Annotated in this window: 46 protein-coding genes, 5 tRNA genes and 2 CRISPR repeat arrays (2 of these 53 running past the window's edge); of the genes, 20 read left to right on the top strand and 31 right to left on the bottom strand. The window is 34.8% G+C overall.

The annotated features are described in order from the left end of the window. On the bottom strand, window positions 1-439 hold the start of the coding sequence (locus tag CGC58_RS02575) for an ATP-binding protein (protein ID WP_095894989.1). Its footprint begins 659 nt before the window's first position; 439 of the gene's 1,098 nt are visible here — the first part of the coding sequence; its start codon is at window positions 437-439; the stop codon falls past the left edge of the window. Between the two features lie 16 nt (window positions 440-455). After that, window positions 456-1,997, bottom strand: a complete 1,542-nt coding sequence (locus tag CGC58_RS02570; protein WP_095894988.1) for a sulfatase — start codon at window positions 1,995-1,997, stop codon at window positions 456-458. Window positions 1,998-2,078: 81 nt separating this feature from the next. Between CGC58_RS02570 and CGC58_RS02565 the strand changes: the two genes are divergently transcribed. Further along, window positions 2,079-2,663 (top strand): acyl carrier protein phosphodiesterase, encoded by a 585-nt coding sequence (locus tag CGC58_RS02565; RefSeq protein WP_095894987.1) that lies wholly within the window; start codon window positions 2,079-2,081, stop codon window positions 2,661-2,663. Between the two features lie 58 nt (window positions 2,664-2,721). Here CGC58_RS02565 and CGC58_RS02560 read toward each other — a convergent pair whose 3' ends face one another. The 4 genes from CGC58_RS02560 to CGC58_RS02545 all read right to left on the bottom strand — a co-directional run bounded on the left by CGC58_RS02560 (window position 2,722) and on the right by CGC58_RS02545 (window position 7,700). Continuing rightward, window positions 2,722-4,527: a HEAT repeat domain-containing protein gene (locus tag CGC58_RS02560; RefSeq protein WP_095894986.1), complete on the bottom strand. Its 1,806-nt coding sequence runs from the start codon at window positions 4,525-4,527 to the stop codon at window positions 2,722-2,724. Between the two features lie 16 nt (window positions 4,528-4,543). After that, window positions 4,544-5,989 carry an SWIM zinc finger family protein gene (locus CGC58_RS02555; RefSeq protein ID WP_095897077.1) on the bottom strand — a complete coding sequence of 482 codons (1,446 nt, stop codon included), beginning with the start codon at window positions 5,987-5,989 and terminating at the stop codon, window positions 4,544-4,546. Window positions 5,990-6,059: 70 nt separating this feature from the next. Further along, the gene (locus CGC58_RS02550) at window positions 6,060-7,232 is read right to left on the bottom strand and encodes a peroxiredoxin family protein (protein WP_095894985.1); all 1,173 of its coding nucleotides are present in this window, start codon (window positions 7,230-7,232) and stop codon (window positions 6,060-6,062) included. Window positions 7,233-7,247: 15 nt separating this feature from the next. Then, on the bottom strand, window positions 7,248-7,700 hold the full coding sequence (locus CGC58_RS02545; protein WP_157909179.1) for an energy transducer TonB: 453 nt from the start codon (window positions 7,698-7,700) through the stop codon (window positions 7,248-7,250). Between the two features lie 205 nt (window positions 7,701-7,905). On the opposite strand from CGC58_RS02545, the gene CGC58_RS02540 reads away from it, so the two are divergent. Further along, on the top strand, window positions 7,906-9,102 hold the full coding sequence (locus CGC58_RS02540) for an aspartate aminotransferase family protein (protein WP_095894983.1): 1,197 nt from the start codon (window positions 7,906-7,908) through the stop codon (window positions 9,100-9,102). An 88-nt stretch (window positions 9,103-9,190) separates the two neighbouring features. Here CGC58_RS02540 and CGC58_RS02535 read toward each other — a convergent pair whose 3' ends face one another. Continuing rightward, window positions 9,191-10,096 carry an AraC family transcriptional regulator gene (locus CGC58_RS02535; protein WP_095894982.1) on the bottom strand — a complete coding sequence of 302 codons (906 nt, stop codon included), beginning with the start codon at window positions 10,094-10,096 and terminating at the stop codon, window positions 9,191-9,193. A 192-nt stretch (window positions 10,097-10,288) separates the two neighbouring features. Between CGC58_RS02535 and hemA the strand changes: the two genes are divergently transcribed. Further along, window positions 10,289-11,542, top strand: a complete 1,254-nt coding sequence (hemA, locus tag CGC58_RS02530; RefSeq protein ID WP_095894981.1) for a glutamyl-tRNA reductase — start codon at window positions 10,289-10,291, stop codon at window positions 11,540-11,542. 11 nt (window positions 11,543-11,553) lie between these two features. Next, window positions 11,554-12,468, top strand: a complete 915-nt coding sequence (gene hemC / locus CGC58_RS02525) for a hydroxymethylbilane synthase (RefSeq protein WP_095894980.1) — start codon at window positions 11,554-11,556, stop codon at window positions 12,466-12,468. A gap of 75 nt (window positions 12,469-12,543) precedes the next feature. Here hemC and CGC58_RS02520 read toward each other — a convergent pair whose 3' ends face one another. Together CGC58_RS02520 and CGC58_RS02515 are read right to left on the bottom strand one after the other, a co-directional pair. Then, a complete protein-coding gene (locus CGC58_RS02520) occupies window positions 12,544-13,503 on the bottom strand; it encodes an electron transfer flavoprotein subunit alpha/FixB family protein (RefSeq protein ID WP_095894979.1) in 960 nt (319 codons plus the stop codon). A 60-nt stretch (window positions 13,504-13,563) separates the two neighbouring features. Further along, window positions 13,564-14,310, bottom strand: a complete 747-nt coding sequence (locus CGC58_RS02515; RefSeq protein WP_095894978.1) for an electron transfer flavoprotein subunit beta/FixA family protein — start codon at window positions 14,308-14,310, stop codon at window positions 13,564-13,566. A gap of 265 nt (window positions 14,311-14,575) precedes the next feature. Between CGC58_RS02515 and CGC58_RS02510 the strand changes: the two genes are divergently transcribed. Then, window positions 14,576-15,586: a helix-turn-helix transcriptional regulator gene (locus CGC58_RS02510; protein WP_095894977.1), complete on the top strand. Its 1,011-nt coding sequence runs from the start codon at window positions 14,576-14,578 to the stop codon at window positions 15,584-15,586. A gap of 63 nt (window positions 15,587-15,649) precedes the next feature. Here the strand turns inward: CGC58_RS02510 and CGC58_RS02505 are convergent, their stop codons facing one another. Next, window positions 15,650-16,612 (bottom strand): KpsF/GutQ family sugar-phosphate isomerase, encoded by a 963-nt coding sequence (locus CGC58_RS02505; RefSeq protein ID WP_095897076.1) that lies wholly within the window; start codon window positions 16,610-16,612, stop codon window positions 15,650-15,652. A gap of 87 nt (window positions 16,613-16,699) precedes the next feature. Here CGC58_RS02505 and recQ point away from each other — a divergent pair, with 87 nt between their 5' ends. Together recQ and CGC58_RS02495 are read left to right on the top strand one after the other, a co-directional pair. Then, on the top strand, window positions 16,700-18,889 hold the full coding sequence (gene recQ, locus CGC58_RS02500) for a DNA helicase RecQ (protein ID WP_095894976.1): 2,190 nt from the start codon (window positions 16,700-16,702) through the stop codon (window positions 18,887-18,889). A 338-nt stretch (window positions 18,890-19,227) separates the two neighbouring features. Next, the gene (locus CGC58_RS02495; RefSeq protein WP_095894975.1) at window positions 19,228-19,596 is read left to right on the top strand and encodes a PUR family DNA/RNA-binding protein; all 369 of its coding nucleotides are present in this window, start codon (window positions 19,228-19,230) and stop codon (window positions 19,594-19,596) included. 66 nt (window positions 19,597-19,662) lie between these two features. Here the strand turns inward: CGC58_RS02495 and xerD are convergent, their stop codons facing one another. The 5 genes from xerD to CGC58_RS02470 form a co-directional block, all read right to left on the bottom strand. After that, window positions 19,663-20,574: a site-specific tyrosine recombinase XerD gene (gene xerD / locus CGC58_RS02490; RefSeq protein ID WP_095897075.1), complete on the bottom strand. Its 912-nt coding sequence runs from the start codon at window positions 20,572-20,574 to the stop codon at window positions 19,663-19,665. Between the two features lie 59 nt (window positions 20,575-20,633). Then, window positions 20,634-21,116, bottom strand: a complete 483-nt coding sequence (locus CGC58_RS02485) for a YkgJ family cysteine cluster protein (protein ID WP_095894974.1) — start codon at window positions 21,114-21,116, stop codon at window positions 20,634-20,636. Further along, on the bottom strand, window positions 21,106-22,980 hold the full coding sequence (locus CGC58_RS02480; protein WP_095894973.1) for an ABC-F family ATP-binding cassette domain-containing protein: 1,875 nt from the start codon (window positions 22,978-22,980) through the stop codon (window positions 21,106-21,108). The genes CGC58_RS02485 and CGC58_RS02480 overlap by 11 nt, the downstream gene beginning before the upstream one ends. Before the next feature lie 246 nt (window positions 22,981-23,226). Beyond that, window positions 23,227-24,243, bottom strand: a complete 1,017-nt coding sequence (locus CGC58_RS02475; RefSeq protein WP_095894972.1) for a quinone-dependent dihydroorotate dehydrogenase — start codon at window positions 24,241-24,243, stop codon at window positions 23,227-23,229. Window positions 24,244-24,347: 104 nt separating this feature from the next. Continuing rightward, window positions 24,348-24,429: transfer RNA gene (locus tag CGC58_RS02470), tRNA-Tyr, on the bottom strand. Window positions 24,430-24,663: 234 nt separating this feature from the next. On the opposite strand from CGC58_RS02470, the gene CGC58_RS02465 reads away from it, so the two are divergent. After that, window positions 24,664-26,358 (top strand): putative transporter, encoded by a 1,695-nt coding sequence (locus CGC58_RS02465; protein ID WP_095894971.1) that lies wholly within the window; start codon window positions 24,664-24,666, stop codon window positions 26,356-26,358. A gap of 73 nt (window positions 26,359-26,431) precedes the next feature. Here CGC58_RS02465 and CGC58_RS02460 read toward each other — a convergent pair whose 3' ends face one another. Beyond that, a complete protein-coding gene (locus tag CGC58_RS02460) occupies window positions 26,432-26,956 on the bottom strand; it encodes a shikimate kinase (protein WP_095894970.1) in 525 nt (174 codons plus the stop codon). Between the two features lie 126 nt (window positions 26,957-27,082). Between CGC58_RS02460 and CGC58_RS02455 the strand changes: the two genes are divergently transcribed. From CGC58_RS02455 to CGC58_RS02445, 3 genes are all read left to right on the top strand, one after another. After that, window positions 27,083-27,155 (top strand) — tRNA-Lys (locus tag CGC58_RS02455). 34 nt (window positions 27,156-27,189) lie between these two features. Continuing rightward, a tRNA-Lys gene (locus CGC58_RS02450) sits at window positions 27,190-27,262 on the top strand. 56 nt (window positions 27,263-27,318) lie between these two features. After that, window positions 27,319-27,400 (top strand) — tRNA-Leu (locus tag CGC58_RS02445). 3 nt (window positions 27,401-27,403) lie between these two features. Here the strand turns inward: CGC58_RS02445 and prmC are convergent. Genes prmC through CGC58_RS02430 form a run of 3 tightly spaced genes read right to left on the bottom strand, consistent with a single transcriptional unit; the run spans window position 27,404 to window position 30,126 of the window. Then, complete coding sequence (prmC, locus tag CGC58_RS02440) at window positions 27,404-28,249, bottom strand: peptide chain release factor N(5)-glutamine methyltransferase (RefSeq protein WP_095894969.1); 846 nt, start codon at window positions 28,247-28,249, stop codon at window positions 27,404-27,406. 4 nt (window positions 28,250-28,253) lie between these two features. Continuing rightward, window positions 28,254-29,204 (bottom strand): glucosaminidase domain-containing protein, encoded by a 951-nt coding sequence (locus CGC58_RS02435; protein ID WP_095894968.1) that lies wholly within the window; start codon window positions 29,202-29,204, stop codon window positions 28,254-28,256. Then, window positions 29,197-30,126: a 1-aminocyclopropane-1-carboxylate deaminase/D-cysteine desulfhydrase gene (locus CGC58_RS02430; protein WP_095894967.1), complete on the bottom strand. Its 930-nt coding sequence runs from the start codon at window positions 30,124-30,126 to the stop codon at window positions 29,197-29,199. Before CGC58_RS02430 ends, CGC58_RS02435 begins: the two co-directional genes overlap by 8 nt. Window positions 30,127-30,368: 242 nt before the next feature. Here CGC58_RS02430 and dnaK point away from each other — a divergent pair, with 242 nt between their 5' ends. The 6 genes from dnaK (at window position 30,369) to CGC58_RS02400 (ending at window position 43,387) form a co-directional block, all read left to right on the top strand. Next, window positions 30,369-32,261: a molecular chaperone DnaK gene (gene dnaK, locus CGC58_RS02425; protein WP_041989532.1), complete on the top strand. Its 1,893-nt coding sequence runs from the start codon at window positions 30,369-30,371 to the stop codon at window positions 32,259-32,261. Between the two features lie 80 nt (window positions 32,262-32,341). Continuing rightward, window positions 32,342-34,105, top strand: coding sequence for a hypothetical protein (locus tag CGC58_RS02420; RefSeq protein ID WP_095894966.1), 1,764 nt, complete (start codon window positions 32,342-32,344; stop codon window positions 34,103-34,105). Window positions 34,106-34,830: 725 nt separating this feature from the next. Further along, window positions 34,831-35,556: a DUF6261 family protein gene (locus tag CGC58_RS02415; RefSeq protein ID WP_095894965.1), complete on the top strand. Its 726-nt coding sequence runs from the start codon at window positions 34,831-34,833 to the stop codon at window positions 35,554-35,556. Between the two features lie 493 nt (window positions 35,557-36,049). Further along, window positions 36,050-36,709: a type VI-B CRISPR accessory protein Csx27 gene (csx27, locus tag CGC58_RS02410; RefSeq protein ID WP_095894964.1), complete on the top strand. Its 660-nt coding sequence runs from the start codon at window positions 36,050-36,052 to the stop codon at window positions 36,707-36,709. A gap of 9 nt (window positions 36,710-36,718) precedes the next feature. Further along, window positions 36,719-40,393 (top strand): type VI-B CRISPR-associated RNA-guided ribonuclease Cas13b, encoded by a 3,675-nt coding sequence (cas13b, locus tag CGC58_RS02405; protein ID WP_095894963.1) that lies wholly within the window; start codon window positions 36,719-36,721, stop codon window positions 40,391-40,393. Between the two features lie 58 nt (window positions 40,394-40,451). Beyond that, a CRISPR array of direct repeats spans window positions 40,452-42,598; the repeat unit is 36 nt; unit sequence GTTGGAACTGCTCTCATTTTGGAGGGTAATCACAAC. Between the two features lie 147 nt (window positions 42,599-42,745). Continuing rightward, window positions 42,746-43,046: a CRISPR direct-repeat array (repeat unit 36 nt; unit sequence GTTGGAACTGCTCTCATTTTGGAGGGTAATCACAAC). Window positions 43,047-43,135: 89 nt separating this feature from the next. Further along, complete coding sequence (locus CGC58_RS02400; RefSeq protein ID WP_095894962.1) at window positions 43,136-43,387, top strand: hypothetical protein; 252 nt, start codon at window positions 43,136-43,138, stop codon at window positions 43,385-43,387. 561 nt (window positions 43,388-43,948) lie between these two features. Here the strand turns inward: CGC58_RS02400 and CGC58_RS02390 are convergent. The 6 genes from CGC58_RS02390 to guaA all read right to left on the bottom strand — a co-directional run bounded on the left by CGC58_RS02390 (window position 43,949) and on the right by guaA (window position 50,553). Continuing rightward, window positions 43,949-44,033: transfer RNA gene (locus CGC58_RS02390), tRNA-Ser, on the bottom strand. 214 nt (window positions 44,034-44,247) lie between these two features. Continuing rightward, window positions 44,248-44,763: a hydrolase gene (locus tag CGC58_RS02385; protein ID WP_095894960.1), complete on the bottom strand. Its 516-nt coding sequence runs from the start codon at window positions 44,761-44,763 to the stop codon at window positions 44,248-44,250. Beyond that, a complete protein-coding gene (locus CGC58_RS02380; protein ID WP_095894959.1) occupies window positions 44,756-46,150 on the bottom strand; it encodes an exonuclease domain-containing protein in 1,395 nt (464 codons plus the stop codon). The genes CGC58_RS02385 and CGC58_RS02380 overlap by 8 nt, the downstream gene beginning before the upstream one ends. Before the next feature lie 268 nt (window positions 46,151-46,418). Beyond that, entirely contained in the window at window positions 46,419-46,766 is a 348-nt protein-coding gene (gene rplS, locus CGC58_RS02375; RefSeq protein WP_018278940.1) for a 50S ribosomal protein L19, read from the bottom strand. A gap of 117 nt (window positions 46,767-46,883) precedes the next feature. Next, a complete protein-coding gene (locus CGC58_RS02370) occupies window positions 46,884-48,809 on the bottom strand; it encodes a LysM peptidoglycan-binding domain-containing protein (RefSeq protein ID WP_095894958.1) in 1,926 nt (641 codons plus the stop codon). A 214-nt stretch (window positions 48,810-49,023) separates the two neighbouring features. Next, window positions 49,024-50,553 (bottom strand): glutamine-hydrolyzing GMP synthase, encoded by a 1,530-nt coding sequence (guaA, locus tag CGC58_RS02365; RefSeq protein WP_095894957.1) that lies wholly within the window; start codon window positions 50,551-50,553, stop codon window positions 49,024-49,026. 707 nt (window positions 50,554-51,260) lie between these two features. Between guaA and CGC58_RS02360 the strand changes: the two genes are divergently transcribed. The 3 genes from CGC58_RS02360 (at window position 51,261) to CGC58_RS02350 (ending at window position 54,581) form a co-directional block, all read left to right on the top strand. Next, the gene (locus CGC58_RS02360) at window positions 51,261-52,619 is read left to right on the top strand and encodes a sigma-54-dependent transcriptional regulator (RefSeq protein WP_095894956.1); all 1,359 of its coding nucleotides are present in this window, start codon (window positions 51,261-51,263) and stop codon (window positions 52,617-52,619) included. Between the two features lie 72 nt (window positions 52,620-52,691). After that, window positions 52,692-53,243, top strand: a complete 552-nt coding sequence (locus tag CGC58_RS02355) for a thioredoxin family protein (RefSeq protein ID WP_095894955.1) — start codon at window positions 52,692-52,694, stop codon at window positions 53,241-53,243. 174 nt (window positions 53,244-53,417) lie between these two features. Continuing rightward, window positions 53,418-54,581: a sigma-54-dependent transcriptional regulator gene (locus CGC58_RS02350; protein WP_095894954.1), complete on the top strand. Its 1,164-nt coding sequence runs from the start codon at window positions 53,418-53,420 to the stop codon at window positions 54,579-54,581. 104 nt (window positions 54,582-54,685) lie between these two features. On the opposite strand, the gene rodA is transcribed toward CGC58_RS02350, so the two are convergent. The 6 genes from rodA to CGC58_RS02320 all read right to left on the bottom strand — a co-directional run. Next, the gene (rodA, locus tag CGC58_RS02345; RefSeq protein ID WP_095894953.1) at window positions 54,686-55,969 is read right to left on the bottom strand and encodes a rod shape-determining protein RodA; all 1,284 of its coding nucleotides are present in this window, start codon (window positions 55,967-55,969) and stop codon (window positions 54,686-54,688) included. A gap of 107 nt (window positions 55,970-56,076) precedes the next feature. Next, complete coding sequence (locus CGC58_RS02340; protein WP_232748857.1) at window positions 56,077-56,331, bottom strand: DUF6327 family protein; 255 nt, start codon at window positions 56,329-56,331, stop codon at window positions 56,077-56,079. Then, entirely contained in the window at window positions 56,315-56,689 is a 375-nt protein-coding gene (locus CGC58_RS02335; protein ID WP_095894952.1) for a hypothetical protein, read from the bottom strand. Before CGC58_RS02335 ends, CGC58_RS02340 begins: the two co-directional genes overlap by 17 nt. A 135-nt stretch (window positions 56,690-56,824) precedes the next feature. Beyond that, on the bottom strand, window positions 56,825-57,151 hold the full coding sequence (locus CGC58_RS02330) for a YtxH domain-containing protein (protein WP_095894951.1): 327 nt from the start codon (window positions 57,149-57,151) through the stop codon (window positions 56,825-56,827). Between the two features lie 47 nt (window positions 57,152-57,198). Continuing rightward, window positions 57,199-57,516, bottom strand: a complete 318-nt coding sequence (locus tag CGC58_RS02325) for a YtxH domain-containing protein (RefSeq protein WP_095894950.1) — start codon at window positions 57,514-57,516, stop codon at window positions 57,199-57,201. 63 nt (window positions 57,517-57,579) lie between these two features. Further along, window positions 57,580-57,671, bottom strand: the 3' portion of a protein-coding gene (locus tag CGC58_RS02320) for a YtxH domain-containing protein (protein ID WP_095894949.1). Its footprint extends 226 nt past the window's final position; only the last 92 of its 318 coding nucleotides appear in the window; its start codon lies beyond the right edge, outside the window; its stop codon occupies window positions 57,580-57,582.

Genomic DNA, 57,671 nt, shown 5'->3' with positions numbered 1-57,671 from the left:
AAATCGGGCTTTTAATAAGAGCTTCATTAGAAGGACCATTTGCCAGCAACATTGCATAATTCCACGAATAACGAATGTGTTCTTCACTGGTGCCTGCCGTTCCTTGAATTACTTTGTTGGAGTCACCACAAATGGCAGCAGTAAGGTTTTCGGAAAGCCAAGATTTGGCAGTTCCGGGTTCACCGATAAGCAAAAGAGAGCGGTCAGTGAGCAAAGTGGCGATAGCAATTTCAACTAAGCGATTGTGCCCAATGTACTTAGGAGTTATATCAACGCCGTTTGCCTTTCCTCCGACTATGAATTTGAGCACAGCTTTGGGCGATAGTTGCCAGCCAAAGGGTTTTTCTTCGTTTTTGTCTTCTGCTTTGAGGGCTTCTAATTCGTGTGCGTATAGCAGTTCGGCAGGAAGTCGTAGTGCATTTTCTTTATTATTTGACATATTTTGTATTGTTTTTTTAATTTATTGTGTTACTTTCATCAGGAAGAGGAACTTGTTTTCCTGTTTTTTTATCTATTGGCATTTGTGCATTTACATTTCGTAGGTAATCCGAAAGAATTTTTGATAATTCTTGTGCTTTTTCGGGATTTTTATCTGAAATATCATTCTTTTCTCCTATATCATCAGCTAAGTTATAAAGAGTTTTCTGCTGTGTGTTATGGTAGTAAATTAGTTTGTAATCACCTTTACTAATGGCACTTGAAGGGGCGATTGAGAGTTCCATATTGGTATCAAACCACTTATTGGGCAAGTGCCAAAACAGACTTCTGTCATTGAAAAAGTTTGATTTTTTACCTGACAATAAAGGTAATAGGCTTTTACCGTCAATGGTTTGAATGGTTTTGTAATTGGTCAGTTGTGCCATTTCCAAAATTGTGGGGAAAAGGTCTTCTATTATCACTTTTTCGTGTAAAGTTTTAGACTTAACTTTTTTATTATGAGATGAAATAATCAAAGGAATACGTATCCCTCCCTCGCGAAGCGTTCCTTTTCCGCTGGATAAAGGAGCATTACAACTGTTGGGAGAAAGCCCACGTCCCAAAGCGTCTAATCCGCCATTATCAGAAAGAAAAATAATCACTGTGTTTCTGTCAAGTTTATTTTTCTCCAAATAGTCCATTATGTCGCCGAGACTTTTGTCCATTCCTTCAATTAGAGTGGCGTACTGAGCTTCAATAAGATGCATTCCTTTGTCGAGATATTTTTGCAGAAAACGCTTATCTCCCATAATGGGAACGTGAATGGCATAATGCGACATATGTAGAAAAAAGGGTTTGTTTTTGGGACGTTTGTCCAACATTTTTAAAGCCTTTTGTGTAAGAGCTTCTGTTATGAAAATATCTTTTCCGTAGAATTCTTGAAGTCCAGGTACGGCAAAATAACTTGACTTGTATGGGGTATTTCCGAAATTAGCCTCTCCTTCATACGATTGAAGTCCGCCTGCGGCGTGTCCTGCGACGTTTACGTCAAAGCCTACATTGAGCGGGTCAGCACCGGGAGTTCCCATTGAAGCGAAATGTGCTTTTCCCACGTGAATGGTGTGATAATTAGCTTGTTGCAAAATTTCAGGAAGAGATGTTGCGTAAAACGTATTTGGGATGTTAGGCTCTGTGGCAAGCCCGTTTACATTCCAATTTGGGAATTCTAATTCTTCATCTTTTCCGTCTGTGGATTTGTTATACTCTAATGTCCAGTTAGTTACTCGATGGCGAGCCATACTGCTTCCTGTTAAAAGACTAATCCTCGATGGCGAGCAAATGGGGGTAGCGTACGCTTGTGTGAACTTAATCCCTTGATTTGCTAATCTTTCCATATTTGGAGTTTGGTATGTACTGTTGAAATGCGTTTTTTCTTCAGCAAAAGGTACAGATGTATCTTGCCAACCCATATCATCCACAATGAAAAGAATTATGTTTGGTGGTTGCTGTTTGTGTGCGTGATTTTCCTTTAAGGAAGAACAACCAACGAGTATAAAACATAGAAGGAAAAACCGAAGCATAATAAAAAATTAATGAAAATTGTGTGTTCGTTTTGCAAAAATACATTTTTATTTAATTTTGCCCATACAAACTTCGAGAAATTGAACTTTTTAGCACACATTTATTTATCGGGAAATGATGACCTTTTGAAGATAGGAAACTTTATTGCCGATACCGTTCGAGGAAAACAGTATTTGGATTATCCGGAAATGATGCAAAAGGGAATTTTGCTCCATCGGAAAATAGACACTTTCACAGATGAACATCCCATTTTTAGACGAAGTAAAAAACGATTAATTACCGAGTTTGGGCATTATTCAGGAGTGATTGTTGATATTTTTTACGATTATTTTTTGGCTAAGAATTGGCAAACATATTCAAAAATGCCTTTAAATGAATATGTTCAGAAATTTTATGCTTTGTTACAAGAACACAAACATCTGCTTAACGAACGTGCTAATTATTTGATTTATTATATGATAAAGGAAAATTGGTTGGAAAGTTATCAAACTGTGCAAGGAATCGAAAAAATATTTTATCAAATGGACAGACGCACCGATTTTCGCTCTAAAATGCAGTTTGCTCCGCAATTCTTACAAAACAATGAAACCGATTTTGAACAGGATTTCTTTCAATTCTTTTCAGATATTTCTAAGGAAATCAATGTTTTATTAACAGATAAGTAAAGAATCTTGAAAAAAGCCAAACTAAAATTTTGAAATTCTAATTTGGCTTTTTTATTATTTATTTTTGACTTTCAATTTCTTCTGCAATTTCGTTATACACTTCCATTTTTGTTTTCTCGTACAAATTCCTGAATTTCTCAGCGTATTCTCTCGGGAATTGCGTCCAAAAACCAACATCTTTTATTCTGGAAAAAGCGTAAACGTAAGTATTTTTTGGCACTTTTTCAATGGAATCATAAATCATTTTGAATTTATCTTTGAAATTTTGTTCCATTATGACTTCATACAATGGGATTCGCACATCGTGTGGCACTTTTAGGAGTACAATTTCAATCAAATCACGCACTTTTTCTTTATCAGACTCCATTTTATTAACGATAAAAAGAGCTTGGAGGTGTGAATAATCCCATTTTTTGCCATTTTTAATGTAATTTGAAAAAAATTCTATCCATCTCGGGTCTATTTTGTCGCTATAAATTTCCAACTCGTTGTAGTGGAAATTTTTATTATTTGTTAAAAGCCCGTAGAAGTTACTCATTGAAATACTCTTTTCAAATTGCGGACTGAAAATATCAAAAATCTTTTCTTTCGGATAGAAATTCACAGCTTTGCTAAAGTAATTATACCACGCCGAATAATACCAATTTTTTGATGGAAGATTATCAACATTTCGTTCATAGAAATTAACTACACGATGCTTGTCAAATGTGTTAAGAGCTTCGGTGATTTTTGAGTGTATTGTATCGTCATAATGATGGAGTTTTGCTTTTTTGATGAATTCCGCATAGGTTTTATCGGTAAAAATTCGCTCAAAAAAGTCATAAACCTCAGGATAATCCTTATTTTTGAATAGTTCCATATCGGTACAGAACCTATCCATAGCATTATTAAGTGCTTTTTGGTCGGATTTGTCTATATTTAGTAATTCTTCAAAGTGAATTAGCACCAAATTGTAAGTTTGTTTGAAGAAAAACGGAATTTTTCCGATAGAAAGAGCTTCCGCCAGAAGTGTTTGATTGGTTTTATTCTTACTGTTGGCGTACAAATTGTACAATTTTTCTAAACTTGAATGCGTTCCTATTTTTGCCAATGCACGGTAAGCAGCTCCTCTGACGGTTTTGCTTTTATCACTTGTCAGATTTATTATAAATTCCTCATTTTTAGCGTCATTACTCAAGATGCTAATGGCTTCGGCTTGCAGATTTGGCAAAGTTTCCTGAAAAATCTTTTCGATTATTGTTGGAAGTTCGCTGTATTCAAAACGGCTTAGCAATCGCAAACGACGCACGTTTTCAGTTTTATCTTCATATTTGAATCCTTCCACCAAAAAAGGTACAATTGCTTTTCCTACCATCAGTGAAATAACTGCCCTTTCGATGTAATCACATAAGTCAGAATACTTGTCCGCCAGAGCGATATTCAAATAAGGAAAAGTGCGTGAATCTTTGAAAATTTTGCGTTCAAAGGCATCTGTCAGAATCTCCAAACGACCTGAATTACTTGTAGTTAAAGCCTGAATTACAGGTTTTAGTTGCAAATAAGAAAATTCAGTATTTACTTGCGAAAGCGGAACGTTTGGCACTTGTTCTCTTTGTGTAACATCAGCCTCAACGGTCTGTCCTTGAGTATATAACACTGAATATAAAAGGGTTGAAATTCCCATCAGTTTTTCTGCTGATTGTTGGCTATCTGTTTGAATCAGTTCTTCAATATCTTTCGCTAATTTGGCAAAAACAGGAGCTTTTTCGCCTAATTTATTGAGTGTCGGGATATGTTTTTGCAAACGAGGGTCTCCTTTGGCGAATTTGCTTCCTGCGATAAATAATCGATTGATTTCTTGTTGTAAATTATATAATATTTCCATTATTTCGTTTTTAGATTTAGTATAGCAATCGGATGATTTTATCATTTGTTATCAGCGACATTGGTTGTGCTGAAAGTAGCCCATTTTGCACATCATTATTCATCATAACCGTTAAAGCAAAACCTTCCGTATTTGAAGGTAAAATGGTTCTCAGGCTGGTGGTTGAGGATATTTGTTGGTTTTCAATATCTTTGAGTGTGAGCTTGTTACCATTTTTATCTTCTACCACCAAATTTTCTCCGTTTAGATAGGCTTTATCAATGGAAATCAATACCACGGGATTTTTGTCCATCAAAGGATTTTTGATTGTATTTTTCACAGATTTAATCATTTCTGCATAGTTTTTAGCTGAAAATGATATGATATTGCTAAGGTCTGTTTTGGTAATTTTTCTTTCTGTAAAGTTGCCATTTTCCCAACGAATACGCGGATTTTGGTCGCCAGGATAAATGTATAAATCCTTGATTTGCAATATGTCAAAATGGCTATTATCTTCTTTTATGTATTTTGTGGCACGGTACGGACGATAATTCTTTGTTTTGTATATCTTTCCCGTTTTCAGATTTAGCCAAATGCCTTCATCAACATACTCTCGCCTTGCCTCATTGTCATAACTGTTGAATGAAAGTTGTACCAATTCCGCATTTTCTTCGTACAATCCGTATTGCATTAACTCAATTAATTTCCAAACGTAGCCAATTTGTTCTTCTATGGCAGAATCCAACTCGGGGTTTCCTTCGGGGTTTTCTTTGCGTTGGTTGAGGTAATCGGTGGCTTTTTTCAGTAAAGCAGATAGGTAATTTATCTGATTTACTACATTGGTATATTCCTCATTAGTAACGTTTTCCAATTCCAAAAGCAAGTTATTAAATCCAGATTGAATTCCCCCAATATAATAATTACCAAGTTCTTTTATTTGTGATTGCAAGGTACGTTGCAGTTTGGCATCGACAGAGGAAAGCCCCGTGTGTACAATGTCTTTCAGTATTTTTTGCCCCAGCTCAATGCCAGTGAGTTGCGTGTCTATCTTTTTTACAAAGGAAGCCTTATTGATTTTCTTTGGTTTTTCGGCTTTTTCTTTGACAGATTCTTTCTCTTGGGCTTTCTTTTCTTGTTTTTTCTCTATTTTTTCCCGTTTCGATAGGATATCCTCAGGAACATCGGCTGTGATAAAGGCTTTATCGTCCAATTCATAACAATAAAGCAACCCGATGGCGTGTTTGCAAGGAAATTGCCTACTGGGGCAATTGCAGCGAAATACGGGATTGTTCGCATCAACATAATCTGCCGAACAATAATACGGATTTTTTCCGCTTCCGGCACATTCTCCCCAAATTAAGTTTTTTTCTGCTGAAATTTTCAGGTTGGCAAATTTGTTCTTTTTTGCTAAATCGCGTCCTTTTTTAGCTGCTTCCGCATTAGGAGCGAGTTCTTCTATTTTTTTCTGTGTAATTTCCATAATGTATGTCGAATTACGATAGTGTTTGTTATTTATGAATTTAGTTAGAAATATTGAATTCTGGTAAAAATAGTTACAATAGATGCTCAGCCAATACGCGTTCAAGTCCCTGAGTGTCTGTGTATGTCTTGAAAAGAATTTTTCCTTCAGGTGAAATCAGTGTAAGTGTTGGAAACGCTTGTAATCGATAAACTTCAAGTGCTTTTTTGTTTTTTTCATCAGAAGTAAAAACCAAATTCCAAGGTTTGTTAAAAGGTGGGTCAAGATATTTTTCTTTCATACCTTCTGTTTCAAACAAATGGGCTTGCTGTTCTAAATGTGTTTCTTTTGGTGATGGCGTGATAGAAAGTACATCTAATTGTTTAGCATATTTTTCATAGATTGAATCTATTTCAGGACGTGTGGATATGCAAGCTCCGCACAGTGGAGTCCAATAGTACATAAGCAGATATTTCCCTTTGTAGTCCGAAAGAGAAACTTTTTTCCCAGTTGAGGAAGTTAGTGTAAATTTTGGAGCTTGTACGCTAACACTCACTTTTTGTTCTTTTTTTAGAATCTGTGCAAAAAGCTTTCCGTAGTACGAAGATTTTACTTTGGGGTGTAGCTGCTGGTGATGTGCATTCCCTTGCTGGTAATCCCAAGAATAACTGGTTGTTAAATACATAAGTACGGCAAACTCACTATCTTTAACGTTTTTAGCAATGGAATCCATCAAGTTGTGATAGGTAAAATCATTTTGTAATTTGCTGTATTCTTCGTATAACCTATTGGCGGTTTCATCATCATTATTTTTGATTGCTTCTTTTATTTTCCTTGAAAAGTTACTTTCTTCGTATTCCTTCAAGAAGAAAAGATTAGCAAATCGAGCATACAGAGGAATGTCGTAAACCCCTCCTTTTATTGAAGAATGAGTATCCTTTTTCTTTGTCAAAGAAATAGTTTCTCCTGGCTTTGCGAAAAAGACAAATGTATTACGTTCGTTACTGTTTTTTGAATTGGAATGAGTTAATTGATAGTACTGTGAGTGTTTGGTGGGAATTATAAGTGAAAATGAATTATCTTGATTTGCTATAAATGTTTGATTTTTAACTTTTTCAAATTCAGATATCGTCCAAGGGCGAACCAATAGAGTATCTCCCTTTTGAAGATTTTCAATTTCTCCTTTCAATACAAAAGAATTTTTGTTTTGAGCAAAAGTTCCAAAGCTTAATAAGATAATGATAATCAGCAAAAAATAATTTTTCATATGTGGTATATTAAATTACAGCTTGAAAATAATGGGATATGTAAAGGTCAAAGGCACTTTTTTTCCATCTTGCCTTGCAGGAATTAATTTAGGAATAAAAGAGAAAATCCGACGAGCCTCATATTCAAACTCTTTGTGACGAGTATAAATGTCAAGAATGGTAATGCTTCCATCCGTGTTGATACGAAAAGTTACATTCACACGCCCTTGAATTTTTGACTTAGCAGCTTCTTCAGGATATTTGAAATGAGTTTCAACAATTCTGTCCAGATTTCTTTTGAAGCATTGCTCTTGTTCTTTTCTTGAGACATTTTCACAAGAAGTAAATAGAACAAAGCTATCCAAAGGTCTTGTTTCATCGTAAACTTTTTCTTCTTTTTCTTTCGATGCTAAATCAGATGTTTCTTGAGCGTAAAAATCTTGAAATGAGATAATTGATAATGCAATGATGAACAAAAGATTTTTCATAAACATATCGTATTAATTGTGAAATAAATGGTTTCTCTGTTTGAGCAAAGTTAATATTTTTTTATAAAATTAATAAAAAAGAAGATGAAAATTTCAACTAAATAATTTTTCGGTGTTACAAATGACAAAAGACTAAAAAAAATCAGTTCTAATTTGTATGTCTTTCATTAATAAATTAATTTTGCTCTTTGAAAAACGAAAATCTATGACACAAAAAAGCGATTTTTTAAAATATCAGGCTCAAACATCGCCCTCTCCAATGTTATTGGAAGTTTCTCACGCAAAAGGCAGTTACATCTACACTACGGACGGCAAAAAATATCTCGATTTTGTAGCGGGAGTTTCGGCGTGCACGCTCGGGCATTGCCATCCTAAAGTTGTAAAAGCTATTCAAAATCAGGCAGAAACCTATATGCACGTGATGGTTTATGGAGAATATGTTCAAAAACCCGCAGTGGATTTCTGCAAATTGTTGGCAGAGTATCTTCCTGAAAATCTGGATACTACCTATTTGGTAAATTCCGGAACGGAAGCTATTGAAGGTTCGGTAAAATTGGCAAAACGAGCCACCGGACGCACGCAAATGATAGCAGCGAAAAACGCCTATCACGGTAATACACAAGGCTCAATGAGCTTGATGGGATATGAAGAACGCAAACAGCCTTTCCGTCCGCTTATTCCTGATGTGGATTTTATCGAATTTAATAATGAAGCTGATATACAGAAAATTACGCATCGTACGGCGGGTGTGGTTTTAGAAAGTATTCAAGGCGGTGCAGGATTTATTGAACCACAAAATGATTATCTTCTGAAGGTTAAAAAACGTTGCGAAGAAGTGGGTGCGTTGCTTATCATTGATGAAATTCAGCCCGGATTCGGAAGAACAGGGAAACTATTTGGTTTTCAGAATTATGGCTTTGTTCCGGATATAATCGCAATAGGAAAAGGAATGGCAAGCGGAATGCCGGTTGGGGCTTTTGTTTCGTCTCACAAACTGATGAAATTGCTTTCTCACTCTCCAAAATTGGGGCATATTACCACTTTTGGCGGAAATCCGGTAATTGCGGCGGCATCATTGGCAACTTTGCAAGAACTTTTGTCCACCGATTTGATGAAGCAAACGTTAGAGAAAGAAAAATTATTCCGAAAATATTTGCAACATCCACTTATTGAGAGTATTAACGGGAAAGGATTAATGTTGGCTGTTATTGTGAAATCAGCAGAAATTGCCAATCACGTGGTGCTTTATTCTCAAGATAAAGGCTTGATTGTGTATTGGTTATTGTTTGAAACGCGTGCCGTTCGGCTTTCTCCGCCATTAACTCTAAGCGAAGAAGAAATAAAAGAAGGTTGTGATATTATTATCGAGGCTCTGAACGATTGGCAGCAGAAAAACTCGTAAATAATTGATTAATAATGAAAAAGATTGAAGTTAATACATAAAAATAACTTCAATCTTTTGTTTTTGTGAAAGAATTTATTTCTTAAAATTATCTTTCGGTTTTCATCAAATATTTTTTCGGAGTGATTCCGTACTTCTTTTTGAAAGCGGCAATGAAATGACTTGGAGTACTGTATCCTACCTTTATACTTACTTCATTGATATTTAGTTCTTTACTCTCTAACATTTTTCGAGCGACTTCCATTTTGTAATCAAACAAAAAAGCATAAACCGAATCGCCATAAATTTGTTTGAAGCCTTCTTTTAGTTTTTTGATATTCAATCCTATTTCGTTGGCTAATTCTTGCAGGCTTGGCGGTTCAGCCATATGATTGATAATGATTTCCTTAGCCCGATGAATTTTTGAAATACTTTCCTCGTCTGCCAAAAACGGACATTGTTCAATATCAGCCTCATTGGAGCGATTGAAATACAAAGCCAGCAATTCATAAACTTTTGCTTTCATATAAAGAGGTTGCAGATTTCTCTGAAAATTTGCGTGCAACATTTGATGCAAAACCACCATCATCGCAGGCGAAATACTGTCTTCATTGTAATATTTTTTGTCTTTGTTTTCCAAACTTAAAAAATCAATGTATCCGGCTTCACTTGAAAATAAAGAATGAAATTTATGAATTGAAATCAAAAGTGAGATAATTTGTGATTTCGGAGCCGTAACTTGGTGTAACGGAAGTACTTTCTGCGGATTGTAAAGCAGTAACATCCGTTCGTTGTTAAGCGGAATTTTGTAATGCCCTTCATTGAACAAAAAATGAGATAATCCTTTGATATTGAAGTGAATTTGAATAAAATTCTGATTAATTTCTTTTTTAAATTCAATATTTTCGTGAGTATCATTTTCCGTTTTGATGAAGATAATATCCTTGTCAATGATAAGTACATCTGAGGTACTTTCTGCGGTATTTTTTGAAAATAGAAGCTTCAAATTTTCCATATAAATTTATTTAGATTTATTCTATATTTCACTGTAGTTATTTTATGTATTCTTCTGATAATTATGAAGATATGTGCAAATATAAAACAAAAAAATGAAAGACAAACATAAGGCGACAAAAAAAGTTCCTCCAGCGTTATTTTTATTTTCAGTAACTCATTATTTTTGCCATTGAAAACGGAAGAAATAGTTATGAATCAGTACAGTGTTTCTAAAAATAAAAGTTTCTATTGCATTGGGCTAAGCTATAAAAAGGCTGACGCTTCGATGCGAGGTTTGTTTAGCTTATCTGCTGAAAATAAGGGACTTTTGTTGGATAAGGCAAAAAGCGAGAACATTGAGGAACTTTTGGTTATCTCAACGTGTAATCGTACTGAGTTGTACGGATACGCCGAGCATCCTTTTCAATTGATTCAGTTACTTTGCGAATTTTCAAATGGTTCGGTTAATGATTTTCAAAATGTAGGCTTTGTGTTCAAAAATCGGGATGCAGTGCAACATTTGTTTCAAGTAGGAACAGGGTTGGATAGCCAAATATTAGGTGATTTTGAAATTATAGGTCAAATAAAGCAAAGTTTCTCACTTTCAAGAGAAAAGGGATTGGCTAATTCTTTCTTGGAGCGTCTTCTTAACTGCGTAATTAATGCCAGTAAACGAATCAAAAACGAAACAATGCTTTCTTCCGGTGCCGCTTCGGTTTCTTTCGCTGCGGTACAGTACATTTTAAAGAATGTTCCTGACGTTTCAAACAAAAATATATTGCTCTTTGGAGTAGGTAAAATCGGGCGTAACACTTGTGAAAATTTGATTAAACATACTCAAAATAAGCATATTACACTTATTAATAGAACCAGAGAGAAAGCCGAGCAAGTAGCGGGAAAATTTGATTTGGTTGTAAAAAATTATGACGATTTAAAGTCGGAAATTGAAAAAACGGATGTGCTTGTAGTTGCTACGGGGGCACCTCAACCTACTGTTTATAAGGAACTTATTCCTGAAAATAAGGAAATACTTATTTTGGATTTGTCCATTCCGAAAAACGTAAATGAAGACGTTCAGGAAATTTCGGGAGTAACTCTAATTCATATGGATGCTCTTTCAAAACTTACGGATGAAGCCCTTGAACGCAGAAAAGAAGCCGTACCTGATGCCCTGAATATTATTGAGGAGGTAAAGGCTGAATTTTTCCAATGGCTTGATAGTAGGAAGTTTGCACCAACTATTCAGGCTTTGAAATCAAAATTGGAAAGCTTGAAATTAGCAGAGTTGGATTTTCAACGTAAAAAAATTCAAGATTTCAATGAACAGCAAGCTGAAATAATTAGCAGCCGAATTATTCAAAAAATAACTACACATTTTGTAAATCATTTAAAAGATTCACAAGCATCGGAAGAAAGTATCAATTGGATGCAACAAGTATTTCAGTTAGAAGTAGTTGAAGGATAAAAAATAATAAAATGACAAAAATAATCCGTATTGGAACTCGTGATAGTGAGCTTGCCCTTTGGCAGGCTCATACTGTTAAAAGCAAATTGGAAGAATTAGGCTACCAAACAGAAATAATTTCTGTAAAATCAGATGGTGATTTGGTGCTGGACAAGCCTTTGTACGAAATGGGAATTACAGGCATTTTTACCAAAACTCTGGATGTGGCGATGATAACAGGAAAAGTGGATATTGCCGTACATAGTATGAAAGATGTACCAACTTCATTACCAAAGGGAATTGTGCAAAAAGCCGTTTTGAAAAGAGCTAATGTACACGATATTTTGGTGTATAAAAACAATTTAGATTTCCTGCAAACAGAAGCTACTATCGCCACCGGAAGTTTACGCAGAAAGGCACAATGGTTGCACAAATTCCCTAGTCATAAAGTTGAAAATTTGCGAGGAAATGTGAACACGCGTTTGCAAAAATTGCAAGAAAATGATTGGGACGGAGCTGTTTTTGCAGCTGCAGGATTGGAAAGAATTAACAAAAAACCTGAAAATTACATTACTTTGGATTGGATGATTCCTGCTCCGGCACAAGGGGCGATGGTTGTGGTTGTAAATGAGGAAGATACTTTTTCTTGTGAAGCGGTTTCAAAATTAAATGATTTACATACAGATATTTGCACGCATATAGAACGTGAATTTTTAAAGACTTTAGAGGGAGGATGTACAGCCCCAATCGGTGCGTTTGCTCAAATTAAAGAAGGAGAAATTCTTTTTGAGGGAGCTTTATTTTCTTTGGACGGAAGAGAAAAAGTGTACGTTTGTGAAAGAACAGATGAGAAAGATTTTGAAAATTTCGGAAAAAGATGTGCTGAAAAAGTTCTTAATTCTGGAGGAAAAGAAATAATGCAACAACTTATCAACAGAAGTTCGTAATTACAGAATTTGTAAAGTTTAATAAAAAAACTCGCAATTTATTTTGCGAGTTTTTTGTTTTTTGAAATATGTTTTTTATTCTTTAAAAGCTTTTAATTTTTCAATCAATTTTGGAACTACTTCAAAAGCATCACCAACAATGCCATAATCGGCAGCCTTGAAAAAAGGAGCGTTTTCGTCGGTGTTGATAACAACTTTCACTTTTGAAGCATTTACGCCAGCCAAGTGTTGTATAGCTCCTGAAATTCCGATAGCAATATACAAATTGGTTGCAATTGGCTTTCCTGTTTGCCCTACGTGTTCTTCGTGAGGACGCCAATCCATATCGGCAACGGGTTTTGAGCAAGCGGTTGCAGCTCCCAGAACTTCAGCCAGTTCCTCAATCATTCCCCAGTTTTCAGGTCCCTTTAATCCTCTTCCGCCTGAAACAACGATAGAAGCATCATCTAAAGAAACTTTTCCACTGTTTTTTTCAGTGCTGTTTACCGTAATGTCGAAATCATTTTCTGCCAATGAGGGAAAAAAATCTTCCACAGAAACGTTTGCAGGATTCTCTTTCAATCCGTAAGCATTTCCAGCCAAGCTGATTACTTTTTTAGCCGTGGTGATTTTTGTTGTGCTGATGGCTTTGTTTGAGAAAATATTGCTTTTAACATTGAAATTATCACTATCTTCAGGAAGTGAAATTACATTTGAAACACAGCCAGCCTGCAATGCAATAGCCACAAACGGAGCTATTGCTTTTGAATTGGAAGAAGAACTCAAGATAATGATTTGGCTATTTTCTTTTTCTGCAACTTGCTTTAATACAGATGAATACGATTTCGGTGAAAAGTGATTTAATTTTTCATCTTTGATGCGTATTACTTTATTCACTCCGTAGTTTCCTAAAGAAGTAACGTAGTCAGTGTTTATTACAACAGCAGTGACAGATGTACTTTGCTTATCTGCGATGGCTTTCGCGTAAGAAGCTACCTCAAAAGCAGATTTTTTCAATTTTCCATTTTCGGAATCGGCATATATTAATATTGACATTTTCGTATTTTTTTAAATGATTTTTTGATTTTAATATTCAGTAAATCAGTGGTTTGATTGTTATATTACCTTTGCCTCGTTATGCAAAAGATTGATTAGTTCATCCAAATTGTCAGAAGAAATCATTTTTACAGGTTGCTTAGCCGGAAGTTTTTCAAAACCAACAGTTTCCGTTTTGTTTTCTGAATTTTCAGCCTCTACAACCATGATTTGTTTGGTTCGGGCAGCCATAAGATTTCTCATATTTGGAATACGCAAATCTTTTTCGTGTACCAAACCTTTTTGTCCGGCGATAACAACAGGAAGTTTTGCAGAAATTTTCTCTTTTCCGCCATCAATTTCACGTTCAGCAGATACGGAATTTCCATCAATTTCCAAACTTGTGCATTTGTTCACAAAAGGATAATCTAAAATGGCTGCAACCATTCCGCCTACCATTCCGCCGTTGTAGTCGATAGATTCTTTTCCCGTGATAATCAGGTCGTAACTTCCTTCTTTTGCAATTTTAGCAATTTGTGAAGCTACAAAAAATCCGTCAGAAGCAACAGCATTGATGCGTACAATATCATCAGCACCAAGGGCAAAAGCTTTTCGCAAAGTGGGTTCTGTTTCGGCAGTTCCAACATTAATTAAAGTGATGGAAGCTCCAAGTTTTTCTTTAAGAATAATAGCTTTAGTAAGCCCGTATTCATCGTTAGGGTTGATAATGAATTGAACGCCATTGGAATCGAATTTACGATTTTCATCCGTGAAATTTATTTTTGAAGTAGTGTCAGGAACGCTACTTATACATACTAATATCTTCATAATCTTTAAAATTAAAATATGACAAAGGTCAAAAAAAAATAGATATTATACAAATATTTTCGGTAAGAAAACAGTTCTCAAGTTGTATTTATGGCTGAAATTTTTTGGAATTGATTTGTGTATTTATCCGCTTTTTACGTTCTTTGTGGGAGAGAAGTAAAGTGATATTTACCAAATTATTTAAAATATTTTTGATGATATTTGAGTTTTAAGAAGATAAAAAAATATAAGATACAGAAGTTTTCTATTTTAAAATCAGTGAATTATGGCTACCAATAAAAATGCACTTATTCGATACAAAACCATTGATGCGTGTTTGCGAAATACCGGAAGACGTTGGACTTTGGAGGATTTGATTGATGCTTGTTCCGATGCCCTTTACGAATATGAAGGCAAAGATGATATGGTAAGCAAACGCACAATTCAGTTGGATATTCAAAATATGAGAAGCGATAAAATGGGATATAACGCTCCGATTGAAGTGTTTGAAAATAAGTACTATAGGTATTCCGACCCCGATTATAGCATTAAAAATACGCCAATATCACAGAATGATATTAAATTGATGGGAGACGCCATACAATTGTTAAAAGAATTCAAAGATTTTTCCTTTTTCAAGGATATGAATGGAATTATTCATCGTTTGGAAGATTCTGTTTTTGGGAAAGATAGTCAAAATTCTACAATAATTCATTTGGATAAAAACGAATTTTTACGAGGATTGGAATACATCGACCCCATTTATAAAGCCATACAGCAGAAAAAAGCGTTAGAAGTTCATTATAAGTCTTTTAAAGCTCGGCAAACTAACATTTTGGAAGTGCATCCGCAATTTCTGAAAGAGTTTAACAATCGTTGGTTTGTGGTGTGTTATCATAAAACAACGTTACTTACATTAGCTTTAGACCGAATAGAAGGTTTGCAAATTATTGATATTCCGTATGTTAATAAAAATATAAACGCTGATGAATATTTCAAGGACGTTGTAGGTGTAACTGTTTCGGAAGGAAATCCCATAGAAGAAATCGTGTTTTTTGTTGATAGAATTAATGCGAATTACGTCAAAACCAAGCCTTTTCATCATTCGCAAGTTATTTTGGAAGAAAAAGAAAACGGAACGATTTTCAAGATTAAAGTTCGTCATAATTTTGAATTGGAACGTTTATTTTTAGGATTTGGAAGTTCGATAGAAGTAATTAGTCCTCGTAGATTTCGCCGAAAAATTCTTTCTATTTTGAAAAGAGCAATTGAAAATTATTCCTCTGAAAATCAATAATTTTACAAAAAAATCCCATACAATTAATGCTTTGTACGGGAATTTTTTAGATTATTTTGAAAATTAAATCAAACCTTCTTGTACCAAATTATGCAGATGAACCACACCTATATATGAATTGTTTTCGGTAACGAGCAGTTGAGTGATTTTGTTTGTTTCCATAACATCAAGAGCGTCAATGGCTAAGGTGTTCGCGTCAATCGTTTTAGGATTTGCGGTCATAACGTCCTTTGCGGTGAGCCCTGTTATTGTGTCGGTTTTGCTTAACATTCTTCGGATATCTCCGTCTGTTACAACGCCAATGATATTTTGTCCGTCAATTACAGCGGTGGCTCCAAGCATTTTTTCCGAAATTTCCACAATTACTTTTTTGATGTCTGTTTCGGGTGAAACTTGTGGTTTTTGGTTATTTGCCACAATATCCGATACTTTTAAATATAAGCGTTTGCCCAAAGCTCCTCCAGGGTGATATTTTGCAAAATCACTACTGCCAAATTGCTTCATTTCCAGTAGGCATATCGCTAAAGCATCTCCCAGAACTAATTGAGCTGTGGTGCTTGTAGTCGGAGCTAAATTATTCGGGCAGGCTTCTTTTTCAACGTGAGCATAGAGTACACAATCTGCTTGTTGCCCTAAAACTGAATTTTTGTTTGATGTAATGGCAATCAGCTTATTATTACCTCTTTTTAATAAAGGAACGAGTACTTTTATCTCGGGAGTGTTCCCACTTTTTGAAATACAGATTACCACATCATCTTCTTGAATGATGCCCAAATCCCCGTGGATGGCGTCGGCGGCGTGCATAAAAATGGCGGGAGTGCCTGTTGAGTTCATTGTAGCTACAATTTTGCTGGCAATAATGGCACTTTTTCCAATTCCGGTAATAACTACTCTTCCTTTTGAATTTAGTATGTAATTAACAGATTTTATAAAATTATCATCTATAAAATCAGCTAAATTTGATATTGCTTTAGCTTCTTCTTCAATTGTTTTTCTTGCAATTTCTATGATTTTTTTAGTTTCCATTAATTTTTTTACTTTTTTTATTGTCAATTAAAAAAAATGTTGTACTTTTATGTTCGCAAAGTTAGATAAAATATAGATATAATTTAGATGGAAACGGCTAAAAATGATTTACAAAGTGCTTTGAAGCATTACTTCGGTTTTGACAGCTTCAAAGGGCATCAGCAGGAAATTATACAAAGTGTTATCAGCGGAAAGGATACGTTTGTTATTATGCCAACAGGAGGAGGAAAATCGTTATGTTATCAGCTTCCTGCATTGGTTTTGGAAGGTACGGCTATTGTTATATCTCCGTTAATTGCGCTGATGAAAAATCAAGTAGATGCAATGCGCGGGATTTCATCAACGGATAGCGTTGCACACGTTTTAAATTCATCACTCACCAAAAGCGAAATTCGTGAGGTGATGGACGATATCAGTAATAAGAAAACAAAACTATTATATGTAGCACCCGAATCTTTAATAAAAGATGAGTATGCTAACTTTTTGAAAACAATTCCTATATCGTTTGTAGCTGTGGATGAGGCACATTGTATCTCGGAATGGGGGCACGATTTTCGTCCGGAGTACCGCAATATACGAACTATTATAGACCGATTAGGGGAGGATATTCCCATAGTGGCGTTGACCGCTACGGCAACACCAAAGGTCCAGGAAGATATTTTGAAGAACTTAGGAATGTCCGATGCCAATGTTTTCAAATCTTCATTTAACCGTCCTAATTTATATTATGAGGTGCGTCCGAAAACGAAAAATGTAGATGCAGATATTATCCGCTTTGTAAAACAAAATAGCAAGAAATCAGGAATTATTTATTGCTTAAGCCGAAAAAAAGTAGAAGAGCTTGCTCAAACTCTGCAAGTTAATGGAATAACAGCAGTTCCTTATCACGCAGGATTAGACGCTAAAACTCGGGCTAAACATCAGGATATGTTCCTAATGGAAGAAGTTGATGTGGTTGTTGCTACTATTGCCTTTGGTATGGGAATTGACAAGCCCGATGTGCGTTTTGTAATTCACCACGACATTCCAAAAAGTATTGAAAGTTATTATCAAGAAACCGGGCGTGCCGGGCGTGACGGCGGTGAAGGGCATTGTTTGGCTTTCTATTCTTACAAAGATGTTGAAAAATTAGAGAAGTTTATGGTAGGCAAACCCATTGCCGAACAAGAAATCGGTCAGGCTTTGTTGCAAGATATCGTTGCCTATGCAGAAACTTCAAGCTCTCGTCGTAAATTTATTTTGCATTATTTCGGAGAAGAATTTGATGAAGTAAACGGAGAAGGAGCTGATATGGATGACAACGTACGACATCCGAAAGTTAAGAAAGAAGCTAAAGATGATGTTGTTAAGTTATTGAATGTCATAATATCCACTAAACAGAAGTTCAAAGCGAAAGAAATTGTAAATACCTTGGTAGGGAAGGTGACAGCCTTGATAAAATCACATAAAATTGACGAGCAACCTTTTTTTGGTATCGGTAAAGACAAAGATGATTTGTATTGGATGGCGTTACTTCGTCAGGTTATGGTTAGTGGGCTGATTCGTAAGGATATAGAAACTTACGGGGTGATGTTTATAACAGATAAAGGACGAAATTTTCTTGAAAACGTTACATCTTTTATGATGACTGAAGACCACGTTTACGAGGAAGACACCGAAGATGTGAATACCGCTGGTGGAGGCGTTGCCGACGAAGTTCTTTTGGGAATGTTAAAGGATTTACGCAAAAGAGTTGCGAAGAAAAAAGGAGTTCCGCCATTTGTTGTTTTTCAAGACCCTTCGTTGGAGGATATGGCTCTGAAATATCCGATTACAATATCAGAACTTACTAATGTTCACGGAGTTGGAGAAGGAAAAGCCAAAAAATATGGAAGCGAATTTATTGAATTAATCGGCAAATATGTAGAGGAGAATGATATCCTGCGTGCCGAAGATTTAATAGTGAAAACCACTGGGTCTAATTCTTCTTTGAAATTGTATATTATTCAGAATATAGACAGAAAATTGCCTTTGCCGGATATTGCCAAAGCAAAAGGTCTGGAAATGGATGAGTTTTTGAAGGAATTGGAACAAATTGTTTACAGTGGCACAAGACTGGATATCAGCTACTATATTGATGAAATTTTTGACGAGGAGCAACAAGAAGAACTTCACGATTATTTTATGGAAGCCGAAACGGATAAAATTTCGGTAGCCTCTAAGGAGTTTGATGGAGATTACGAAGATGACGAGCTTCGTATGTATCGTGTTAAATTTATTAGTGAAGTGGCTAATTAATTGATTTTTTGTCTGTTGTAATAGATTTATGTCTCGGTCTTTTAATGAAAAAATAGAATTGATAAAAAAGAATCATATTGTAAAAAAGAGTTAAATTTTAAGAAAAAAATGATCGGCTGAAAAGAGTCGTTATTTTAGGAATTAATCCAGAAAAGTTGGGAAATATTAGTCGTTTTAACAGAAATATCTTGGTTGGATAGAGGTATGTTTGCGTATGGGTACGGTATAAAAATTCTTAAAAAATAAAAAAAGTTTTTTAAGAGTTGTATAAGTGATATTTTTTTTAGACTTTTGCCCCAACAATGTTAACATATAAAGACTAATAAAAACTAAGGTTTATGGAAGAGAAAGAATTTTTGGACAATGAAGAAATTTTCTCAAAAGTTTTGAGAGCAGGTAGGAGGACTTATTTTTTCGATGTAAGAGCCACTCGTGCAAAGGATTACTATCTCACAATAACAGAAAGTAAGAAATTCACTCACGAGGACGGGTCGTTCCACTACAAAAAGCACAAAATTTATTTGTATAAAGAAGATTTCGAGTTGTTTAAGGAAATTTTGAATGAAATGACTAACTACGTTTTTGAAGAGAAGGGAGAAGAGGTAATTTCTGAGCGTCATCAAAAAGATTTTAAGAAAACCTTCTATCAAGAACAAGTGGGAGCTGGTGGTTCTTTTACAAATTTTGATTTTGAAGATATAAAGTAGAAATTTTTCACCCTCATTTTTAAAAGATTACTATCTATAAGGGAGAATTTTTTTAAAAGCTCTCCCTTATAGGTTTTTCATTTTCTGACGAGGGTGAAAATTTGTGAGCATCTCTCTGAGATGAGAGTTTTCTACGTGAACGTAAATCTCTGTTGTTGTGATACTTTCGTGTCCTAACATTGTTTGAATAGCTCGCAAATTCGCTCCGTTTTCAAGCAAATGTGTTGCAAATGAATGGCGAAACGTATGCGGACTTATTTTTTTTTCCAACCCTATATTTTCGGCAACTTGCCTAACAATAGTAAAAATCATTGCCCTTGTTAGTTGTTTGCCTCTTCTGTTTAGGAAAACATAATCTTCGTGCCCTTTGGCTATTTTCAGTTTTTTTCGTTGGTGATTGATGTAATTTTCAATTTGTTTCTGAGTGAAATTTCCTATCGGAATAAGTCTCTGTTTGTTGCCTTTTCCAATTACCCGAATGAAATCTTCCTCAAAAAATAAATCTGATAATCGCAGTGATATAAGTTCCGATACCCGCAATCCGCAACCGTAAAGGGTTTCAATAATAGCTTTGTTTCTATGTCCTTCTTCTGTGCTTAAGTCTATTGAAATCAATAACTTATCAATTTCTTGTAAAGAAAGTGTATCCGGAAGTTTTAACCCGATTTTCGGACTTTCAATCAAGTTCATCGGGAAATCTTCTCTGCCTTTTTCTGAAGTCATAAATTTGAAAAAACTCTTCAAAGCCGAAATAAGGCGTGCTTGCGAGCGAGCGTTCAATTCTTTTGATGTATCGTAGATAAATTGACGCAATGTGTCCGCGGAAATAGTGTTCGGATTTTCGTGGATTTCATATTTTTCAAGATAAGATATCAGTTTTTCGATATCTAATCCGTAAGAAACAACCGAATTTTTTGACATTCCTCGTTGAAGTCGTAAAAAATGCTTGTATTCAGCTAAAAAAGTGTGCCAATTCATAATTTCTTCATAAGTTACATACTTAATATGTTTAGATTTCAATCTATTTTAAAAGAAAATTATAGTTTTTCTTTCATTTTTTCTACAACTTTGTAAGCAATAGGGCAAATTTCGGTATTTTTTATGGTTAAATTTGCAATTTGGTAGATTTTTTTTCGGTCAGTGTGTGGATATTCACGACAAGCTTTAGGACGAACATCGTAGATTAAGCAATAATTATCCGAAGCCAAGAAATGGCAGGGCATCGACTGAAAAATATAATCATTTTCCTCATCAATTTTTAAATATTTAGTAATAAAATCGGATGGTTTTAGTCGTAAGTGCTTGGAAATACGCTCAATATCTATGTTGGTAAGCAACGGTCCCGTAGTTTTGCAACAATTTGCACAGCTTAAACAATCAATTTGTTCCGTAATTTCATCGTGAATTTCCTGTACCGTATAATCAAGATTTTTTGGAGGTTTTTTCTTTAATTGAGCGAAGAAGCGTTGATTTTCAGATTTCTTCTCTTTTGCGAGTTTTTGTATCGTATTAATCTCCATTTTCTTCCATTTTTATCGAAAGTTCAAACCAACGTTCCGTTTTTTCGTTTAATTCATTGATTATTTGCTCTAATTCAGCCGATTTTTCGTGAATTTCCTCTGAATTTAGGTTTCCCTCGGAAAATAATGCTTCTATTTGCGACTTTTTCTCTTCCCACTGAGGAATTTCTTTTTCTAAACGATTAAATTCTTTCTGTTCGTTGAAAGAAAGTCCTTTCAAGCCATCTTTTCGCCACGTGTTTTTAATGGTTTCTTTTTTCTCTGCAACTTCTTCCATAGGAGGCGTACTTTCCTCATACACACGGAAATCCGTATAATTTCCGGGAAAATCTTCAATCACACCATTTCCTCGAAAAACAAATAAATGGTCAACGATTTTATCCATAAAATAGCGGTCGTGAGAAACTACCACAAGGCAACCCGGATAATCCAGCAAGAAATTTTCTAAAACATTCAGCGTTACGATGTCCAAATCATTGGTAGGCTCGTCCAAAATCAAAAAATTTGGATTTTGAATCAAAACCGTACATAGGTACAGCCTTTTTAGCTCGCCTCCGCTGAGTTTTTCAACATAATCGTATTGTTTTTTTCGGTCGAATAAGAAACGTTCCAACAGTTGAGCTGCAGAAAGCGTTCGCCCTTTGAGCAGAGGAATGTACTCGCCATATTTTTGAATTACTTCTATAACTTTCTGTCCTTCTTTAACTTCGATGCCAGCTTGCGTGTAATATCCAAACTTTATTGTATCGCCAATGATGATTTTTCCGCTATCAGGATTTTCTTTTTGGGTTAAAAGATTCAAAAAAGTGGACTTTCCCGTACCGTTTTTACCGATAATTCCTATGCGTTCGCCACGTACAAAGTTATAATCAAACTTGTTGAGAATCATGAGTTTGTCAAACTTTTTACTCACATTGTGAAACTCCACAATTTTGCTTCCTAAGCGTTCCATATTAATTTCCAACTGAACTACGTGTTCCTTTCTACGCTTATGAGCCTGTTCCTTAATTACATAGAAGTCATCAATTCGTGATTTTGACTTGGTGGTTCGGGCTTTGGGTTGTCTTCGCATCCAATCTAATTCCTTAACGTATAGGTTTTTAGCCTTTTCTACACTTGCTTGCTCTTGAGCCAATCGGAGTTCTTTTTTTTCAAGAAAATATGAGTAGTTTCCTTTGTAGGTAAAAAGTTCCCCATTGTCTAACTCTATGATTTCATTGCAAACTCTCTCTAAAAAATAACGGTCGTGCGTAACCAAAAATAAGGTAATATTTTCCTTAGCGAAGAATTGTTCCAGCCATTCAATCATCTCTAAATCAAGGTGATTGGTAGGTTCGTCCAAAATCAAGAGGTCAGGCTTACTAATGAGAACGTTTGCTAAAGCCAATCGTTTTTTTTGTCCGCCGGAAAGATTTTTTATTTTCAATTGCAAATTTTCAAGCTTCAATCGGGAAAGAATTTGCTTATATTGCGTTTCAAAATCCCACGCATTGTGCAATTCCATTTTCTCGAAGGCTTTTTGATAGGCAGTTTCGTTTTCAGGATTTTGCAAAGCGTGTTCGTATTCTTGAATAATTTTCAGAATGGGATTTTCAACTGAAAAAATGGTCTGTTCGATGGTTAAATCTTCATCAAATTCGGGATTTTGAGATAAAAAAGCAATGTGAATGCCGTTTCTGGACACTACTTTTCCGCTATCGGGCTGGTCTTTTCCTGCAATAATGTTCAAAAGAGTAGTTTTTCCCGTTCCGTTTTTGGCAACAAATGCAATTTTTTGGTCTTTATTGATGCCAAAAGAAATATTTTGGAACAAAACACGTTCTCCGAATGCTTTTGATATGTTTTCTACGGATAATAAGTTCATTTTTACAGCTGAAAGTTAAAAATTTGGGGCAAATATATAAAATTAAAATGCTTTGGCATAGTTCCAAATTCGGAAAATTTCTTGATAAGATAGTGAAAATAATTTTCCCAATAATTTCAAAAAGAAATCAATTTGTTTTAATAAAAATCTCTATCAAAACTTTAAAATTCTGATAGAGAAAATTTTTATGATTTACTTAAATAGATGTAAAATTGATTGTTAAATTTTTATTTTTTTGAAATTTTGTTATCTTTTTATTAATCGTTTGTTGATGTCTTTGATAAGTTTGGGACCTTCATAAATAAATCCTGTGTAAAGCTGGATGAGAGACGCTCCGGCTTCCAATTTTTCAAGGGCATCTTCCACCGAATGAATACCGCCCACACCGATGATAGGAAAGGCTTTTCCGCTTTTTTCGCTCAAAAAACGAATAACTTCGGTGGAGCGTTTGGTCAAAGGTTTTCCGCTCAAGCCTCCGGTTTCGTTTCTGTCAGGTGATTGTAAACCTTCACGTGAAATTGTTGTGTTTGTGGCAATTACGCCAGCTATTTGGGTTTCTTTTACAATGTCAATAATATCAAGAAGTTGCTCGTTAGTCAAATCAGGAGCAATTTTTAACAAAATAGGTTTTGGTTTTTCTTTCTGAGAATTTAATTTTTGTAAAGTGTTGAGCAAAAGTGTGAGAGGTTCTTTTTCTTGTAAAGTTCTCAAATTAGGAGTGTTAGGAGAACTGACATTAACCACGAAATAGTTTACATACGGGAATAATTTTTCGAAGCAAATACTGTAATCATCTACGGCTTGATCATTAGGAGTAATTTTGTTTTTCCCAATATTTCCGCCAATAATTACATTTTTATTTTTTTTCAATTGTTTGATAGCTTCTTCAACTCCTTGGTTATTAAAGCCCATACGGTTGATAATGGCTTTGTCGGCTTTGAGTCGGAATAATCTTTTTTTAGGATTTCCCGGTTGTCCTTTGGGAGTTATTGTCCCAATTTCAATGAAACCAAACCCTAAATTTGATAATTCTTCATATAATTTAGCTTCCTTGTCCAAGCCTGCTGCCAATCCCACAGGATTTTTGAACTTAATTCCGAAAACTTCTCGTTCCAACGAAGGATGTTCAACTTGGTATATGGAGCGGATAAGTGCAGGAATTCCAGGGATTTTATGAATGAATTTCAGCCAAGAGAAAGTTAAGTGATGTGCTTTTTCGGGGTCTAAAGAAAAAAGAATTGGTTGAATAAGTTGTTTGTACATAGCTTTATAACATATTTTTAAATGTGTTGCAAAAGTAATCACTTTTTATAAAAAATGCTATATAAAAAAAGAGATTTTCAATTATTGAAAATCTCTTTTTCTTGTGGGAAGAGCAGGATTCGAACCTGCGAAGACATAGTCAGCAGATTTACAGTCTGCCCTCGTTGGCCGCTTGAGTATCTTCCCAAATGCGGGTGCAAATATACATATATTTTTTTAAAATAAAAGCTTTTCTTGAAAAAAAATAATTATCACTTGAAAGTGAGTGAATTAAAAATTGTGAAAATAATAATTGTAACGGAGATAATTATTAATATGATAATTTTGTTAAATAGAAATTGAAAAAAAGTGATTTTTATTGCTTAAAGTCGAATAAAAGCAGTACTTTTGCACGCGGAAATTTTTTAAAAACTTTAACATATGGATTGGATAGTAAACCTATTTTCAAACCACGAAAGCGTGGCTTACACAGTGATTATTTACAGTATCGTCATTGCATTGGGTGTGGCTCTGGGCAAAATTCGTTTTTGGGGTATTTCCTTCGGAATTGCTTGTGTGCTTTTTGCAGGAATTGCCGTAGCTCATTTTGGTTTTACGGTAGATGGTCACATTCAGCATTTTGTGAAAGAATTCGGACTTATTTTATTTGTTTATACGATTGGTTTGCAGGTAGGACCAGGTTTTTTTGCTTCGTTTCAGCAAGGAGGACTTAAACTGAACAGTTTAGCAATACTTTCAGCTATTGCCTGCGTTCTTACGGTTATCGGTTTGCATTACGCAACAGGCACGGGAATGGCAGAGTTGGTAGGAATTATGTCAGGAGCCGTTACCAATACACCCGGATTAGGGGCTGCTCAGCAAGCAATCGTTGATATTTCGTTAGAAAGAGGGCTTTCGCAAGAAGCGATTAACGATACATTGTCCAACGTATCTAACGGGTACGCAGTAGCATATCCATTCGGAGTTTTGGGAATCATTTTGGTGATGATGGTTCTGAAATATGCTTTGAAAGTAAACTTAGATGCAGAAAAAAGATTGAATAGATGGAAAATTAACAAAAATAATTCAACAGTTGATAAGATAGCCGTATATGTTGAAAATCCGATTTTGTTTAACAAACACATTGCTATCATTAAGCAAACTTTAGGAATGGATTTTGTGATTTCACGTTTGTATCGTGATGATAATATACTTTTAGTTGACAAAGATACATTCCTTAAAGAAGGTGATATTTTGCTTTTGGTTGCCAACCCGAAAGATTTTGAACGTCTTTCCACTTTGGTAGGTAAGAAGGCTAATTTATCATTGTTTGATGAAGAGGCAACAAACATCATTTCACGCCGAATGAATGTTACAAACAAACAGGCTTACACCAAAAAATTAGGTGAGATTAACGTTCGTGAAAAGTATGGCGTTACTATCAGTCGTGTGTACCGTGCTGGAATTGAGTTTGTCCCGACGAAAGATACAAAATTGCAATTCGGTGATACTATTACAGTTGTGGGAGATGAGGAACATATTAAATTGATTGAAAAAGTATTCGGAAACTCTAAAAAACGTTTGCAACATCCGCATATTGCCGAACTTTTCTTCGGAATTGTGCTTGGGGTAATTTTAGGTTCTATACCTATATATATACCCGGGATGTCTTCACCAGTGAAACTCGGTTTGGCAGGAGGTCCGCTTATTGTTGCGATTTTAATTAGCCGTTATGGCGGACGTTTTTCAGTTACGCATTACGTATCACATAGTGCTAACTTAATGGTTCGCGAGATTGGTATTGTGCTTTTCTTGGCAAGTGTTGGGTTAGGTGCCGGACAAGGATTTATCAAAACGCTTTCGGAAGGTGCTGGTTTTCAGTGGATGTTGATGGGAGTTGCCATAACGCTTATCCCACTGATTATCGTAGCATTAACAGCTCGTTTTTATTTTAAACTAAATTTCCTTGAAATTTGCGGATTGCTTTCAGGTTCGCAAACTGACCCACCGGCTTTGGCTTTTGCTCACGATGTTACGGGTTCGGATGCTCCGGCTGTAACCTATGCGGCAGTTTATCCGCTAACAACCTTTATGCGGATTATGGTGGCTCAGCTACTAATTGTTCTCTTTTTATAGAAATTTATCGGGAATAAAACTTCATAGCGAAAACTCAAGATATTTCATAATATCTTGAGTTTTTTTATGACAATTATTTATCTGAGCTTAGTAAATTATCTATTTTTTCTAAACTTTCTTCCACGGATAAATTATCCATAGAAATGATGTGATTTGCTTGTAAATAATACGGATTTCGTTCAAATAAGTGTTTTCGGATGAATTCTTCCAAATCTTCGTTTTTAAGATGAGAAATCAGCGGACGAGCGTCTTTCTCAGCGGAAAGTCGTTCGGTTAATGACTTGGGATTATATTTCAAATAGAAGGTGTTTTCAGTTGCTTTGGAAATTAAATCCATATTATTCCCAAAACAAGGAGTTCCTCCTCCTAATGCCAATATAAAATCTTTTTCAGAAAGAAGTAATTCATTCAGATAAAAAGTTTCCTTCTTGCGGAAATAAATTTCTCCTTTTGTTGCAAAAATTTCTTTGACAGAAGTGTTTTCTTTATCCTCAATATAGCTATCTAAGTCAATAAAAGGCAAGTTTTTTTTCTTAGCGAGTGCTTTTCCGAGTGTGGTTTTGCCACTTCCCATATAACCTAATAAAATTATTTTCATTTGTAACTTTTTGTTTTTTAATTGTTTGAAAAAAAAATAAAAATATGATGCAAAAATAATTAATTTTTTGTTGCTAAATAAAAAAAAAAGCTATACATTTGCACCCGCATTCAAGAAATGAATGATGACTTGGTAGCTCAGTTGGTAGAGCACAACACTTTTAATGTTGGGGTCCTGGGTTCGAGCCCCAGCCAGGTCACAGGGTTATACAATTTGTTTTTTTATTTTTTAATGACTTGGTAGCTCAGTTGGTAGAGCACAACACTTTTAATGTTGGGGTCCTGGGTTCGAGCCCCAGCCAGGTCACAGAAAAAGTTAAGTGAAGAACTTAACTTTTTTTGTATTTGTTTAGTTTTACTGATGCCTACGTGGAGAAATTGGTAGACTCGCCATCTTGAGGGGGTGGTGCTTTCGGGCGTGCTGGTTCGAATCCAGTCGTAGGCACTTTTAAACTACAGCTTTAATCATTCTTGGATTTTGCAACAAATCATTTCGCAATTCTACTTTTGAAAACCCTTTTTTCCTTAGCATTTCAACCATTTCATTTCCTAAATATTGATTTATTTCAAAGAAAAGCTTTCCTCTTTCGGTTAGTGAGCTTTTTGCTAATTCTGCAATTTTTTCGTAAAAAATCAACGCATTTTCATCTGGTACAAATAAAGCCAAATGAGGTTCGTAATTTAGCACATTGTTCTGAATTTCTTTTTTCTCAAGTTCTCGCACGTAAGGCGGATTTGAAACAATAACATCATATTTTTCTGCAAGAAAATCCGTTTCTAAGATATTTTGCTGAACGAAATGAATTTTTACATTGTTTTCAATTGCATTTTTCCCAGCAACGGAAATGGCTTTCTCTGAAATATCCAAAGCGGTAACATTGGCATTAGGCAAAGCTTTGGCAAGAGAAACAGAAATACAGCCGCTTCCGCACCCAATATCCAAAATGTTTATTGAATCATTATGAGGAGTTTCGGAAAGAATCCAATCAACCAATTCTTCAGTTTCTTGTCTGGGAATCAAAACATTTTCATCGACAAAAAAACGATTTGAGAAAAACTCTGTTTCACCCAATATATATTGTATGGGCTTTTCGAATTTTAGTTCATTGACGGCATTTAAAATGCTTATTTCCAATGTTTTTTCTAATTCCATTTCGGGATGAAGAAGAATGTCCGTTTTGGAAAATCCTCCATAAAAATCGAGCAACATAAAATAAAAAACCTGAATTTCCTCCTTTGAGTAAAGAAAATCCAGATTTTGAAATAAGTAATCTTTTAAGTCTTTTATTTTCAAAATGTTAGTTTAATTGTAATTTTTGACCCACTTTTATTTCGTTACTTGTTTTTTCATTCAAATTATTGAGTTTTATAATTTGCTGAACTGAAACTTGCTGTTCGCGTGCAATTTTGTAAAGTGTATCGCCAGCTTTTACCGTATAATATTTTGTTTTAGGTTGATTTTCAATAGTTTTAAGGGCTTCTGTGGCTTTAGGTTTGGGAGTGCTCGTTACTCGAACTTCTGCTTTTGAAGTTTCCACAGGTGTGTTTGTTTTAGGCGTGCTAACAACCTTACCATCAGGGTTTAAAACTTGTTGGTCATACTCGTATAATTTATGTTTTTTGATGAGTTGAATCAGTTTTTTTGCGTATCCTGGGTCTGTGGCGTATCCGGCTTTTTTCAAACCGTGAGCCCATCCTACGTAATCATCAGGGTCTAATTCAAACAAAAACGCATATCGGTTGCGATTTACCAAGAAGGTAGAATGGTCTTCAAATGACTCAAAAGCATATTTATAGCGACGGAAACATTCTCCTTTTTCATCATCATCGTGTGTCATTGTTTTTCCTTGCCAAGATGAATGGCATTTGATTCCGAAATGATTATTTCCGTGTCGTGCCAATTTTCCTTGTCCTGAGCCACTTTCCAAAATTGCTTGAGCCAGTGTGATGCTTGCCGGAATTTTGTAGCGTTGCATTTCCACCATAGCAATTTCTTTATAATCATCAATATACTTTTGTGTCACAGAAGGAGTTACCTGAATAGCAGGAGGAATTTCGTGGTAATCTTCTTCCGAGCTGTCATATTTTTTTGCAGCAATAGTTGTTGTTTTTTTCGGAATTACGTTTGTCGGAGGTCTTTGCCCGCGATAGGTTACTCGCTTTGGATTTTTCTTGTTTTTGTAATATCTTGATGAACAAGAAGATAACACAAACAGAGAAAGTAAAAATATGCTAATTTTTTTAATCATAATTCAAAATCTGTTGATGCTTTTTAGCTCTTTTTTGATTTATGCCCTGAATTCCTTGCAAGCCACCGGTGTGAATGGCTAATATTTTTGTATTGGGCTTGAAAAAGTTTTTATTTGAGAGGGCAAAAATAGCAAAAATCATTTTACCAGTATATACAGGATCTAAGGAAATTCCTGTTTTTTTGTTAAAGTTGTTTAAAAAAGATATTAATTCGTCAGATACTTTAGCATATCCTCCAAAATTGTAGTCGTGAATGAGTTGCCAGTTTGTTTTTTGGGTGTAGTTTTTTATGACATCGGATAAAAATTCGCCTTTCAAAGCAGGAAAACCCAAAACGGTTTGGTGTGAAAAACTCGAATTTATCAAACCTGAAATGGTTCCTCCTGTGCCAACTGCCGAGCAAATTACATCAAAGTTTTCATCCTCTGGGGTCAAAATTTCCTCACAGCCTTTCACTGCAAATTCATTTGTTCCACCTTCCGGAACTATGTAAGTGTTTGAACCATAATTGCTTTTTAATTCGGATAAGAATTCATTAGTGTGTTTCAGACGATATTTTTCACGAGAAACAAACAGAAAATCCATTCCACACTTTTGAGCAAAACTTAATGTAGGATTTTCTTCTATTTTTGAGTACAATTCATCTCCTCGAATAACACCAATTGTTTTCAGCCCAGTGAGTTCACCCGCAGCGGCAGTGGCAGCAATGTGGTTTGAGTAAGCTCCGCCGAAAGTTAATAAACAGGTTTTTCCTTCCTTTTTCGCTTGTAAGATGTTGTATTTTAGTTTTCTGAGTTTGTTTCCCGAAACGAAGTGATGATTTTTATCCTCACGTTTGATATGAAGTGAAACTCCGTTAGGTAAAGGAATATCTACAAACTGATTTTCAATATGTAACTTGTCGAAATTAAGAGGTTCCATTACAATAATATCAGGATTTATTAATCGCACAAAAATAGGAAATAATAACAGATTTTCGAGTTTAATACCGATATTTTGTCGGTTGAATTTTATTTTTTACGGGTTTAAATCTTCTTGATCCTGCCATTTTGTCAGATTTCTTCCTTTGGCACAATCATTGACTATTAGATGCTCGAAGCCCAAAGCGGAACAGTACCGCCTAAGGTGGTAAGTAAATGTTGAATTAAAAATAAATTAAGAATATGAGCAAAATTATTGGAATAGACTTAGGAACAACCAACTCGTGTGTTTCTGTAATGGAAGGTAATGACCCTGTGGTAATTACCAATGCCGAAGGTAAAAGAACCACTCCTTCTGTGGTAGCTTTTGTAGAAGGAGGCGAAATAAAAGTAGGTGACGCTGCTAAACGTCAGGCGGTTACCAACCCAAATAAAACGGTTTACTCAATCAAGCGTTTTATGGGGAACAAATTTTCAGAGTCAGACAAAGAGGTAGGTCGCGTACCTTACAAAGTGGTAAAAGGCGATAACGATACGCCACGCGTGGATATTGACGGAAGGTTGTACACTCCGCAAGAAATTTCAGCAATGATTCTTCAAAAAATGAAAAAAACTGCCGAAGATTTCTTAGGACAAACAGTAACCGAAGCCGTTATCACCGTTCCTGCATACTTTAACGATGCACAGCGTCAGGCAACCAAAGAAGCAGGAGAGATTGCAGGACTTAAAGTTCGTCGTATCATCAATGAGCCTACTGCTGCTGCTTTGGCTTACGGATTGGACAAAAAACACAACGACCAAAAAATCGTAGTATTTGACTTCGGTGGTGGTACGCACGACGTATCTATCTTGGAGTTAGGCGATGGCGTATTCGAAGTACTTGCGACTGACGGAGATACACACCTTGGAGGTGATGATGTAGATGAAAAAATCATCAATTGGTTAGCCGAAGAGTTTCAGGCAGAAGAGCAAATGGATTTGCGTAAAGACCCAATGGCGTTGCAACGTCTTAAAGAAGCTGCGGAAAAAGCCAAAATCGAGCTTTCTTCTTCTACACAAACCGAAATCAACTTGCCATACATCACGGCTACGGCAACAGGTCCAAAACACTTGGTGCGTACCCTTACTCGTGCAAAATTCGAGCAATTGATTGATGATTTGGTAAAAAGAACCATTGAGCCTTGTCGTACCGCTCTTAAAAATGCAGGACTTTCAACAAGCGATATTGACGAAGTAATTTTAGTAGGAGGTTCTACACGTATCCCTGCGGTGCAAGAAGCGGTAGAGAAATTCTTCGGAAAGAAACCAAACAAGAGTGTTAACCCTGATGAAGTGGTAGCTGTTGGTGCGGCTATTCAAGGGGGAGTTTTAACAGGAGATGTAAAAGATGTATTGCTTTTGGACGTAACTCCGCTTTCACTCGGTATCGAAACAATGGGTGGAGTGATGACCAAACTTATCGAAGCCAATACTACCATTCCGACCAAGAAATCACAAGTGTTTTCAACCGCTGCTGACAATCAGCCAAGTGTAGAAATCCACGTGTTGCAAGGAGAGCGACCAATGGCAAACGATAACAAAACGATAGGACGCTTCCACTTAGATGGCATTCCGCCTGCACCGCGTGGCGTTCCTCAAATCGAAGTAACGTTTGACATCGACGCTAACGGAATTATCAAAGTTTCGGCAACCGATAAAGGAACCGGTAAATCACACGATATCCGAATTGAAGCCTCATCAGGACTTTCACAAGAGGAAATCGAGAAAATGAAACGCGAAGCCGAAGCCAACGCCGAAGCTGACAAAAAAGCCAAAGAAAAAGCCGACAAAATCAACGAGGCAGACTCAATGATTTTCCAAACTGAAAAACAACTGAAAGAATTTGGCGACAAACTTCCGGCAGATAAGAAATCAGGCATTGAGTCTGCTTTGGAAGAGTTGAAAAAAGCACACCAAAGCCAAGATTTGGGACAAATTCAACCTGCTTTGGACAGAATCAACGAAGCGTGGAAACAAGCCTCCGAAGACCTTTACAAAGCACAACAAGCCCAAAGCGAACCACAACCTAACACAGGCGGTCAGCAACAACAAAACGGCGACAACGTGCAAGATGTAGATTTTGAAGAAGTCAAATAGTCCGTAGCACGGACGGGCAATAAATACAGCCCCACCTAATACTAATTGGGTGGGGTTTTAAATTAACTACAACTTATAATATGAAAATTAAATCAGTAGAAATATTAAATATTAAGGGGATTTCTTCCTTTAAGACAGAATGTAACCTAACACCTAACAAAATAAATATTTTTGTTGCTCCAAATGGATTTGGAAAAACCTCACTAAGTAAAGCATTTGGGTATTTATCTAATTCAAAAATTAATTTAGCAGAGAATGATACCCATAATAATGATAGAGCCTTAATACCACAAATAAAAATTGAAGTAGAAGAGACCACAGGTATCTCTATTTTATCCGCTGATAACACTAACAATGATATTAAGGGTAGATTCAATGTTTCTGTTATCAATAGTCAATTAAAACCAAGTGGAACAAATCAAAGATATATGGGAAGGTCTATCAATAAGCATTTTATTGATATAGAACCAACAATTTTATTGAATACAATTCCTACAAAAGAAAAATTGGATTATAAAATTACCAATATAAGAAGAGACTTTGGTAACAATGGAAAGGTTTTGGTTAATATCGAAAATTTTCTATATACAAGAAATTTATTAAATAGAATTATTTCAGAAGTTGGAATAGGTAAAATTAAGTCTTCACCTTTTAGAAATAAAGTAAAAACATTTGTAGATGAAATCAACAAACAAAGTGGAATTGCAAATATCATAAATAATTGGATTGAACAAAATGTTGGAAATTTTCTAAATCAGTATTCTGAAATTAAGAATTTGGTTGAAATAATCCATTCTTATAGATTTGAGAATAATGATACATTAGGGAAATCTTTTTTATTTGCATGGCAAATTGTTTATTTGTTCAATAAAAAAACAGAGGCTCAAATTAGAAAAATATGTAATAGTGGCAACTATGAATATTTTTTAGAAGATACAAATAATTTTCTTTCAGATTGTAACACAACAAGATTTGAGATAAAGGCAAGAGAAGAAAAAGGAAAATTAGTCGTCCATTATCCAAAAGCACACGAAATTTCCAATGGACAAAGAGACATTTTGAACTTTCTAGCTTTGTTGCTAAAATTCAGAGCAAATTTGAGAGAAAATACCAATCAAATTCTTATTATAGATGAAGTATTCGATTATCTAGACGATGCTAATTTAACGGCATTTCAATATTTTATAACCAATTTAGTAGATGAAGCCAAAGATAAAAATATCAATTTATTCCCTATACTATTAACACATTTAGACCCTAATTTTTTTAATCATTTTTGTTTTAATGAAAAGAAGTTACAAATACATTATCTGAAAGAACATGATGTAAAGAATACACAAAATCTACATAAATTAATTTACCAAAGAGAAAATCCTTCTATAAAAGATAATTTAGATACATACTTTTTTCATTTTCACCCAGATAATACTATTAATATTGAAAATGATTTTTATAATTTAGGATTACCAAAAGAATGGGGAAAAGTAAAAAAGTTTCATAAAAAAATATTTAGAGAGGTCGAAGAATATTTAGATGACAAGCCTTATGACCCTCTCGCTATTTGTTTTGCTCTACGAAAAGTTATAGAGATGAAAGTCTATAATCAGATAACTGACAATAAACAAAAAAATCAATTTTTGGATACTCACAAAACAAAGGAAAAATTAAATTATGCATATTCAATAGGCATTGATATTCCCGAAACTTATTACCTTTTAGGGCTTATATATAACACATCATTACATTTGAAACAAGGACAGGATATTACAAAGTCACTAGCAATGAAATTAGATAATTTAACTATCAAGAATATGGTTAAGGAGATTTATAGTTATATTTTATGATTTTAAATATAGTGAAACTCTTTTTACGAGTATTTTAAGTTTCGTTGAATTCAGTTTTTATTAAAACAACATTAAGCTACTTATCGCAGAGTTTGCGAAACGTATTTCAGCAATGAATTACACTTCGCAGACTCTGCGACGTACATTTCATTAGTGTTTCACTCATCGCAAACTCTGCGATATTCATTTCAGTGATGTTTTTCCTTTCGTAGATTTTTTAAAGGCGTCCTTTAACATTGTGTAAAACTCAATTAAATCTTTGTAAGTTTATTAACTAACCTACTTTAAATTGTTGTTATTTTCAAGAGTGAGTTTACGACCTTGGAGACAAAGTCCGCACGGCGGAGTATGTGTCGTTAAGAAAATCAATAAATGAAGCGTGAAAAATATCCGCTGTTCGAAGTGACCGAAGGGAGCAAGTTCGGATATTTTTAGCAAAGTCCGCGAAGGCGGAGTATGTGAGAATTGATTTTTAGCAGAGTATCCAAAGTCTTGAATTTTTGTTTCTTTTGTTTCAAGACAAAAGAATAGAAGCAAAAGACAAATTATATAAAGTTAGCTATGTAGTTATTGTCAAGCTGAGCGAAGTCGAAGCCTTTTTATATATTATTTCTCGACTTCGCTCGAAATGACACAGCGACTTAAAAACAATTCTAAAATATTCATAAAATTGGCATTATTATTGCTGTCTTTCAGGCGAATAAAAACTTAAAATTGTGTACGATATGAAAATTTTAAATTCTTCCGTCCGCATCACTGAAATGGCAGATACCGCCAAGCAATTGGTGATGCTCTATAAAAGCGAAACGGCATTGGCAAACGACCCCATACTAAAACCCGTATTCGCACAGATTGAACCCCTCGCCGAAGCCCTTTCACAAGCTATCAAAAGTGACAAAATCCTTTCGGAGGTGGATAAAGCAGATGATGTTCGTGATGACTTGGTTCGCCAGCTCGAAAAATATCTGAAAAGTTATGCTAACATTCCGGTGGAAAACCTTCGCAAATCGGGCGAAAGGCTCTACGCGGTGTTTTCCAAATATGGCGTAAGAATTACTCGCGAAAGCTATGCGGTGGAGTCGGCACATATCGAATCACTACTGAAAGACCTTGCCGAACCTACGCTACAAACCGATATTTCGGCACTCGAAGGCATCGCTTCCACCATCGAAGCCCTGAAAACGGCTCAGGCGGACTTTGACCAAAAGCGTTTAACCTATGAAAAGAATATGGCGGCACAGAGCAAACGCCCTAAGTCTGCTCACCTTAAAAAGCTACTCTTAAAGCAAATCAACGTAGGATTGATTCCGTACCTAACCTCGGCAACTTTCGTCAGCCCCGAAACATTTACGCACTTTGCCGACACGATAGCACAAATCATCAATACGATTAACAGTAACATCATCGGAAGGAGTAAAAAATCGAATAATAACAACACTTCTGCACAGTAAAAAGAGGAAGGAATAAATTTTATTTTATAGATATCTGTATGTTTTTATAAGGAAGAAAATGTTTTTCTTCCTTATTTTTTTTGTTTTTGAGCATCAAGATTATTGTATGATTTTATAACCTGTATATTGAGAAGTATCAAAATTCAAAATAAAATATACGTTTTTTGAGGGTTGAATTTACCAATTGGTTTAGACCAAAGTACGATGAATCTAAGAAGAGTGAAAAAAATAGATATGTAAGGAGATTTAAATAGGAAGAAAGATGTGAAATAATTTTGTTGTGCTTCAAATTCTGAACATTTCTTGTTACTAAGATTTTGCATTCCAATCAGAATCTGCAACTTACTAAAGATTAAAGCAAAAGGAATGATTATTTTTAGAGTTTTGATTTTGAGATAGTCCAGAAATAACTATGTAGTTTTAAAAATGCTAATTTTTATTAAATTTTATTGAGATAATTAACTTACATTTGTGATTTAAAAATTTATAGTTTATGGAAAGATTATCTATTTACGAATTGCTCTCCTTTGTAGTTCCGGGAGTCATTATGATTGAGCTGATAAATTTTTCAGCGGAATATGTTTTTGGGAAAGCCCCACTCATTACAGCAGGAAACCTTAGCGACGGTCTGTTGTTTTTTGCCATTGCCCTATTTATAGGATGCTTGATTCATATCATCACATTTCGGTTGATAAAGAGAAAGTGGTATAAGAAGCTCGCTTGTACGCCTATGGACAAAATGAAAAACGACGAGTACATCACTGAAATTCTTCCTGATTTGAAAGAAATTTATAGGGTAAATAAAGGGATTTCGGAGGCGGAAAGCATCAGTAATGGAAGTGTATTTGATACGGCGTATTACTACTTAGAAGCACAAGGTAAAATATCCCAAGCAAAAAATTTTCAGAGTATTTATTTTTTGTTTCGGAATATTGTAACGCTCTCAGTATTTGTACTTCCCGTGAGTGTTATCTTTTTATTAGCATCCTTTTTTATGAACGATTGTACGCTGAGTGGCAAAATCATTACAATTGTGATAGGAACTTTGGTTATAGGTGGGTTATCATCAATCATAGCCCAGTGGTTTCGGGTAAAAATGACAGACAGAATTTTCGGACTTTACTATGCAGAATTAACACACAATAAAAAATAAAAACTAACTATGGAAAACAAAACATCTTTGGGGAATAATATTTATTACAACCCTTTTAAACCACAAGATAAATCGTATTTTTCGGGTTATCTCAATGTAGCAATGGAAAATATAGATAGTGTATTTAGAGAGCTGGGAAAAAGATTAAAAGGTAAAGAGTACACTTGGGAGAATTTTTTTGATGCTATTTTTAAGGAAAATATTTCATTGGTGGAATACGAAAGGTATGTGAAATTGCTTTCGGATTATTTCCCTATGGCTCGTCTTTTGGATAAAAAAGAAGCTCCTATAAAAGAACGAAAAGAAAATTTTAAAAAGAATTTTAAAGGCATTATAAAAGCGGTAAGAGATTTAAGAAACTTTTATACGCATAAGGAACACGGAGAGGTAGAAATTACAGATGAAATATTTGGCGTATTGGATGAGATGCTGAAAAGCACGGTTTTAACGGTAAAAAAGAAAAAAGTAAAAACCGATAAAACAAAAGAAATCCTGAAAAAAAGCATAGAAAAACAATTGGATATTTTATGCCAAAAGAAATTAGAATATCTAAGAGACACAGCAAGAAAAATAGAGGAGAAGCGTAGAAATCAAAGAGAAAGAGGAGAGAAAAAATTGGTAGCTCCATTCGAATACAGTGACAAAAGGGATGATTTAATAGCAGCGATTTACAATGACGCTTTTGATGTTTATATCGATAAGAAAAAAGATAGCCTAAAAGAATCGAGCAAAACAAAGTACAATACCGAAAGTTACCCTCAGCAAGAAGAGGGGGATTTGAAAATTCCAATTTCGAAAAACGGAGTGGTCTTCCTGCTTTCTTTGTTTCTCTCCAAACAAGAAGTACACGCATTCAAATCTAAAATAGCAGGGTTTAAGGCTACGGTTATTGATGAAGCAACGGTATCTGAAGCAACGGTGAGCCATAGAAAAAACAGCATTTGTTTTATGGCTACGCACGAAATTTTCTCGCATTTGGCTTACAAAAAATTGAAGCGAAAAGTGCGAACTGCTGAAATCAACTATGGTAAGGCAGAAAATGCTGAACAGCTTTTCGTTTATGCTAAAGAAACTCTAATGATGCAGATGCTCGATGAATTGAGCAAAGTACCCGATGTGGTCTATCAGAATTTGAGCGAAGATGTACAAAAAACTTTCATCGAAGATTGGAACGAATACCTAAAAGAAAACAATGGCGATGTAGGGACAATGGAAGAAGAGCAGGTAATTCACCCAGTGATTCGCAAGCGTTACGAAGACAAATTCAATTATTTTGCCATTCGTTTTTTAGATGAGTTTGCTCAGTTCCCTACGCTTCGTTTTCAGGTGCATTTAGGGAATTATCTTCACGATTCTCGCCCTAAGGAAAATCTGATTTCCGACCGAAGAATAAAAGAAAAAATCACCGTTTTCGGCAGGCTTTCGGAATTGGAACATAAAAAAGCATTGTTTATAAAAAATACCGAAACCAACGAAGATAGAGAACACTATTGGGAAATTTTTCCTAACCCCAATTATGATTTTCCTAAGGAAAATATTTCCGTTAATGATAAAGATTTTCCTATCGCAGGTAGTATTTTGGACAGAGAGAAACAGCCTACCGCAGGGAAGATAGGGATAAAAGTGAAATTGCTCAACCAACAATACATTTCAGAAATAAATAAAGCCGTAAAAGCCCATCAGCTCAAGCAAAGAAAAGCCAGCAAGCCGTCTATTCAGAACATTATAGAAGAAATAGTGCCAATCAATGGAAATAATCAAGAAGAAATTATTGTTTTTGGTGGGCAACCCACGGCTTATCTGAGTATGAATGACATCCATTCCATTCTGTATGAGTTTTTCGATAAATGGGAGGAAAAGAAAGAGAGGTTAGAAAAGGAAGGTGAAAAAAAATTAAGAAAGGAAATTGGAAAAGAGTTAGAAGAGAAAATCGTAGGAAAAATTCAAGTTCAAATTCAGCAAATCATAGATAAAGACACCCACGCCAAGATATTAAAACCTTATCAAGACGGAAATTCTACTGCTATCGATAAAGACAAATTGATAAAAGATTTGAAGCAAGAGCAAAACATTCTACAAAAATTAAAAGACGAACAAACGGCTCGTGAAAAAGAATATAAAGAATGTATTGCTTATCAAGATAAAAATAGGGAGATAAATAAAGTCAGAGATAGAAATCATAAACAATATTTAAAAGATAACCTTAAACGAAAGTACCCTGAAGCTCCTACACGAAAAGAAATTCTTTATTATCAGGAAAAAGGGAAAGTAGCGGTTTGGTTGGCGAATGACATCAAACGCTTTATGCCTACCGATTTCAAAAACGAATGGAAAGGGGAGCAGCACAGCTTGTTACAAAAATCGTTGGCGTATTATGAGCAATGTAAAGAGGAGTTGAAAAATCTTTTGCCTGAAAAAGTATTTCAGCATTTTCCTTTTAAGTTGGGAGGATATTTTCAACAAAAATATTTGTACCAATTTTACACTCGTTATTTAGATAAACGGTTGGAATACATCAGTGGGTTGGTGCAACAAGCCGAAAACTTTAAATCCGAAAATAAAGTCTTCAAAAAGGTAGAAAATGAGTGTTTTAAATTTTTGAAAAAACAAAATTATACTCACAAAGGCTTAGACGCTCAGGTTCAGTCCATATTGGGATATCCGATTTTTTTAGAAAGAGGATTTATGGATGAAAAGCCTACGATAATTAAAGGAAAAACTTTTAAAGGAAATGAAGCTCTTTTTGCCGATTGGTTCAGGTATTACAAGGAATATCAGAATTTTCAGACATTTTATAATGCGAAACAATATCCGCTTGTAGAATTGGAAAAAAACCAAGCAGACCGAAAACGAAAAACCAAAATCTACCAACAAAAGAAAAACGATGTGTTTACACTTTTGATGGCAAAACATATTTTCAAATCGGTATTCAAGCAGGATAGTATTGACCAGTTTTCATTAGAAGATTTGTATCAATCTCGAGAGGAACGCTTAGAAAATCAGGAAAAAGCCAAGCAAACGGGTGAGCGAAATACCAACTATATTTGGAACAAAACCGTTAATTTAAACTTGTGTGACGGAAAAATTACGGTAGAAAATGTAAAGCTAAAAAATGTAGGAGATTTCATAAAATATGAATACGACCAAAGGGTTCAAGCTTTCTTAAAATATGAGGAAAATATAGAATGGCAGGCGTTTCTAATCAAAGAGAGTAAGGAAGAGGAAAATTATCCGTATGTAGTAGAAAGAGAAATAGAACAATATGAAAAAGTGAGAAGGGAAGAACTGCTGAAGGAAGTCCATCTTATAGAGGAGTATATTTTGGAAAAGGTAAAAGATAAGGAAATATTAAAAAAAGGGGATAATCAAAATTTCAAGTACTATATTCTCAACGGACTTTTAAAGCAACTTAAAAATGAAGATGTGGAGAGCTATAAGGTATTCAACTTAAATACTGAACCTGAAGATGTGAACATTAACCAACTAAAACAAGAAGCAACCGATTTAGAACAAAAAGCTTTTGTTTTAACCTATATTCGTAATAAATTTGCACACAATCAGTTGCCTAAAAGAGAATTTTGGGACTATTGTCAAGAAAAATACGGCAAAATAGAAAAAGAAAAAACCTATGCCGAGTACTTTTCCGAGATATTTAAAAGGGAAAAAGAAGCACTGATAAAGTAAAATATAGGATATTACACTCCTGATAGACAGTTTTATACACTCATTTTTTGGCATTGAGGTTGGAACTGCTCTCATTTTGGAGGGTAATCACAACGTAACTGTAAAGGATGCAAAAGTGCCTAACGTTGGAACTGCTCTCATTTTGGAGGGTAATCACAACCCATAATTGAGTAATATGCCTCTTGTGGTAGTTGGAACTGCTCTCATTTTGGAGGGTAATCACAACAAGGTGTCGGAATAATATATAAGCCCAGATGTTGGAACTGCTCTCATTTTGGAGGGTAATCACAACTAGCACTACTTTTGCACCACAAAACAAATAGTTGGAACTGCTCTCATTTTGGAGGGTAATCACAACTCTAATGGTTTAGCCGTTGCAGGTGTACTCGTTGGAACTGCTCTCATTTTGGAGGGTAATCACAACAAAGGCGAGTGATACATCACTAATGCAGATGTTGGAACTGCTCTCATTTTGGAGGGTAATCACAACCAAAAAATTAAACAATCGTTCGTGTGATGTGTTGGAACTGCTCTCATTTTGGAGGGTAATCACAACTAGATTTGATTGGGTCTCTTGTGTAGTCTAGTTGGAACTGCTCTCATTTTGGAGGGTAATCACAACGAGCAAAGCTCATTGTACGCGAAAGCCAATGTTGGAACTGCTCTCATTTTGGAGGGTAATCACAACATTACAATAAATTTAACGAAGCTTTATCGAGTTGGAACTGCTCTCATTTTGGAGGGTAATCACAACACCGAAACCCATAGTTTCGATGGCAGAAAGGTTGGAACTGCTCTCATTTTGGAGGGTAATCACAACAGAAAAGACCTTTGTTCAAGAGATGAAAAAGTTGGAACTGCTCTCATTTTGGAGGGTAATCACAACTAATGGCTATTTCGTTATATCCGAAAGAAAGTTGGAACTGCTCTCATTTTGGAGGGTAATCACAACAAGACATTACGGCGGAAAAACAGAATATATGTTGGAACTGCTCTCATTTTGGAGGGTAATCACAACAATACAGTCGATTGGAACGAACAAGACAAGGTTGGAACTGCTCTCATTTTGGAGGGTAATCACAACAAGGATTCGTTTGAGAAAATCCGCTCAATGGTTGGAACTGCTCTCATTTTGGAGGGTAATCACAACTAAAAAACAAGGAACTAAAAGCCAAAATCGGTTGGAACTGCTCTCATTTTGGAGGGTAATCACAACAGAAATCGAAAAGATTAAAAAAGTCTTTAAGTTGGAACTGCTCTCATTTTGGAGGGTAATCACAACCACAGGACATACCACCATTACAGCACTCGAGTTGGAACTGCTCTCATTTTGGAGGGTAATCACAACAATTTTTTTATCTAACACATCATCAGCCCCGTTGGAACTGCTCTCATTTTGGAGGGTAATCACAACCAATAACACTTCTTAGACTCTTAGCTTCTGGTTGGAACTGCTCTCATTTTGGAGGGTAATCACAACTATTTTATTTTTGAAAAAAAAACGAATTAGGTTGGAACTGCTCTCATTTTGGAGGGTAATCACAACGCCCAGGCGGCTGATACCCAAACCGCTGCCGTTGGAACTGCTCTCATTTTGGAGGGTAATCACAACTTGACAACTTTAAACCACTTACCGAAGAAGTTGGAACTGCTCTCATTTTGGAGGGTAATCACAACTAGAGTTTTTTACAAACCAAGCATTTCTTCGTTGGAACTGCTCTCATTTTGGAGGGTAATCACAACACTGATATGAGTGAAGAAGAAAGAATTTTAGTTGGAACTGCTCTCATTTTGGAGGGTAATCACAACTTCAAATCTGTCGGACTTTTTCTTTCTACTGTTGGAACTGCTCTCATTTTGGAGGGTAATCACAACAAAGCCCTGTATGTTCTTGTACAAATTGTTGTTGGAACTGCTCTCATTTTGGAGGGTAATCACAACCTTTTTCTATCTCTAAAGGAACAAAAAATTGTTGGAACTGCTCTCATTTTGGAGGGTAATCACAACAGTTCTACCATAAAAGGATTTTCTTCATACGTTGGAACTGCTCTCATTTTGGAGGGTAATCACAACGGATAGAGTAAGCAAAGGTAGAGGTATGACGTTGGAACTGCTCTCATTTTGGAGGGTAATCACAACCCGACCTTTGCAACATTGATATTTCTTTGGGTTGGAACTGCTCTCATTTTGGAGGGTAATCACAACTACTTTCATTCACAGTCAGTATATCATTCAGTTGGAACTGCTCTCATTTTATTCGTGAGTTTTCATTTGTTTTTTAAAGGAACTCATGAATGCACAGCATTTGGAGGGTAATCACAACTCTCCTCTTCGTAGTCTTTAAGCCATTTGCGTTGGAACTGCTCTCATTTTGGAGGGTAATCACAACCGTCTTGATTTGTTCGTTTTCTGCCAACAAGTTGGAACTGCTCTCATTTTGGAGGGTAATCACAACTATAATTAGTAATAGTAATTAAACCAGCATGTTGGAACTGCTCTCATTTTGGAGGGTAATCACAACAACTAGCTACTAGAGAAGCTACGTGATTGTGTTGGAACTGCTCTCATTTTGGAGGGTAATCACAACAATGTCCTAATTCAGCATAAAACTCATTTTGTTGGAACTGCTCTCATTTTGGAGGGTAATCACAACTGGCGTTACAAATTGCCCTCGCACAGGAAAGTTGGAACTGCTCTCATTTTATTCGTGAAGTTTTATTTGTTTTTCAAAGGAACTCATGAATGCAAAGCATTTGGAGGGTAATCACAACATTAATCATAAAGATAATCAAATATTTTATGTTGGAACTGCTCTCATTTTGGAGGGTAATCACAACTTCGCTCCAAAATAACGAGCATCAATTGAGGTTGGAACTGCTCTCATTTTGGAGGGTAATCACAACGACCAATGGGGGTATGATGTACGTGTTCGCAGTTGGAACTGCTCTCATTTTATTCGTGAGTTTTTTATTTGTTTTTCAAAGGAACTCATGAATGCACAGCATTTGGAGGGTAATCACAACTTTCTAATCTGTGCTTCTACAGAAGCTAACGTTGGAACTGCTCTCATTTTGGAGGGTAATCACAACAAGTGGTCAAGGTTACAAGGTTACCTCTGTGTTGGAACTGCTCTCATTTTATTCGTGAAATTTTATTTGTTTTTTCAAAGGAACTTATGAATGCAAGCATTTGAAGGGTAATCACAACATTTTATTTAACGCAAAACCTCCCGATGTACTTCATCGGGAGGTTTTTATTTTTCTGTTTTTGTGTGAAAAGTGTTACAAATTATGTTTTTGAATTTATATTATTGGGACAACACGTGCGGAAATTAATAAGAATTTTATTTTTAATTATTTGATTTTTAGTGTTTTGTGTGAAGTGTGAATTGAGGTTTCCAACTCAAAAGCTTAGTTCTGAGCCAATCTGAAAATTTAAAACCATAAATCTGGGAAAAAATATGAAGAATGTGAGGAAGGAATAAAAATCATTCGATATTTTTGGGTGTAAAAAAGGGTGTAAATCTCGTAACTACTTGATTTACACCCTTTACTGCGGAGAGAGAGGGATTCGAACCCCCGGACCTGTTACAGTCAACGGTTTTCAAGACCGCCGCATTCGACCGCTCTGCCATCTCTCCGATTGCACTTGTTGTTTCACTTATGCGGTTGCAAATGTACAACAATTTTTAATATTCGCAAATTATTTTTAGTTTTTTTTACCTATTTCTTTGCATTTTATATACAAAAAATTGTCAATCAGTCAGATAAAATGAATGTTTAATATGTTTTTTGATTAATTTCTTTTCAAAAACAACCATATTAAAGACAGAAAAATATCCTATTTTTGAAAAATTATTCGCTTACCTCAGGATAAATTAAATCATCAATTACGGTAAATTCAATTTTTTTATCATCGTTGATGTGATATTTTAACAACAATTCTCCCCAATTTTCACCATCAGAAAAATCACAAATAATCCACTTGTTATTTAAAATTTTGATTTTATTGATTTGAAATGAACCATTTTTGGATTCAAAACGAACCAAAGTATGTTGTTTTTTACCAGCATTTGTCTTCAAAATTGCTGAGGTTATCAATTCTGTCGGACTTTTTATTCCCATTTTTGCAAAATAATCCAAAGCATAGTTATTGTCTTCAAGATTGAAATACTTTAATTCACTCCTTTCTATGGCTAATTTTCGGATGGAATCAATCAGAATTTCCTTTTCATTTGCAGAAAAAGATTTTTCTGAGTAATTTTCTATTTTTTTGGGTAATTCAATGGCGTTTTTTTCTTTAGTTGTAAATAAAAAGATGTTTAAAATCGCTGAAATTACAAAAAGTACAATAAAAATATTTTTATTCATTGTTGAAAGATTTTTGTTCTTTAAGGTTTATGATTTTCAAAACGTTATGATTTCTGAGGTAGGAGTGTAAAATATGCCTGTTCATCAGGGAGTTGGGTAGGGGAGTTATCAGGTTTTCAATGATTTCCAATTGTAAAAGCTGATAATTCAAGTTGAAAAACCCATATCCTTTGATGTTTCCATCAGTTATGAGAATAATACTTTTTCCACTGGTATTTCTGCCTTTGTCAATAATCGCAACATTCTGATTTACAAATCCGTACTTTTTTAAAACGTTCGAAGCCCTTTCGTTGTACTGTTCAACGGGTTCAAGCTCCAAGCAAGCTCCAAGGCATTTTCCTATAGTGTAGTTATGGCAATTTTTTCGTGCTTGTGAAAGGTTTTGAAATTTAGGGCATAACTGAAATTCTTCAGTAATCTGATACAGAAAGTTTTGAGCCTGATGTTGTGTTTCAAAAGTGGTGATGAAATTATCATTAGCTTCAATTAATTTCGTTGAAAAACAGAGATAACCTGCTTTGTTGAAATGCGTTGTTAGTATATAATTGATATTGTTTGTTTTATATTTGTTTCCCCGATTGAATTTTGGGTTATTTTGCCGAACTTCCTCAATTTCTTTTAGTTTTGCAATTAACTCATTTCCAGTTTCTTCGTATGTTACTGAATAGGTGTTCCTTTGTAGAAACTGATTTCTTTTCGTTGGGGAGGTAAATAACTGATTTATACGCTTTTTTATGTTTTTATGCCTTCCGATATAAATGATTTTTCCTTCCTTATTGTGCATATAATAAACCCCAACACGTTCAGGCAGCTCATCTATAATTCGGATATGTCTTGAAGTCATTTCCTGTTGTGAATCATTTCGTAATGAGGTGGTTATGATATTCTTTTTTGAATCTTTTTCAAGAAGATATTTAAAAAGTTTCACCGTAGCCAAGGCATCTCCTGAAGCTCTATGTTGCTCACTTACAGGAATTCCCAATGAACGGGATAGTTTTCCTAAGCTATAAGATTCTTTTCCGGGGATGAGTTGCTGGGCGAGTTCTACCGTGCATAAAGAAGTTCGAGAGAATTCATATCCTAATCTGCGAAATTCAGTTTGCAACACGCGATAATCGAAACTTGCATTGTGTGCTACAATGATGCAGTTTTCTGTAATTTCAACAATTCTTTTGGCAATTTCATAAAATTTTGGTGCATTTCGCAACATTTTATTATTAATTCCTGTTAGTTTTGTTACAAAAGGCTGTATTTCTCTTTCAGGATTAACTAAGGAGATGAATTGATCAACCACTTCGTGACCGTCATAACGATAAATGGCAATTTCCATAATGCCTTCTTCGTTGTATTTCCCTCCAGTGGTTTCTATGTCCAGAATTGCGTACAAAAATTTGTGAAGATTTTTCTGAGAATTATAGGGTAGAACGCATAAATTAGATGTTCAACCGCAAAAATACGTGCAAATATAAGTAAAAAATCTTAAAAATTGTGGGAAGTAAAATGATTTTGAAATTTCTGATTGAAGAATTGATATGTGAAATCTCTCTTTCGTGCCAATTTACTATTTTAATATTCAGGAAATTGGCAAAATAGAAATTTTAAATAAAAAAAAGAGCAAGATTATCTCGCTCTTTTGTGCTTTATTTCGGATTGTATTATCGAATCTCTTTGATACGAGCTTTTTTACCGGTAAGCCCTCTGAAATAGTAGATTCTTGCACGTCTAACTTTTCCTCTTTTGTTAACTTCAATTTTTTGAAGAGCAGGCATATTGAAAGGGAAGATACGCTCAACACCAACCGTTCCTGACATTTTTCGGATAGTAAATGTTTCAGTCGCTCCACTTCCTTTGCGTTGAATTACAACTCCTTTAAAAAACTGTGTACGTTTTTTGTCTCCCTCTTTAATCTCATAATACACTGTAATAGTGTCTCCTGTTGAAAATTCAGGAAAATCTTTTTTTGCTACAAAGTTATCCTGTACGTACTTTAATAAAGATTCCATAAAAAAATAAAAATATTATATAGTTAACATTGGGCAACATATCACGTCTTTCGCCAGAGGTTACTCCAAATCGGGTGCAAATTTAGATATTATTTTTGAAAAAACAAGTTTTCTTACTTATTTAACTTCTTTAATTTCCATATTTTCGTATTTAACGATATAAACTCCTTGATTTTCATATCCTCCACCTCGGTAAGGATTTCTTAAATATGCAAATTTGTTTTCAAGGAAAGAAGTTTCGCCCAATTGATTGTTTGAGTCGTTAAAATTACCCGTAACTCCCAATCTCAGAATGGTATCCATAGTAATGTCGAAGCCTCGAACAGCATATTTATTTGGTAAAATTCCGTATGTTTTTAAATATCTTTTTGAAAAACTATCATTCCCGTCCGAATATTTGTTGAACGTAGGAAATGTGAATTGCAAGTCAGATAACTGATTGTTAGATAGGCTACTGGAATCATAAACACTTCCTCTGTCAGTTGTCATCAAAATAATTTTAGGAGAAACGTTATCCTTTTTGCTCTGCATCACATTATGTAAAACTCGTACTGCATTGGAAACGAAGCCAATTTCGTTAGATTGAACAATAGCAACATTTTCGCGAGAATAATCCAACGCATTCGGAACCGAATTTACAGTAATTTCAGTAACTACTTTGGCATTCGGGAAACTTTGTTCTAATTTCTCACGAACGGAAGTATTATTTACATCTGCTAAAATCAAAATGTTTGCATTGGCATATTTTTGCGAGATAAATTGTATCATTTTACTTTGCTGAACACTTTCCGTAGGCAATGTTTGGTAAACATTTGGTTTCAGTTCGATGTTTTTGTTGGAGAGCGGTGCCAAAATAGCCACATTCGGATTTGAAATTGAAGCTGAAATTGCGTTGAAAGATCTGGCAGAGAAAGGTCCGATAATCACTTGCGATTTTTGGATGTTTTCATTTGAAGCCATTCTTTGTATTTCTTTTTCTGTTTTTTCGCTATCAAACACATTTACACGGAATTTATATCCCTTTTTTTGCAATGAATCAATGGCAATCAACGCTCCCGAATAAAAATCCGTAGCAATGGGAGTTACTCTGTTGTCGCTCAAACGCCCTTTCAAGGTAGCCATTTTGTCAGTTTCGCCAACTATATCGGAAATTCTGAAAGGCAAAATAAATGAAATTTCTTTCACATTTTCAGCAGATGCAATGGAAAGCATTTTTTGAGTAGAATCTTCAAAGAGTTGATTTTCCACCGCGATGACTTCCCCTTGTTTGTATCGTTCAAAATTTTCTCTCGGAATCCAAATTTGTGAGTCGGATTTCAGCCCGTCTTTCAGTTCAGGATTCAGTTTAATAATTTCAGCTTCGGAAATTCCGAATTTGCGTTCCAAACTGTAAAAACCTTCCGCTTTTTCAACAGAGTAAAGAACAAGGTCTTGACTGTTAGTGTTTTTCGGTAGGGAAGGAGTGTGTGTTTCTGACGCAGGAACCCAAATTTCTTGTCCTTCACGGAGGTTTTCAGCAGTCACTCCGGGATTCATTTTTTCAAGTTCATCTTGGCTTATGTTATGATTTTTTGAGATTCTCCAAAGAGTTTCCTGTGGCTTAACCACATACTTTCTTTGCCCCTGAATTCCTTTCTGAATCATTACGGAAGCTTTCTCAAAAACAGGAATAGAGATAGTTTCTCCCTCCAACAAACCTCTGCCGTAAAGGTCAAAGTTATAGCGTTTTAGGTCGTCAATTGAAATACCATATTTTTGTGACAAACCGAAAAAAGTTTCTTTTGCTTCTACTTTATGCGATTTGAATCCCAAAGGTTTTTGAGTGCTGTAATATTTTACTTTTCCGGAAGGAATGTAAATGACCATATCCTTTTTTAAGCCGTTTTTCAGTTCCGGATTTTTCTTGATGATGTCAGAAGGCGAAACACGGTACGTTTTTGCAATACTTTCAATGTTTTCGTTTTCTTTCACATTGTGAGTTTGTTGCTGAGCAAATCCTATCCCGAATGAAAAAATAAATCCTAATATAAATAAATTCTTCATAAAGAGTTTATAATTAATTTTTTACGTATTATTTTTAATTTGGAAAATTAAGTAATCCAAACCACAAATATACTATATTAATTAGAAATAAAGATATTAACCTAAAAAAATAGCATATTTTTAAGTTTTTTGAAGTTGAAATTCATTTGAAGAAAAAAGAAAAGTGAAGAATAAAAACACTGTTTCTTTTTCTTCACTTTTAATTATAAATTGCTTATTCCCATTCAATTGTGGCTGGTGGCTTTGAGCTTATGTCGTAAACTACTCGGTTTACGCCTTTTACCTTGTTTATAATTTCGTTCGAGATTTTTTGTAAGAATTTATATGGCAAATCAACCCAATCGGCAGTCATTCCATCAACGCTTTCTACGGCACGTAAAGCAACTACTTTTTCGTACGTACGCTCATCTCCCATTACTCCTACACTGTTGATAGGTAGTAAGATAGCTCCTGCTTGCCATACTTTGTCGTACAATCCGTGTTCTTTAAGTCCGTTGATAAATATAGCATCAACTTCTTGTAAAACGCTTACTTTTTCGGCTGTAATATCTCCCAAAATACGAATTGCCAATCCTGGTCCTGGGAAAGGATGTCTGCCCAACAATTCATCATCTATGCCAAGAGCTCTTCCCACACGACGAACTTCATCTTTGAAAAGCATACGTAAAGGTTCAACTACCTTAAGTTTCATAAAATCAGGAAGTCCGCCAACGTTGTGGTGAGATTTGATGGTTGCAGAAGGACCTTTTACCGATAGTGATTCAATTACATCAGGATAAATAGTTCCTTGTCCTAACCATTTAGCGTCTTCTATTTTATGTGCTTCATCATCAAATACTTCAATGAATACTCGTCCGATTGTTTTTCGTTTTTCTTCTGGGTCGGATTTTCCGGCTAAGGCATTTAAAAAACGCTCCGAAGCATCAACTCCTTTTACGTTTAATCCCATACCCTCGTATTGTTTCAAAACATTTTGGAATTCATTTTTGCGAAGTAAACCATTATTTACAAAGATGCAATGTAGCTGATTTCCAATTGCTTTATTTAGTAAAACGGCAGCCACAGTCGAGTCCACACCTCCCGAAAGTCCTAAAACAACTTTTTCGTTGCCAACTTGCTCTTTTAAAGACTGAATAGTCATTTCCACGAAATTATCCGAAGTCCAAGTAGGTTTTACTTTTGCAATTTTAATTAAAAAATTTTCCAAGAGTTTTTTTCCGTCAATGGAATGCGAAACTTCAGGATGAAACTGAATTGCGTAAGTGTCCTCGCCTTCAATACGATAGGCTGCATTTTTTACGTCAGAAGTACTTGCTAAGCAAATTCCACCGGTAGGAAGTTCTTTGATTGTGTCGCTGTGACTCATCCAAACTTGGCTTCCTTGTGAAATTCCGTCAAAAAGAGGTTCGTTCTTTTCAATGAAAGATAAATTGGCACGCCCGTACTCGCGTATTTTTGAAGGAGTTACATTTCCGCCGTTAAAATGTGCCAAATATTGTGCACCGTAGCAAACCGCCAAAACAGGTTTCTTTCCTTTAATTTGTGATAAATCAGGATGAAGGGTGTCTTCTCCTCGTACCGAATAAGGTGAACCTGAAAGAATTACAGCTGAAAATTCATCTAAGTTTTCAGGTAAATGATTAAAAGGATGAATTTCGCAGAAGATATTAAGTTCTCTGACTCTTCGTGCAATTAATTGTGTGTATTGCGAACCAAAATCTAAAATTAAAATACTATTATTCATTGAATTATGGGTTGTCTGTTAATTGTAGTTGAATAAAAACATCGGCAAAATTATGAATTAATGTTGAATTATGGTAATATCAGACCATTTATTTGTAAGATGTCTTTTTGTAGCAAACGTGATAGATTTGAACAAGAAAGGGAGTATTGTATATCTGAAGTGTGTAAAGTTTATACATTTAAAATCGTTTTACACACTTTATTACACAGTGTGTAAATTTTTTTTAATAAATAAATATTTTTATTTTATGTTGATTATCAGTGTTTTAGTTTGTTTTTATTGAGATGTCTTCAAAATGGCACACTATTTTCTATGATGAGAGCGTAACTTTGAGATGATAAATGATAGGTTACAACAAAAAATTATAAAACTAAATTACAAATTGCTATAAGAAACATTGTTTAGATGAGATTACTCATTAATCAAAGATTATCGAAAAACAATTACTTTAGGTAAAATCATTTATTAAACTATTCAAAAGTCATTGAGACAAAATTTTATGAAAAAAACTTACTTTTTTGAATAGTTAAATGATTGAAAATAAATAAATTTGGAGTTAGTAGTAGTATTTATATGCATTGTGAAAAAGGACTTTTTCGTGAGAAAAAGTCTTTTTCGTTTTAACATACTTTTTATTTTGAAATTTGTATATTTGCCTCCAATCGAAAACTTATAGCAAATTTTTCACATTAAAAAAATTGATGAGTATGAATCCTATTCTTTTGGTAGAGGATGATATTACGTTTGCAAAAATGTTAACTCGTTTTTTGGAACGAAACGGATACAGAGTAGAAGAGTGCGGTACTTTAGAAGAAGCCAAGAAAAAAATAAGTCCTTTTACAAAAATGGTTTTCACGGATTTGCGTCTTCCCGATGGCGATGGAATCATTTTACTTAAGGAAATCAAAGCCTCATATCCTGAAATTCCTGTGATTGTAATGACGGGTTACGCCGAGGTTTCCACAGCCGTTGAAGCAATGAAATTAGGAGCATTTGACTATATATCAAAACCTTTTCAGCAAGAAGACGTACTGAATGTAATCAAAAATGCAGACAAATCAAAATCTCCAAAAATCATAACTCCTTCTTTGCCAAGAGTAAGAGAGGAGAAAGAATTGAAATTACCTGAAAAAGACACTTCTTTCGTGGAAGGTGTCAGCCTTGCGTCGAAGAAATTGAATGAATTTATCAGTTTGGTTGCTCCTACTGATATGTCAGTTTTAATCACGGGAGAAAGTGGCACGGGGAAAGAAGTGGTCGCAAAGTCAATTCATCTTAAAAGTGAAAGAGCCAACAAACCTTTCATCGCAGTGGATTGCGGAGCTATTCCTAAGGAAATTGCATCAAGTGAATTTTTCGGACATATAAAAGGTTCATTTACAGGGGCAATTAGCGACAAAAAAGGACATTTCGAGGAAGCTAACGGAGGAACGATTTTTCTGGACGAAGTGGGAAATTTGAGCTACGAGAATCAAATACAACTACTTAGGGCTCTGCAAGAAAGAAGAATAAAACCGATAGGAAGTTCTAAAGAAATTGAGGTAGATATAAGAGTTTTGGCGGCAACCAATGAAGATTTACTTACAGCTGTCGAAAAAGGGCAATTCCGAGAGGATTTATACCATCGTTTGAATGAATTTTCCATAAAAGTGCCGTCTTTGCAAGAGCGTAAAGATGATTTGATGATTTTTGCATCTCATTTTCTGGAGGTTGCGAATCAAAAATTACGTAAGCAAATCTATGGTTTTTCTGAAAAAGCAGTGCAAAGAATGCTTTTGTACCCTTGGAACGGAAATTTGCGAGAGCTTTCTAACGTGATAAAAAGAGCTACGTTATTGGCTCAAGGGAACTACATTACAGAGGATGATTTGCCAGAAGAAATAGTTTCGGAAACACATAATGTCATTGCCGAAAAAATATCTTATTCGACTAAGGATAATGAAAAGGAACTAATCATAAGTGCCTTAAAAGAGTCACAAAATAACAAAACAGAAGCCGCAAAACTATTAAATATAACTCGTAAAACGCTCTATAACAAGCTTAAAGCCTACGATATAGATTTGTAATTTTATAAATTTATATTGTGGCATTATTTTTGATGGAGGGAGAATATTAATTTATTTAACTATTTTAGAATTATGATGAAGAAAATTATTGCAATCGCTGCTTTTGTTTTGGTAAATGTAAACTTATTGTCAGCCCAAGAAATAAAATGGATGACTTTCAATGAAGCTATTGCAGCTCAGAAAAAGAATCCTAAGAAAATTTTTATGGATGTTTACACAGTTTGGTGCGGACCTTGCCAGCAGTTGGAAAAGAAAACCTTTAAAAACAAAGATGTAGTAAATTACATCAATGAGAATTACTACGCGGTTAAATTCAATGGAGAAGGAAACGAAGTGGTAGATTACAAAGGTCAGAAATTTGAAAATAAAGGATATGACCCTGCCAGAGCTGAACGCAGAAATGCATCGCACCCGTTTGCAAGTTATTTGCAGATTCAGGCGTACCCAACAATGCTGTTTTTTGATGAGAAAGGTGAATTCCTTCAACCACTTAGGGGGTATTTTTCGCCAACTGAAATAGAAATATTTTTGAAATTATTTGCTAAAGATGATTTTAAAAATATCAAATCTCAAGAAGATTTCCAAAAGTATCAAGCTAATTTTAAAGGAACATTTAAAGAATAAATACTTTTTCATAGTTAATTAGGTAGCCCTTGAACGATTTGTTCCGGGGCTTTTCTTTTAAAAAAGATTTAGTTAAGCGGATAAAAATTTAGAAAACGACTGAAAAAATAATTTTTTAATTCCTTATTTAGTCAAAATTTTTTATCTTTCGCAAAAAATAGATAATACGAAAATATGCCTAAAATATTAATCATTGAAGATGAACCGGCTATCCGAAGAGTACTCAAAAAAATTTTATTAGACGAGAATAAAGAGTACGAAGTAGATGAGGCTCCCGATGGGGCAGAAGGCTTGGAAAAAATCAAAAAGGAAGATTACGATTTGGTTTTGTGCGATATAAAAATGCCAAAATTGGATGGAATGGAAGTCCTTACTTCCACGAAGAAAATTAAGCCTGAAATTCCGTTTGTGATGATTTCAGGACACGGAGATTTGGAAACCGCCGTAAATACAATGAAATTAGGAGCTTATGATTATATATCAAAGCCACCGGATTTGAATCGTTTGTTGAACACTGTCCGTAATGCGTTGGATAAGAAGGAATTAGTTGTTGAAAATAAGCGTTTGAAAAAGAAAATCAACAAAAATTACGAAATGATTGGCGAGAGCGACGCCTTGCAACAAATTCGCCAGATTATCGAAAAAGTAGCTCCTACGGAGGCGCGTGTGTTAATAACTGGCTCAAACGGAACGGGTAAAGAGTTGGTGGCACACGCTTTACACGAAAAAAGTGAACGTGCCGGAGCTCCGATGGTGGAAGTTAATTGTGCAGCAATTCCTTCTGAATTAATTGAAAGTGAGTTGTTTGGTCATATAAAAGGAGCATTTACATCAGCTGTTAAAGACCGTGCCGGAAAGTTTGAGGCGGCTCATAACGGAACAATTTTTTTGGATGAAATTGGTGATATGAGTTTGTCCGCACAAGCTAAAGTGTTGAGAGCCTTACAAGAAAATAAGATTTCACGCGTGGGAAGCGATAAGGATATTAATGTAGATGTTCGTGTGATTGCTGCCACTAACAAGGATTTGAAAAAGGAAATTTCAGAAGGACGTTTTCGAGAAGATTTGTACCATCGGCTTGCTGTTATTCTGATAAAAGTTCCTTCCTTGAATGAAAGGCGTGATGATATTCCTCTTTTGATAAGTCATTTTTCTGAAAAAATTTCGGAAGAACAAGGAATTTCTCCTAAAAAGTTTGATAAAAAAGCAATTGAATTGTTGCAAAAACAAGATTGGACAGGAAATATTCGCGAGCTTCGTAATGTGGTAGAGCGTCTGATAATCCTTGGAGGCAAGGAAATTTCCGAAGATGATGTGAAAAGCTTTGCAGGAAAATAATTTGAGTTATTTTCTAACAATTGATTTTTTATTTATAACACACAGAATTTCAGTTATATTTGAAGTTCTGTGTGTTTTTTATTGAACAAAAAAGATTTTCTGTTTTACCAATTGTAAATTCGGTTGGCATCAAGTCGCAAGAAAATAAACAATAAAATGGTAAAAGCCCACAAGCCCGAGCCACCATAACTAAAAAATGGAAGAGGTATGCCAATGGTAGGAATCAGCCCAATAACCATTCCTACATTTACGCAAAAATGGACAAATAATATGGAAGCCACACAGTAGCCGTAAATTCTACTAAAACTTGATTTTTGCCTTTCTGCCAGAAATATCAGTCGCAAGAGTAAAAAAGTAAACAGAACAATTACTGTTAAAGTACCGATGAGCCCCCATTCTTCTCCTAAAGTGGTGAAAATGTAGTCAGTATGTTGCTCGGGAACAAAACTTCCTTTGGTTCGAGTTCCTTCCAGAAATCCTTTTCCGAAAATTCCTCCGGAGGTAATTGCCGATTCGGACATATAAGTGTTATATCCGAAATCTCTTCGCATTTGGCTGATTTTCTGTGGGTCTTGCTCTAAACGCAGCCACAAACTTAACCTATTTCGATGGTGTTGTTTCAGTACGTTATCAAAAATAGGTTTTGTTGATAATGAGGTTGTTAAACATATTAATGATAAGATAAATATATTTTGAAAAGGGATTCTGTTAGTACGTTTTTTATGCCAAAAAGCATAAAGCCAAATTGATAACCCAGACGCAATGATAACAAAAATACTTCCGAATTTAAGCGTAGCAACAAAAATTAAAGCCGTAATACTTAGATAAAAGAGCAGGTAAGAAGGCATTCCCTCACGATACAAAACAAAGACTAACGAAAAGAAAACCAATAAACTACCAACGTCAGGTTGTAGTAAAATTAGTACAGCGGGTAAAATTAGTATGAATAATGCTCGGAATAAATCTTTAGTTTGCCTTATATCGGTGTGAATATCACTTAAATATTTGGAAAAAAATAAGGCTGTGGCTACTTTGGCAAATTCACTTGGTTGAATTGTTACGGAACCTATGGCATACCACGATTTTGCACCGTTGGTTTCTTTTCCAAATACGAACAAACCTGCAAGTATTACAAGACTGACGATATAAAAAACTATCGAAAAGTTTTCGTAAAATTTCGGGTCAATAGCTAAGATAAAGATAATCAGCAGAAAACTAAGACCTATGAAGAGGAATTGTTTGCCATAAAACTGATTGATGTCAAAAAGAGATGTAGTATTAATCTCATTGTAAGTTGTTGAAAAAATGGCAACCCAACCAATACAAACTAAAAGTAAATAGCACAAAATGGATAACCAATCTAGATTTTTTATGAGGCTTCGCTTCATTATTTGAATTGAAAAATTAGACGTTGTTTATAATACAGAAAATTTGATGATTTGAAAAATATTTCATCTTCAAACCATCAAATTACTATTTTTAAAGTTATTATTTATTATCTTTTTCTTCTCAGTAAAAAATATATTGCATAATCCACAATCAGGTTCATCCATCTTTTCTTAGGATTCAGAAATGAAAAACCTATGTTTGTGAACGTGTTTGAAACAATATTTTTCACAGAAAGATTATCTTTTAAATCCGAAACATTGTTTTTTAGATAAAGCCCATCTATCTGTTTTTTTAGTTTCAGGATTTTAAGGTCAGTTTCAATCTCTTCAAATGATTGATATTTTTTATTCTTCGTAATCATCTTCGTCATCTGATTTAAAATAAGCTTCTGAAAGTCTGCCAAGTAAAGGTTTTTCGATGAGTTTTTTCCTGAAAAGGAATGCAATAAGTGCCACTAAGGCATAAAAAACTCCCATAGAGAGAAACCCTAAAGCAAAACTATCTAACCAACTCCCGATGGCAAAAGCCATCGCAAATGACAAGAAAAAAAGTACAAGTAAACTTACCAGACCTAACAGAAAAATATTAATTAAATCATACGATGATTTTGCTATAAATCTGAAAGCGAATAACTTATAATATGATACGTTAGAGTCCAAAGCCTCGCCAGCTCTTGCCGAGATTCCTCTGAAGCTTTCTTTAATACTGTTTTTAGACATAAATATGTATTTTATCTTCCACAAAAGCTCCACTGATTATGTAAAAATGCAAGTTAGTAATAAATATTTCTGAATCAAGAAATAACAAAAACTCACATTAAAACAAAATCAGTGAAATTTGTGAAAAAAATTTAATTATTTCTGTAATTTAGCGTTTGCTTCCTTTAAAGCAGCTAATTTTTTTTCTAAAACAGTAATAACATCTTCAGCCTTGTGGCTTGATTTAGATAATAAATTCTCAACTTTATCTTCCAAAGTACCTTTAAATTCTGAAGATTTTTCTCTAACTTCTTGACTTAAAGCATCTATTTTGTACTTCAATCTTGATGTAGTTTCATCAACAGAATCTTTGATTTTTCTACGAGTATTTTTTCCTTTGTCCGGAGCAAACAAAATACCAGCCCCAGCTCCGATAACAGCTCCTGTTACCAAAGCCAATAAAACATTTCCTGTTTTTGCCATAATTTTGATTTTTTTAAAATTTGAATAGTTTAGTGATAAATTAATCCTTAGGATTTAACTGTTTTTCTTAAATCGTTTAATTTTTTGTCCAAAAGTTTAATAACTTCATCAGTTTTGTATTCTGATTTAGCCAATAAACTTTCAATGTTTTCTTCCAAAGAACCTTTGATTTCGGCAGATTTTCCTTTTACTTCACGAGCCAATTTGTCCATTTTCTTTTTCATTTTGGACGTTTTTTTATCAACTGAATCTTTGATTTTTTGACGAGTTTCCTCTCCTTTGTTCGGAGCAAATAAAATACCAGCTCCAGCTCCGATAGCAACACCTGTTACTAACGCCAATAAAACATTTCCTGTTTTTGCCATAATCTTAATTTTTTAAATTTAAATAGTTTAATAATGTTAAAATAAATAAGTTAATAACCTAAATTAGGATTTAACCGTTTTCTTTAAATCGTTCAATTTTTTATCTAAAAGCTTAATAACTTCATCAGTTTTGTATTCTGATTTAGCCAACAAGC

Source organism: Capnocytophaga stomatis (assembly GCF_002302635.1).
Lineage (GTDB): Bacteria > Bacteroidota > Bacteroidia > Flavobacteriales > Flavobacteriaceae > Capnocytophaga > Capnocytophaga stomatis.
Note: the sequence above shows the minus strand (reverse complement) of the source record. Positions and strands in the feature narration are given on the sequence as shown.

Excerpts from the sequence above, each read along its gene's own strand:
- rplS (WP_018278940.1), bottom strand. The coding sequence starts at position 46,766 with ATGGAATCTTTATTAAAGTACGTACAGGATAACTTTGTAGCAAAAAAA.
- guaA (WP_095894957.1), bottom strand. The coding sequence starts at position 50,553 with ATGAATAATAGTATTTTAATTTTAGATTTTGGTTCGCAATACACACAA.
- CGC58_RS02435 (WP_095894968.1), bottom strand. The coding sequence starts at position 29,204 with ATGATTAAAAAAATTAGCATATTTTTACTTTCTCTGTTTGTGTTATCT.
- CGC58_RS02355 (WP_095894955.1), top strand. The coding sequence starts at position 52,692 with ATGATGAAGAAAATTATTGCAATCGCTGCTTTTGTTTTGGTAAATGTA.
- CGC58_RS02480 (WP_095894973.1), bottom strand. The coding sequence starts at position 22,980 with ATGAACTTATTATCCGTAGAAAACATATCAAAAGCATTCGGAGAACGT.
- CGC58_RS02485 (WP_095894974.1), bottom strand. The coding sequence starts at position 21,116 with ATGGAGATTAATACGATACAAAAACTCGCAAAAGAGAAGAAATCTGAA.
- CGC58_RS02560 (WP_095894986.1), bottom strand. The coding sequence starts at position 4,527 with ATGGAAATATTATATAATTTACAACAAGAAATCAATCGATTATTTATC.
- CGC58_RS02325 (WP_095894950.1), bottom strand. The coding sequence starts at position 57,516 with ATGGCAAAAACAGGAAATGTTTTATTGGCGTTAGTAACAGGTGTTGCT.
- CGC58_RS02515 (WP_095894978.1), bottom strand. The coding sequence starts at position 14,310 with ATGAAGATATTAGTATGTATAAGTAGCGTTCCTGACACTACTTCAAAA.
- recQ (WP_095894976.1), top strand. The coding sequence starts at position 16,700 with ATGGAAACGGCTAAAAATGATTTACAAAGTGCTTTGAAGCATTACTTC.
- CGC58_RS02520 (WP_095894979.1), bottom strand. The coding sequence starts at position 13,503 with ATGTCAATATTAATATATGCCGATTCCGAAAATGGAAAATTGAAAAAA.
- CGC58_RS02330 (WP_095894951.1), bottom strand. The coding sequence starts at position 57,151 with ATGGCAAAAACAGGAAATGTTTTATTGGCTTTGGTAACAGGAGCTGTT.
- CGC58_RS02350 (WP_095894954.1), top strand. The coding sequence starts at position 53,418 with ATGCCTAAAATATTAATCATTGAAGATGAACCGGCTATCCGAAGAGTA.
- CGC58_RS02495 (WP_095894975.1), top strand. The coding sequence starts at position 19,228 with ATGGAAGAGAAAGAATTTTTGGACAATGAAGAAATTTTCTCAAAAGTT.
- CGC58_RS02360 (WP_095894956.1), top strand. The coding sequence starts at position 51,261 with ATGAATCCTATTCTTTTGGTAGAGGATGATATTACGTTTGCAAAAATG.
- hemA (WP_095894981.1), top strand. The coding sequence starts at position 10,289 with ATGAATCAGTACAGTGTTTCTAAAAATAAAAGTTTCTATTGCATTGGG.
- CGC58_RS02535 (WP_095894982.1), bottom strand. The coding sequence starts at position 10,096 with ATGGAAAATTTGAAGCTTCTATTTTCAAAAAATACCGCAGAAAGTACC.
- CGC58_RS02420 (WP_095894966.1), top strand. The coding sequence starts at position 32,342 with ATGAAAATTAAATCAGTAGAAATATTAAATATTAAGGGGATTTCTTCC.
- CGC58_RS02370 (WP_095894958.1), bottom strand. The coding sequence starts at position 48,809 with ATGAAGAATTTATTTATATTAGGATTTATTTTTTCATTCGGGATAGGA.
- csx27 (WP_095894964.1), top strand. The coding sequence starts at position 36,050 with ATGGAAAGATTATCTATTTACGAATTGCTCTCCTTTGTAGTTCCGGGA.
- CGC58_RS02400 (WP_095894962.1), top strand. The coding sequence starts at position 43,136 with ATGCAAAGCATTTGGAGGGTAATCACAACATTAATCATAAAGATAATC.
- rodA (WP_095894953.1), bottom strand. The coding sequence starts at position 55,969 with ATGAAGCGAAGCCTCATAAAAAATCTAGATTGGTTATCCATTTTGTGC.
- CGC58_RS02385 (WP_095894960.1), bottom strand. The coding sequence starts at position 44,763 with ATGAATAAAAATATTTTTATTGTACTTTTTGTAATTTCAGCGATTTTA.
- CGC58_RS02545 (WP_157909179.1), bottom strand. The coding sequence starts at position 7,700 with ATGAAAAATCTTTTGTTCATCATTGCATTATCAATTATCTCATTTCAA.
- cas13b (WP_095894963.1), top strand. The coding sequence starts at position 36,719 with ATGGAAAACAAAACATCTTTGGGGAATAATATTTATTACAACCCTTTT.
- dnaK (WP_041989532.1), top strand. The coding sequence starts at position 30,369 with ATGAGCAAAATTATTGGAATAGACTTAGGAACAACCAACTCGTGTGTT.
- hemC (WP_095894980.1), top strand. The coding sequence starts at position 11,554 with ATGACAAAAATAATCCGTATTGGAACTCGTGATAGTGAGCTTGCCCTT.
- CGC58_RS02505 (WP_095897076.1), bottom strand. The coding sequence starts at position 16,612 with ATGGAAACTAAAAAAATCATAGAAATTGCAAGAAAAACAATTGAAGAA.
- CGC58_RS02340 (WP_232748857.1), bottom strand. The coding sequence starts at position 56,331 with ATGATTACGAAGAATAAAAAATATCAATCATTTGAAGAGATTGAAACT.
- CGC58_RS02540 (WP_095894983.1), top strand. The coding sequence starts at position 7,906 with ATGACACAAAAAAGCGATTTTTTAAAATATCAGGCTCAAACATCGCCC.
- CGC58_RS02415 (WP_095894965.1), top strand. The coding sequence starts at position 34,831 with ATGAAAATTTTAAATTCTTCCGTCCGCATCACTGAAATGGCAGATACC.
- xerD (WP_095897075.1), bottom strand. The coding sequence starts at position 20,574 with ATGAATTGGCACACTTTTTTAGCTGAATACAAGCATTTTTTACGACTT.
- CGC58_RS02335 (WP_095894952.1), bottom strand. The coding sequence starts at position 56,689 with ATGTCTAAAAACAGTATTAAAGAAAGCTTCAGAGGAATCTCGGCAAGA.
- CGC58_RS02430 (WP_095894967.1), bottom strand. The coding sequence starts at position 30,126 with ATGGAACCTCTTAATTTCGACAAGTTACATATTGAAAATCAGTTTGTA.
- CGC58_RS02570 (WP_095894988.1), bottom strand. The coding sequence starts at position 1,997 with ATGCTTCGGTTTTTCCTTCTATGTTTTATACTCGTTGGTTGTTCTTCC.
- CGC58_RS02465 (WP_095894971.1), top strand. The coding sequence starts at position 24,664 with ATGGATTGGATAGTAAACCTATTTTCAAACCACGAAAGCGTGGCTTAC.
- CGC58_RS02475 (WP_095894972.1), bottom strand. The coding sequence starts at position 24,243 with ATGTACAAACAACTTATTCAACCAATTCTTTTTTCTTTAGACCCCGAA.
- CGC58_RS02510 (WP_095894977.1), top strand. The coding sequence starts at position 14,576 with ATGGCTACCAATAAAAATGCACTTATTCGATACAAAACCATTGATGCG.
- CGC58_RS02550 (WP_095894985.1), bottom strand. The coding sequence starts at position 7,232 with ATGAAAAATTATTTTTTGCTGATTATCATTATCTTATTAAGCTTTGGA.
- CGC58_RS02460 (WP_095894970.1), bottom strand. The coding sequence starts at position 26,956 with ATGAAAATAATTTTATTAGGTTATATGGGAAGTGGCAAAACCACACTC.